55 protein-coding genes, 1 pseudogene and 1 riboswitch (2 of these 57 running past the window's edge) are annotated in these 57,671 nt (G+C 54.1%); of the genes and pseudogenes, 16 read left to right on the forward strand and 40 right to left on the reverse strand.

What is annotated here, in order from left to right:
* The 7 genes from F3I44_RS10235 to F3I44_RS10265 all read right to left on the reverse strand — a co-directional run.
* Window positions 1–472, reverse strand: the 5' portion of a protein-coding gene (locus F3I44_RS10235) for a fimbrial protein (protein ID WP_150011251.1). Its footprint begins 95 nt before the window's first position; only the first 472 of its 567 coding nucleotides appear in the window; its start codon is at window positions 470–472; its stop codon lies off the left edge, out of view.
* The gene (locus F3I44_RS10240; RefSeq protein WP_190285925.1) at window positions 465–1,070 is read right to left on the reverse strand and encodes a fimbrial protein; all 606 of its coding nucleotides are present in this window, start codon (window positions 1,068–1,070) and stop codon (window positions 465–467) included. Before F3I44_RS10240 ends, F3I44_RS10235 begins: the two co-directional genes overlap by 8 nt.
* 16 nt (window positions 1,071–1,086) lie before the next feature.
* On the reverse strand, window positions 1,087–1,836 hold the full coding sequence (locus F3I44_RS10245; RefSeq protein ID WP_150011255.1) for a fimbria/pilus periplasmic chaperone: 750 nt from the start codon (window positions 1,834–1,836) through the stop codon (window positions 1,087–1,089).
* Between the two features lie 23 nt (window positions 1,837–1,859).
* Complete coding sequence (locus F3I44_RS10250) at window positions 1,860–4,400, reverse strand: fimbria/pilus outer membrane usher protein (RefSeq protein WP_150011257.1); 2,541 nt, start codon at window positions 4,398–4,400, stop codon at window positions 1,860–1,862.
* The gene (locus F3I44_RS10255; protein WP_150011259.1) at window positions 4,400–4,936 is read right to left on the reverse strand and encodes a fimbrial protein; all 537 of its coding nucleotides are present in this window, start codon (window positions 4,934–4,936) and stop codon (window positions 4,400–4,402) included. The genes F3I44_RS10250 and F3I44_RS10255 overlap by 1 nt, the downstream gene beginning before the upstream one ends.
* A gap of 59 nt (window positions 4,937–4,995) precedes the next feature.
* Window positions 4,996–5,523, reverse strand: coding sequence for a fimbrial protein (locus F3I44_RS10260; protein ID WP_150011261.1), 528 nt, complete (start codon window positions 5,521–5,523; stop codon window positions 4,996–4,998).
* Window positions 5,524–5,706: 183 nt separating this feature from the next.
* Entirely contained in the window at window positions 5,707–5,967 is a 261-nt protein-coding gene (locus F3I44_RS10265) for a hypothetical protein (protein ID WP_150011263.1), read from the reverse strand.
* Window positions 5,968–7,051: 1,084 nt separating this feature from the next.
* Here F3I44_RS10265 and F3I44_RS10270 point away from each other — a divergent pair.
* Both F3I44_RS10270 and F3I44_RS10275 read left to right on the forward strand, forming a co-directional pair.
* Window positions 7,052–7,894, forward strand: coding sequence for a 23S rRNA (adenine(2030)-N(6))-methyltransferase RlmJ (locus F3I44_RS10270; RefSeq protein WP_150011265.1), 843 nt, complete (start codon window positions 7,052–7,054; stop codon window positions 7,892–7,894).
* Window positions 7,895–7,901: 7 nt separating this feature from the next.
* A complete protein-coding gene (locus tag F3I44_RS10275; RefSeq protein ID WP_150011267.1) occupies window positions 7,902–8,720 on the forward strand; it encodes a CPBP family intramembrane glutamic endopeptidase in 819 nt (272 codons plus the stop codon).
* Here the strand turns inward: F3I44_RS10275 and rnz are convergent.
* On the reverse strand, window positions 8,717–9,628 hold the full coding sequence (gene rnz, locus F3I44_RS10280; RefSeq protein ID WP_150011269.1) for a ribonuclease Z: 912 nt from the start codon (window positions 9,626–9,628) through the stop codon (window positions 8,717–8,719). The genes F3I44_RS10275 and rnz overlap by 4 nt on opposite strands.
* A gap of 128 nt (window positions 9,629–9,756) precedes the next feature.
* Between rnz and gorA the strand changes: the two genes are divergently transcribed.
* A complete protein-coding gene (gene gorA, locus F3I44_RS10285) occupies window positions 9,757–11,109 on the forward strand; it encodes a glutathione-disulfide reductase (RefSeq protein WP_150011271.1) in 1,353 nt (450 codons plus the stop codon).
* A gap of 109 nt (window positions 11,110–11,218) precedes the next feature.
* Here gorA and F3I44_RS10290 read toward each other — a convergent pair whose 3' ends face one another.
* From F3I44_RS10290 to F3I44_RS10305, 4 genes are all read right to left on the reverse strand, one after another.
* Entirely contained in the window at window positions 11,219–12,115 is an 897-nt protein-coding gene (locus F3I44_RS10290; protein ID WP_150011274.1) for an alpha/beta hydrolase, read from the reverse strand.
* A 168-nt stretch (window positions 12,116–12,283) separates the two neighbouring features.
* Window positions 12,284–12,628, reverse strand: coding sequence for a hypothetical protein (locus F3I44_RS10295; RefSeq protein ID WP_033784234.1), 345 nt, complete (start codon window positions 12,626–12,628; stop codon window positions 12,284–12,286).
* 22 nt (window positions 12,629–12,650) lie between these two features.
* Entirely contained in the window at window positions 12,651–13,997 is a 1,347-nt protein-coding gene (locus F3I44_RS10300) for a sodium:proton antiporter (protein WP_150011276.1), read from the reverse strand.
* 61 nt (window positions 13,998–14,058) lie between these two features.
* Complete coding sequence (locus tag F3I44_RS10305) at window positions 14,059–15,261, reverse strand: MFS transporter (protein WP_150011278.1); 1,203 nt, start codon at window positions 15,259–15,261, stop codon at window positions 14,059–14,061.
* A 93-nt stretch (window positions 15,262–15,354) separates the two neighbouring features.
* Here F3I44_RS10305 and F3I44_RS10310 point away from each other — a divergent pair, with 93 nt between their 5' ends.
* The gene (locus tag F3I44_RS10310) at window positions 15,355–16,323 is read left to right on the forward strand and encodes a LysR family transcriptional regulator (protein ID WP_150011280.1); all 969 of its coding nucleotides are present in this window, start codon (window positions 15,355–15,357) and stop codon (window positions 16,321–16,323) included.
* A gap of 37 nt (window positions 16,324–16,360) precedes the next feature.
* Here the strand turns inward: F3I44_RS10310 and F3I44_RS10315 are convergent, their stop codons facing one another.
* From F3I44_RS10315 to F3I44_RS10355, 9 genes are all read right to left on the reverse strand, one after another.
* On the reverse strand, window positions 16,361–16,858 hold the full coding sequence (locus F3I44_RS10315; RefSeq protein ID WP_150011282.1) for a TIGR00645 family protein: 498 nt from the start codon (window positions 16,856–16,858) through the stop codon (window positions 16,361–16,363).
* A 54-nt stretch (window positions 16,859–16,912) separates the two neighbouring features.
* Window positions 16,913–19,588, reverse strand: a complete 2,676-nt coding sequence (gene kdpD / locus F3I44_RS10320; RefSeq protein ID WP_150011284.1) for a two-component system sensor histidine kinase KdpD — start codon at window positions 19,586–19,588, stop codon at window positions 16,913–16,915.
* Window positions 19,589–19,813: 225 nt separating this feature from the next.
* Window positions 19,814–20,380, reverse strand: coding sequence for a potassium-transporting ATPase subunit KdpC (gene kdpC / locus F3I44_RS10325; protein ID WP_150011286.1), 567 nt, complete (start codon window positions 20,378–20,380; stop codon window positions 19,814–19,816).
* A gap of 10 nt (window positions 20,381–20,390) precedes the next feature.
* Window positions 20,391–22,439, reverse strand: coding sequence for a potassium-transporting ATPase subunit KdpB (gene kdpB, locus F3I44_RS10330; protein WP_033734363.1), 2,049 nt, complete (start codon window positions 22,437–22,439; stop codon window positions 20,391–20,393).
* Window positions 22,436–24,124: a potassium-transporting ATPase subunit KdpA gene (gene kdpA, locus F3I44_RS10335; protein ID WP_150011288.1), complete on the reverse strand. Its 1,689-nt coding sequence runs from the start codon at window positions 24,122–24,124 to the stop codon at window positions 22,436–22,438. The genes kdpB and kdpA overlap by 4 nt, the downstream gene beginning before the upstream one ends.
* Window positions 24,124–24,213 carry a K(+)-transporting ATPase subunit F gene (gene kdpF / locus F3I44_RS10340; protein ID WP_010253443.1) on the reverse strand — a complete coding sequence of 30 codons (90 nt, stop codon included), beginning with the start codon at window positions 24,211–24,213 and terminating at the stop codon, window positions 24,124–24,126. The genes kdpA and kdpF overlap by 1 nt, the downstream gene beginning before the upstream one ends.
* Before the next feature lie 108 nt (window positions 24,214–24,321).
* Complete coding sequence (locus F3I44_RS10345; protein ID WP_150011289.1) at window positions 24,322–25,488, reverse strand: HD-GYP domain-containing protein; 1,167 nt, start codon at window positions 25,486–25,488, stop codon at window positions 24,322–24,324.
* 157 nt (window positions 25,489–25,645) lie between these two features.
* Complete coding sequence (locus F3I44_RS10350; protein ID WP_150011291.1) at window positions 25,646–26,602, reverse strand: 2-hydroxyacid dehydrogenase; 957 nt, start codon at window positions 26,600–26,602, stop codon at window positions 25,646–25,648.
* Window positions 26,583–27,974, reverse strand: a complete 1,392-nt coding sequence (locus F3I44_RS10355) for an MFS transporter (RefSeq protein WP_150011293.1) — start codon at window positions 27,972–27,974, stop codon at window positions 26,583–26,585. Before F3I44_RS10355 ends, F3I44_RS10350 begins: the two co-directional genes overlap by 20 nt.
* A gap of 419 nt (window positions 27,975–28,393) precedes the next feature.
* Between F3I44_RS10355 and F3I44_RS10360 the strand changes: the two genes are divergently transcribed.
* The gene (locus F3I44_RS10360; RefSeq protein ID WP_150011295.1) at window positions 28,394–29,311 is read left to right on the forward strand and encodes a sugar ABC transporter substrate-binding protein; all 918 of its coding nucleotides are present in this window, start codon (window positions 28,394–28,396) and stop codon (window positions 29,309–29,311) included.
* Between the two features lie 35 nt (window positions 29,312–29,346).
* Here F3I44_RS10360 and F3I44_RS10365 read toward each other — a convergent pair whose 3' ends face one another.
* On the reverse strand, window positions 29,347–29,847 hold the full coding sequence (locus F3I44_RS10365) for a GNAT family N-acetyltransferase (RefSeq protein ID WP_150011297.1): 501 nt from the start codon (window positions 29,845–29,847) through the stop codon (window positions 29,347–29,349).
* A gap of 72 nt (window positions 29,848–29,919) precedes the next feature.
* Here F3I44_RS10365 and F3I44_RS10370 point away from each other — a divergent pair, with 72 nt between their 5' ends.
* The gene (locus F3I44_RS10370) at window positions 29,920–31,752 is read left to right on the forward strand and encodes an ABC transporter ATP-binding protein (protein ID WP_150011299.1); all 1,833 of its coding nucleotides are present in this window, start codon (window positions 29,920–29,922) and stop codon (window positions 31,750–31,752) included.
* Here F3I44_RS10370 and F3I44_RS10375 read toward each other — a convergent pair.
* The 16 genes from F3I44_RS10375 to F3I44_RS10450 form a co-directional block, all read right to left on the reverse strand.
* A complete protein-coding gene (locus F3I44_RS10375) occupies window positions 31,749–32,873 on the reverse strand; it encodes a GNAT family N-acetyltransferase (protein ID WP_150011301.1) in 1,125 nt (374 codons plus the stop codon). The two genes, F3I44_RS10370 and F3I44_RS10375, sit on opposite strands and share 4 nt — an antisense overlap.
* A gap of 161 nt (window positions 32,874–33,034) precedes the next feature.
* The gene (locus tag F3I44_RS10380; protein WP_150011303.1) at window positions 33,035–33,364 is read right to left on the reverse strand and encodes a multidrug efflux SMR transporter; all 330 of its coding nucleotides are present in this window, start codon (window positions 33,362–33,364) and stop codon (window positions 33,035–33,037) included.
* Between the two features lie 53 nt (window positions 33,365–33,417).
* Window positions 33,418–33,795, reverse strand: coding sequence for a multidrug efflux SMR transporter (locus F3I44_RS10385; RefSeq protein WP_150011305.1), 378 nt, complete (start codon window positions 33,793–33,795; stop codon window positions 33,418–33,420).
* Between the two features lie 36 nt (window positions 33,796–33,831).
* Window positions 33,832–34,500, reverse strand: a complete 669-nt coding sequence (locus F3I44_RS10390) for a hypothetical protein (protein WP_150011307.1) — start codon at window positions 34,498–34,500, stop codon at window positions 33,832–33,834.
* Window positions 34,501–34,512: 12 nt separating this feature from the next.
* Complete coding sequence (locus tag F3I44_RS10395) at window positions 34,513–35,133, reverse strand: phosphate propanoyltransferase (protein WP_150011309.1); 621 nt, start codon at window positions 35,131–35,133, stop codon at window positions 34,513–34,515.
* Complete coding sequence (locus tag F3I44_RS10400) at window positions 35,130–35,570, reverse strand: BMC domain-containing protein (protein ID WP_150011311.1); 441 nt, start codon at window positions 35,568–35,570, stop codon at window positions 35,130–35,132. The genes F3I44_RS10395 and F3I44_RS10400 overlap by 4 nt, the downstream gene beginning before the upstream one ends.
* A gap of 12 nt (window positions 35,571–35,582) precedes the next feature.
* A complete protein-coding gene (gene cutD, locus F3I44_RS10405) occupies window positions 35,583–36,524 on the reverse strand; it encodes a choline TMA-lyase-activating enzyme (protein WP_190285924.1) in 942 nt (313 codons plus the stop codon).
* A gap of 53 nt (window positions 36,525–36,577) precedes the next feature.
* Window positions 36,578–39,964 carry a choline trimethylamine-lyase gene (gene cutC / locus F3I44_RS10410; RefSeq protein WP_150011315.1) on the reverse strand — a complete coding sequence of 1,129 codons (3,387 nt, stop codon included), beginning with the start codon at window positions 39,962–39,964 and terminating at the stop codon, window positions 36,578–36,580.
* Window positions 39,965–39,986: 22 nt separating this feature from the next.
* Window positions 39,987–41,144 (reverse strand): 1-propanol dehydrogenase PduQ, encoded by a 1,158-nt coding sequence (locus F3I44_RS10415; RefSeq protein WP_150011317.1) that lies wholly within the window; start codon window positions 41,142–41,144, stop codon window positions 39,987–39,989.
* Between the two features lie 15 nt (window positions 41,145–41,159).
* Window positions 41,160–41,417 (reverse strand): EutN/CcmL family microcompartment protein, encoded by a 258-nt coding sequence (locus F3I44_RS10420; RefSeq protein ID WP_150011319.1) that lies wholly within the window; start codon window positions 41,415–41,417, stop codon window positions 41,160–41,162.
* Window positions 41,418–41,439: 22 nt separating this feature from the next.
* Window positions 41,440–43,047, reverse strand: coding sequence for an acetaldehyde dehydrogenase (acetylating) (locus F3I44_RS10425; RefSeq protein ID WP_150011321.1), 1,608 nt, complete (start codon window positions 43,045–43,047; stop codon window positions 41,440–41,442).
* 46 nt (window positions 43,048–43,093) lie between these two features.
* On the reverse strand, window positions 43,094–43,372 hold the full coding sequence (locus F3I44_RS10430; protein ID WP_150011323.1) for a BMC domain-containing protein: 279 nt from the start codon (window positions 43,370–43,372) through the stop codon (window positions 43,094–43,096).
* Window positions 43,369–43,671, reverse strand: coding sequence for a BMC domain-containing protein (locus F3I44_RS10435; protein ID WP_150011325.1), 303 nt, complete (start codon window positions 43,669–43,671; stop codon window positions 43,369–43,371). Before F3I44_RS10435 ends, F3I44_RS10430 begins: the two co-directional genes overlap by 4 nt.
* A 16-nt stretch (window positions 43,672–43,687) precedes the next feature.
* Entirely contained in the window at window positions 43,688–43,966 is a 279-nt protein-coding gene (locus F3I44_RS10440; protein WP_150011327.1) for a BMC domain-containing protein, read from the reverse strand.
* A gap of 401 nt (window positions 43,967–44,367) precedes the next feature.
* Entirely contained in the window at window positions 44,368–44,886 is a 519-nt protein-coding gene (locus tag F3I44_RS10445) for a FidL-like protein (RefSeq protein ID WP_150019387.1), read from the reverse strand.
* Window positions 44,883–45,692 (reverse strand): winged helix-turn-helix domain-containing protein, encoded by an 810-nt coding sequence (locus F3I44_RS10450; protein ID WP_150019388.1) that lies wholly within the window; start codon window positions 45,690–45,692, stop codon window positions 44,883–44,885. The genes F3I44_RS10445 and F3I44_RS10450 overlap by 4 nt, the downstream gene beginning before the upstream one ends.
* Before the next feature lie 631 nt (window positions 45,693–46,323).
* Here F3I44_RS10450 and F3I44_RS10455 point away from each other — a divergent pair.
* The 9 genes from F3I44_RS10455 (at window position 46,324) to F3I44_RS10495 (ending at window position 55,382) form a co-directional block, all read left to right on the forward strand.
* Window positions 46,324–48,255 carry a BglG family transcription antiterminator gene (locus F3I44_RS10455; RefSeq protein WP_150011333.1) on the forward strand — a complete coding sequence of 644 codons (1,932 nt, stop codon included), beginning with the start codon at window positions 46,324–46,326 and terminating at the stop codon, window positions 48,253–48,255.
* Window positions 48,256–48,417: 162 nt separating this feature from the next.
* On the forward strand, window positions 48,418–49,689 hold the full coding sequence (locus F3I44_RS10460) for a PTS sugar transporter subunit IIC (RefSeq protein WP_150011335.1): 1,272 nt from the start codon (window positions 48,418–48,420) through the stop codon (window positions 49,687–49,689).
* A complete protein-coding gene (locus F3I44_RS10465) occupies window positions 49,689–51,134 on the forward strand; it encodes a glycoside hydrolase family 1 protein (protein WP_150011337.1) in 1,446 nt (481 codons plus the stop codon). Before F3I44_RS10460 ends, F3I44_RS10465 begins: the two co-directional genes overlap by 1 nt.
* Window positions 51,131–51,436, forward strand: coding sequence for a PTS sugar transporter subunit IIB (locus F3I44_RS10470; protein ID WP_150011339.1), 306 nt, complete (start codon window positions 51,131–51,133; stop codon window positions 51,434–51,436). Before F3I44_RS10465 ends, F3I44_RS10470 begins: the two co-directional genes overlap by 4 nt.
* Window positions 51,436–51,750: a PTS lactose/cellobiose transporter subunit IIA gene (locus F3I44_RS10475; RefSeq protein WP_197042346.1), complete on the forward strand. Its 315-nt coding sequence runs from the start codon at window positions 51,436–51,438 to the stop codon at window positions 51,748–51,750. The genes F3I44_RS10470 and F3I44_RS10475 overlap by 1 nt, the downstream gene beginning before the upstream one ends.
* 131 nt (window positions 51,751–51,881) lie before the next feature.
* On the forward strand, window positions 51,882–52,631 hold the full coding sequence (locus F3I44_RS10480) for a histidine phosphatase family protein (RefSeq protein ID WP_150011343.1): 750 nt from the start codon (window positions 51,882–51,884) through the stop codon (window positions 52,629–52,631).
* 188 nt (window positions 52,632–52,819) lie between these two features.
* Window positions 52,820–53,725, forward strand: coding sequence for a LysR family transcriptional regulator (locus tag F3I44_RS10485; protein WP_150011345.1), 906 nt, complete (start codon window positions 52,820–52,822; stop codon window positions 53,723–53,725).
* Between the two features lie 98 nt (window positions 53,726–53,823).
* Window positions 53,824–54,765 carry a glutathione S-transferase family protein gene (locus F3I44_RS10490; RefSeq protein ID WP_150011347.1) on the forward strand — a complete coding sequence of 314 codons (942 nt, stop codon included), beginning with the start codon at window positions 53,824–53,826 and terminating at the stop codon, window positions 54,763–54,765.
* An 11-nt stretch (window positions 54,766–54,776) separates the two neighbouring features.
* On the forward strand, window positions 54,777–55,382 hold the full coding sequence (locus tag F3I44_RS10495; protein WP_150011383.1) for an alpha/beta hydrolase: 606 nt from the start codon (window positions 54,777–54,779) through the stop codon (window positions 55,380–55,382).
* On the opposite strand, the gene F3I44_RS10500 is transcribed toward F3I44_RS10495, so the two are convergent.
* Both F3I44_RS10500 and crcB read right to left on the reverse strand, forming a co-directional pair.
* A complete protein-coding gene (locus F3I44_RS10500; protein WP_150011349.1) occupies window positions 55,379–56,194 on the reverse strand; it encodes a sugar phosphate isomerase/epimerase in 816 nt (271 codons plus the stop codon). The two genes, F3I44_RS10495 and F3I44_RS10500, sit on opposite strands and share 4 nt — an antisense overlap.
* 121 nt (window positions 56,195–56,315) lie before the next feature.
* Window positions 56,316–56,693 carry a fluoride efflux transporter CrcB gene (crcB, locus tag F3I44_RS10505; protein WP_150011351.1) on the reverse strand — a complete coding sequence of 126 codons (378 nt, stop codon included), beginning with the start codon at window positions 56,691–56,693 and terminating at the stop codon, window positions 56,316–56,318.
* 87 nt (window positions 56,694–56,780) lie between these two features.
* Window positions 56,781–56,856: riboswitch (Fluoride riboswitch) on the reverse strand.
* Between the two features lie 117 nt (window positions 56,857–56,973).
* Between crcB and F3I44_RS10510 the strand changes: the two are divergent.
* Window positions 56,974–57,671: pseudogene (locus F3I44_RS10510) on the forward strand (nucleoside hydrolase); it runs 223 nt beyond the window's last position.

Consider the following 57,671-nt stretch of genomic DNA (forward strand, 5'->3'; position numbering starts at 1 on the left):
CAATGAAATGAAATGCCATATCCCCTTCGGCTAACGCAAAAGCATCACTTTTTTTATTAATCTTAATTTGCTTGCCATCTCCGGCAGATTTTATCCCCACCGCAATCCCTTTTGCCTCGCTTTGTGGTGATAACGCCAGTAATCCCGGTAGTGAGTCCTCTTCAGGCCCGGTAAAAGTAGAACGCACGGATTTTGCCTGGCTAATATCGCAGTGACTGAGTCGTAACGTAAACGGCGCTTCCGGTGAAGCACCCTGATTATAAAACTGTCGATAACTCACCGGTGGAAATAAGACTGAAATCCCGGACTGATCCTCCTCATTGATATCGCAGGGTGGAGCCAGCACCGTGACATTAATATTTACCTCACCGTAAAGATTGCTATCACCCGCCCGAACCGGAGGTAAGTAAAGGAGCGGTATAAGCAAAATCATTATCAAATAGCGGCCATATTTACTCTCAGAATTAATCATAACTCACCCCTACGTAGACAACAGCTTGCCAGGCTCCTTCCTTCAGGCTGGCATGGGTACGTTCAGGCAATAAATAATAGGTAAGCACTGAATCGCCATTTTTGACTCGCAGAGGTTCAGCCTGTTGATTCAGAGGCACAGCTTTATGACGGGCATCCTCAAGCCGTAGCCCGAATCCCTGCGCACCATTAACAGCAATTAACGCGTGGTTATCAGGATCTGCGGCACTCATAAAATTGACTCGGATAAAAGGCAACCCGTCGCCAATGGCTCTGTTCCCATCACGGCCAGGCTGCGAGATAGCTTCAGGATCAAAACAGTCATGCAATTTCAGATGAAATGCACGACCCGCACCTCGCTCTCCGGGATTGATTAACTCACCACTGCTGAGCGTGCCTAAATTGACCGACTGCTCAAGCGTATCGCTGTCGACATTGCAGGCTCCTCGTGCCAGCGCGCCACTGACATACAACACGCCGGTATCGCCATCGACAACATCATTTTCTCCCGCATAAGCAGCCTGCCCTGTGGCCAACATCAGCACTACTAAGGACAACGGTTGCATTACTTTTTGCACCCAGTGAGAGACACCTTTCATTCTTTGCTCCCTTCCCTCAGCGAGCGGAATTCGCAACCTGACATTGACTGCCTGCGCAATGGAAGTTGAGATCAACACTGCCGCCATAGTCGTTGATATAGGTCAGAGTGGGTTCACTCCCCAGAGCATCTGCGATTGCACCTAGTGAGGCACTGCTTCCAGGTGCAATCATCAGCGGTCTGAATCCGCTCACCGGTTCACGGGTAGCGTGACTATGCGCAGCAACCAGACTGATGTAGTAGGGGGTTGGGTTATTCACGACTTCATTCTGACCTTGCCGACTGAGCTTAAGCTTTTGCTGAAATGCGGTCGCTGTCCCATTAGCCAGCTGAAGTGCTTTAGGCCGGTAGAAAAATTTTACCCGTGTCTGTAATGCAAGCTGCAAGGTATTCGGCGTTTTACTCCGTGGCGGAATCTCGCGCAGATTAAAATAAAACAGGGTTTCCCGGTCCTGAGGCAGTTGCATCGCTGCGGGCATCGCACGAATCTCTAACTGACTGGAAGCCCCTGGTTCCAGCCGCTGCAATGGCGGTAAAATCGCCAGCGGTGAGTTGATTTTTTTGCCGTTACTGTCTTCCAGCCAGGCTTGCGCCAGAAAGGGCAACTGGGTATTTTCATTGTGAATATTCAGCGAAATTGCATGCTCATTACCGGGAAAAATTACCCGGGTCCGGTCAAGCGCGATTGCGGCGGAAGCGGGTTGACCAAAGAATATACCTGCCAGCAGACTGACACCCAGAAGGGCGTGTTGATTACTGATGCGCATTATTTCTCATCTCTCGTTGGGTGTTATTTACTCTCATGCTGCTTTTTATCCTGGCGATCCCGATTCAGAATGCAGGGGAGTAGCAGTGCCGGAACATTAAGTTGTGGTGGCAATGTCACCACGCACTGTGTGCGCCCACTCCAGTTCACATCCATCTGTTCGCCCGGGTTCATTCCATTCAGCCAGGTTATGCCATCGTCCCCGACCATCCCGGTTTGTTGGCCCTTTTTATTCATCACGATGGCACCAAACGGCGGTGAACCTCCGTCTTGCAAGCCGATGGTGACCATGGCTTTTTTACCGGTCATCACATCAAAGCGACGAAACCCGATTGCACCGTCAGTCAGTGTGGCTTCTGTTACCGACGAAGCGCCGGAAATGTCAATATCATCAGCCAGATGTGTAATATCAACGGCAGCACGATTGCGGTAATAGCTATTAACATCACTCAGTACCGCAGCGCCGGTAAAATTGGTGGTGACGGTGTTACCGAACCCGTGAACCGGCAGTCCGGAAATGCCCTCAGCACCAATCATCAACCGGGTACCACCGGGTTGATTAACCCGGTGCAGTGCCGCGCCATGCAGCGTTGCTGTCATGCCGCCACGGGCAGACAAGCTGGCAGAAGCATAACGACCGGCCTGGTAATCAGTGCTGGCACTGATATCAGCAGAATCGCCTGAATGAGTGAAGGATCCGCTCGCCCCCTGACTCTTCTGGTTACCGTCAGCGCTAATCTGGTAGCTATCACGTTCACTTAATCGGTTGGAGTAACCGACGCGATGCAGTGCTACGCCATCATTCACACTTGTGGTGTAACTGATGCCGCCCTGCTGGCCCAGCGGCATGGAAAGCGAGACAAAACCGCCTTTGTCCCAGGAGCCCAGATACTGATTGCGAAAAAGAGACAATGAAAAGCTCAGATTCTTAAGTTTCCAAAAATCAAAATATTTCGATAGCATCACGGAGTAACGAATATTTGCTGGCTGGTTATCCCAGAATGTCTGGCGACTAATATTGAAATAACTGCTAAGGCCAATACTGCGAAATTGTTTATTGAATGACACGGTATACATCTGTTTACTGCCACCCGTTTTCAGCCCGGATTCGCGCGCATCCAGATATTCACTCAGGCTCATATAACTGCGTTCTGAGAAGCGATAGCCAGCGAATGTCACCTGACTGTCAAGTGAATCAAACGTTTTTGAATAGCTGAGACGGTAAGAGTTACCCTGTGTTTTTCCTTGTTGAGAAAGTTCGGCGCGGGAAGTTGAAGCATCTAATGACATCGCACCCATCGCCAGCAAATCACGTCCAATACCGACTGAAAGTGAGTTGTAACTTTCACTGAACAGGCCACCGCCATACAATGACCAGCCATTGTTTACGCCCCATGAAAACTCCCCGGTTCCGAATACCGGCCCGCTAACGCGGTGACGCATATCATCAGGTCTTCCGGTAGCGAGTTTATAGCGCACCATACCAGGCCGCGTCAGATAAGGAACGCTGGCAGTATTAACCTGATAGTGTTGTACAGAGCCATCCTGTTCCTGCACGGTGACATCCAGCATGCCGCTGGTCGCGTCATTCAGGGTCTGGATCTGGAAAGGACCGGGTGCCACCTGGCTCTCATAGATGACGCGTCCCTGCTGACTAATCGTGACCCTGGCATTGGTTCGGGCGACGCCGGTCACCTCAGGCGCATATCCGCGCAGGTTTGGCGGCAGTTGATTATCATCTGAAGCCAGACGAATACCCGTAAAGCGTGGGTTATCGAACAGATCGGAGCTCAGGTAATCTTCACCCACCACCAGTTTCGCCCGCAGGCTGCGAATAGCACGATACAGATAATAGCGGCTCCACTGAAACGATTGATTCGTTGTATCGCCATTATGGAAACGAGTCATCTGCCAGTCGGCACGTAGCCGCCATGCGCCCGCATTCGCGCCCACCGTGCCGTTACCGCTGGCAGAGTAGCCGGAACGACTCTCACCCTGTCCCTGGGTACGCTGCACACTAGCAAAATAGTCCAGCAGAATGCCCGGAATACCATCATCCCAACGGGAAGGTGGATCCCAGTCGTCGCTGGTGTATTCCAGATAGGCCTGGGGAATACTCAGATAGAGCGACGCCGTTGCCAGCTCTCCTCTTACACTCATTCCTTTTAGTGCAGCATTGTCGACTTTCAAACATTGACCGTCATGCCACCAGGTTAACTTTTGATAGAGGTTTTCTTTTAGGCCTAAGCTATTAACCAATGATCGTGTTAAACAGGCTTCACTCCCCTTAGGATCATTGTCAGGGACGTAAAAGGTAATGCTTTGCGCTGGCAGGCTGGTTTTATTGATATGCACCGTCATGGTATAGGTGCCTGGCATAACATAGCCTGCCCGGGAAAACTCACCCAGGTCGATATTTTCCCGATCTTTGACATCCATTACATCGGTGTTGAATTGCACATCAGCCTCATCTGCAATGACCCACCCCGGAGCAAAGCACAGGATTGTCAGGCAGCTGAATAGACTGCGGCACACAGGCGAGGGACGATTCAACAGAGAGAACATCAGAAATAGTTCAGTCGGAAGTGAATAGCAGAAGAATAAGATCCTTCACGAAGCGGCTGATGGTTGCTGACCAGACGCAGAGTATAGTGCAGCACCTGCTCGCCGTTATGCAGTACAGCCTGAGGCAACGGCACGCCAGGGTGCGCAATATTTCCATTCTCGTCAGCAAGTTGCAGAGCCATGCCCTGCGCCGTACCTGCCAGAGCAAAGTCGTCACCATCCGTCTGACCATCAAAGCTGACGGCAAAGCGTTGCCAGTTGGGCTGGTGAGGATCGATGCGCTGAAGCCGACAGTCAATCAGGCGAATAGTGAAGGGTATTGCCTCTCCTGCACCTGTATGCTCGATTTCTGCTGGTCTGATCCGCCCCATAGAAATAACTTGCATGCGGCTATCTGGTGCGATGGTACAAGGCGTGTCGAGAATATCACCTGAAACATATACGGTTGTTTCGTCATTTGCTTCAGCGTAAATAAGCTTGCAGTAACTGAAAAGTGAAATCACCAATAGTACAGCGAACATTCTTTGACGATTCATTTATTTTATCCCGACAGAAATAAAGCCAGGGTATGTCAGTGACATACCCTGCAAGGTACTTATTGGTATGTGAAGGTCACGTTGGATACAGAGGTGAAGTCACCTGGCAGGACTTCTGACGCACCATCACCTTTGAGGAAGGCGGCGAATTGCAGCGTGTTAGAACCTTTAGCCAGTGCTTGTTTAGCTGTCGCTTCTCCCAGTTTGACCAGGCTATCGCCATGAGCAATGGCGATACCCGCACCCTTAGCCTGCCCGCCACCCAGCGCCAGCAGAGAGCTATCCTGACTGTCTGCTGTGCCAGTAAAGGTTACTGACACGTTTTTCATCGTCGTAACATCACAATCCTTAAGGTTAAACTGGAAATTGACAGGTGATGATTGCCCCTCGTTTTCCAGCACGTGAGCGGCAATATGCCCCAGTTTGACTTCCTGACCTTGTGATCCGGCATCCAGTGAGCAGGGCGTTTCAGTAATTGAACCGGTAAAGGTCACATCAGTACTGTCTGTTGCGGTTGCGGCCATAACTGCGCCAGAAAAAATAAAAGCGGCCATACCCATAGCTGCGACAATCGCATTCTTTTTCATTTGTTTTCCTTGATTTAACGTTTAAAACACCGTGAATTTGCCTTAACGGCCTTGCCAGCCCGGCACGATAAAACACATGCAGGCAAATCTGTTTTCTCTATTCATTTATTCAATCTACCGAGCCAGTTTAATTACTGTCACCGGAGATAAAATCGCCACGCAGCAGAAAATGAAAATAATCATCTAATGAAAGTCAATAAGACAATCAAGCTCAGTCACAAACTCTCTGAGTGGAATAAAATAATCACTTTCATTATCGTGTTGCTGTAAGCAAAGGCCCAACTTACTACGAATATAGATATATTCACAGTTACCGGGAGGAGACTCACGAAACAAATTCAGAAAACTAAGAATGTCATCAATTTCTGTGAAACCGTAAGCCTTCAGTCTTTCTCTAATATTTTCACTTGAAAAAGCATGCCTTCGTGTTAATTCCAGATCCATTTCATCAAAGTTCCTCTTCACGATCGAATTCATTTAATGAAATTCGCTCATTCGGCAGTAATTGTATAGCCGTTTTGCGCGGCCCGCAACCGAGCTAAAATTGAGCGTAAATAGTTTTCTTCGATTGTTAAAATAATAACGATCGATATTTCCGATCAAATTAAGAAAATAAAAAAACCATAAAAACCAATATAATTATACACTTACAAATAAAAATTCCGAAAATTGATAAAGAATAAATCACACAAAAAAACAGGTTACATTCAAATATAAAAATCAAATTAAATAAAATTATTTAAAAGAGTTTCCGTTATATTTAATAAAATGACACCTAACTCAAACAAACATTAAACGACAAATCCTTTGGCAAAGCAGACTCGAAAAGTCATCATCTGCAAAAATTTTCTTTGCCATGAAAAATAAAATTGCCGTTATCTTTCAGGCAGAAATAGCGCCCCTGGAATTCGTCGACAACAGCGCTTCGTTAAAAAATCTTTTGAATTTTTATTGATAAAAATCAATATCCATGTATTCATTAAGCTTTTTTCCTGAGCAGCTTCAGACATTAACTGACAGCAGATTAAGCGATATCAGACTGTCGGTTACCGTATCCCACAACAAATAAAATCTGCCTCACATAAAATAAGACGTTACGACGCGTTGACGCCCGCTCTGCATTAAGCAATCGAATTACCCCCCCCAGACAGGTGCTGCGTAATGGGGAGTGATCAGCCTCTTCTCTAACTTTTTTCAACTGATGAAGTTAAAGGAGGATGATGTAACGCGGGCGGGTCTGCGTTGCGTTTTCGCGTACGTTGTATGCCGCGAGGCATGCTGGTGAATTCGGACGGTTTCAGGAATAGCGGGCTGATCGCGTTGTACCCGGATTATTTTGCTGACGTATAATCCCGATTTGTTATCACGCTTCTGGTCCATCGCCAGGCCATCCCTGATATAATCGCGGATTCTCATGCTTTTCCTGCGTCGGGTGCTGTGCGTCGTTCTGTGGGTAATACGTGAGGTAATAATTGGTATAAATTGATTTTCCATCAATTAAAACCTTATACATTCAACAGGATAAACAATGCTGAGTTATCGCCATAGCTTCCATGCGGGCAACCATGCCGACGTGCTGAAGCACACCGTTCTGAGCCTGATCATCACGGCGCTGAAAGAGAAAGAGAAACCGTTTTTCTACCTGGATACCCATGCAGGCGCAGGCCGCTACCAGCTGAGTGGCGAACACGCCGAGCGAACCGGTGAATATCTGGAAGGCATCTCGCGTATCTGGCAACAGCCCGATGCACCGGAACTGCTGCAACCCTATTTTGACGCGATCGGTGCGCTGAATCGTGGCCCCTCGCTGCGCTACTATCCCGGCTCCCCGCTGATTGCCCGTCATCTGCTGCGTGAAGATGACAGGCTGCAACTCACCGAGCTGCACTCCAGCGACTATCCGCTGCTGCGTAACGAATTCAGCAAAGATAATCGCGCGCGCGTCGACCGTGCCGACGGTTATCAGCAGTTAAAATCGAAACTGCCACCGCCGTCGCGTCGCGGTCTGGTTCTGATCGACCCGCCGTATGAGATGAAAAGCGACTACCAGGCGGTAGTGAAAGGGATTCAGGAAGGCCATAAACGTTTTGGCACCGGCGTCTTTGCGCTGTGGTATCCGGTGGTGTTACGTCAGCAGATCAAACACATGCTGCGCGACCTGGAAGCGACAGGCATTCGCAATATTCTGCAGGTCGAGCTGGCCGCCCGTCCGGACAGCGATCAGCGCGGCATGACCGCCTCCGGCATGATCGTGATTAACCCGCCGTGGAAGCTGGCCGATCAGATGACTACCCTGCTGCCGTGGCTGCACAAGAAACTGGTTCCGGCCGGTACCGGTCACTTCGTGGTGAATCAGATCGTTCCTGAATAAACCGATTATGTGGATTCTGCTGGCAGGCGCGCTGGGCGCGCTACAACCCGCCCGGCGTCTGGCGCTACTGCTGTTAGCGCTCGCCGCGCTGCTCGGGTTTTATCACGACGTTCTGACGTGGCCGGTGCTGCCACTGCTGACCGGGGTTGCGGCACTGGTCGCGCTGCGCCGCTTTGACCCAATCCGTTCCCGGCAGCACATCCTGAGTGAAGCGCTGCTGGTGCTGATGTCGCTGGGATTGTTCCTCCATCTTTTTCCCGGCTTTCACAATCCGCTCGTCGTTGATGAGGTTAAGGTGGGCGCACAGAGTCTGCCATTCAGCTTCTCCTTCAACTTCGATAAAGCGCTGATCCCCTTTGTGCTACTGGCCTGCCTGCCGACGCTGTTCCGCGCCCGCGCCTGTCCGCCGCGTTATCCGTGGATCGCTGTACTGGCATTAATCGCCGCCGTGCCGCTGCTGCTGGGTAGCGCCGTGCTGCTGGGCGGTCTGGCCGTGGAGCCTCACTTTCCGCCCTGGCTGCCCGCGTTTATGCTGGCCAATCTGTTCTTTGTTTCGCTGGCCGAAGAGGCGCTGTTCCGCGGCTATCTGCAACAGCGGCTGAGGGATGCGCTGGGTGGAATGCCCGCGCTGGTAATCAGCGCGCTGGTGTTCGGGCTGGCGCATGTCACCGGCGGCGTGCTGCTGGTAATTTTCGCGACGCTGGCCGGGCTGCTTTATGGTCTGGCGTGGCACTGGAGCGGCCGCTTATGGCTGGCGACCGCCCTGCACTTCGCTCTGAATATCACCCATCTGCTGCTGTTTACTTATCCGGCGCTGCATCACTAAACCGTAAACACAGCCAGGTCCGAGGCCAGCTCGGTGCGGGGGAAAATGGTCTGGCACTCCGCCAGCAGGCGGCTCATGTCCTTTGCCAGATAGCGGGAGCTGAAATGGGTGGCGATCATCCGCTTTGCCCCGGCGCGCTTTGCCACCTCCGCCGCCTGCAGGGTCGTGGAGTGCCCGCGCCCGTTGGCTTTTTCCATCATCGCCGCCTCCAGCGTGGTTTCATGCACCATCAGGTCAACATCCGCTGCCAGCTGCAGCGCGACCTCCGTAGGTGCCGTATCGCCAAAGATGGCCAGCTTTTTGCCGGGTGTCGCCGGGCCAAGGTAATCAGCGCCGTTAATGACCCGCCCATCTTCCAGCGTCACACATTCCCCCTGCTTCAGCTGCTGGAACCATGGGCCGCGGGGCACCCCTTCGGCTTTCAACCGCTCGGCATCCAGCAGGCCAGGTTTGTCATGCTGTTCAATGCGATAGCCAAAGCACTCCACCGGATGGCTCAGCGGCCAGGCACTGATACGAAACTCACCGTCATCCAGCGTCCAGCCCGCCTCAATCTCAACGATGTTCAGCGGATAGTCGGTGTAGGAGCCGCTGATCGACAGCGCCGTCTCAACAAAGGTCTTTAATCCTCTGGGGCCATAAACCGTCATGGGTGAGGTCAGTCCGGCCATCGACCGGCTGGTAAGTAAGCCCGGCAGGCCGAAAATATGATCGCCATGCAGATGAGTGATAAAAATCTTATCCAGCTTGCCCGGTTTCAGGCTGGAGCGCATAAACTGTAACTGCGTGCCCTCCCCGCAGTCGAACAGCCAGGTTTCACCACTCAGCGCGCGGGTAAAAGCAATGGAGGTCACGTTACGTTGCAGGCTGGGCGCACCGCCGCCGGTGCCAAGAAAAGTGAGGTGCATGGTATGCTTCCCTGTCAGCGAGTGAAAAAACAGAACCCTATTACAATCATAGGCGCAAACTTTGCGTCATTTCGACCCGCAGCGTTACACTCAACCCCAATTTTTTATGCAACCGGATGGATACTTCAATGACCCGACATTTCGACTATCTCGCCATTGGCGGCGGCAGCGGCGGCATCGCCTCGATTAACCGTGCGGCTATGTATGGCCAGAAATGCGCCCTGATTGAAGCTAAAGAGCTGGGTGGCACCTGCGTGAACGTGGGTTGCGTGCCGAAAAAAATCATGTGGCACGCCGCGCAAATCGCCGAAGCTATCCATCTCTACGGGCCGGATTATGGCTTCGACACCACCGTCAATCGCTTCGACTGGGCAACGCTGGTCAAAAACCGCAGCGCCTATATCGATCGCATCCACAGCTCTTATGACAACGTGCTGGGTAAAAACAAAGTTGAAGTGATCAAAGGCTTTGCCCGCTTTGTCGATGCGCACAGCGTTGAAGTTAACGGCGAGATTATCACGGCTAACCATATTCTGATCGCGACCGGCGGTCGTCCGGTTCACCCTTCTATTCCGGGTGCGGAGTACGGCATCGATTCCGACGGCTTCTTCGAGCTGGACGCGCTGCCTAAACGCACCGCGGTTGTCGGCGCGGGCTACATCGCGGTCGAACTGGCGGGCGTGGTGAATGCCCTGGGATCGGAAACCCATCTGTTCGTACGTAAACACGCGCCGCTGCGCAGCTTCGACCCGCTGCTTACCGAGACGCTGGTCGAAGTGATGAACAGCGAAGGCCCGGTGCTGCACACCGAAGCCATTCCGAAGGCTGTGATTAAAAACAGCGATGGCAGCCTGACGCTGCAGCTGGAAAACGGCAGCGACTACACCGTGGATTGCCTGGTCTGGGCGATTGGCCGTGAGCCTGAAACGGACAATCTCAATATTCAGGCCGCGGGCGTGGCGCTGGATGAGAAAGGCTATATCAGCGTCGATAAATTCCAGAACACTAATGTGTCAGGTGTCTACGCCGTGGGCGACAACACCGGTGCGGTTGAGCTGACGCCGGTTGCGGTTGCTGCAGGCCGTCGTCTCTCTGAGCGTCTGTTTAACAACAAGCCGGACGAGCATCTGGATTACAGCAACGTGCCGACCGTGGTGTTCAGCCATCCGCCGATTGGCACTGTGGGGCTGACCGAGCCGCAGGCGCGCGAACAGTATGGCGACGAGCAGGTGAAGGTCTATAAATCGTCGTTTACCGCCATGTACACCGCAGTCACCCAGCATCGTCAGCCGTGCCGCATGAAGCTGGTGTGTGTGGGTGCCGATGAGAAGATCGTCGGCATTCACGGCATCGGATTCGGTATGGATGAGATGCTGCAGGGCTTCGCCGTGGCGCTGAAAATGGGTGCCACCAAGAAAGACTTCGACAACACCGTGGCGATCCACCCGACCGCAGCGGAAGAGTTTGTGACGATGCGTTAACCCGCACCGGGCTTCAGAAACAAGACAGGCGACTTAAGGTCGCCTGTTTTTTTATGCCGCGTCCACATCCGCTTTCTGACCGTGCAGTGCAGCACCGCGTCAGTGCAACTCAGCTTACGCGATCCAGCCAGCGTACATACGCCTGATCCCACAACGCCGCAGGCGTGCCCGCCTTACCCAGACCGAATCCATGTCCGCCTTTGCTGATCTGAATCAGCTCAACCGGCACGCGGTTACGGCGACAGGTGTCACGCATCAGCGCGGTGTTAAACGGATTGGAGGTGTGATCGTCCTCGGCCTGCGCCAGAAACGTCGGCGGATACTGCCGGGTCACGAAGTTCTGTACCGACCAGTTCGCCTCATCCTGCGGGGTGGCATTTTTGCCGACCATCATCAGATGCGTGTTGGTATGCTGATAAGGCGCTTCCAGGGTGATGACCGGATAGATCAGGCCAACACTATCGACTTTCGGCACCACTTCATCCAGCGGGTCGATGGCCGGATAAGATTCAAAGTCCGGCCGCGCCGCCGCCAGCCCCAGCAGATGTCCGCCTGCCGAGAAGCCCAGTACATGCACCTTGCGCTCAAAAGAGCGTACCAGCCGGATGGCGCGCTGCGCATCCTGCAGCGGTGCCAGCCGTCCCGCCTGCCACTTCTCATGCGGCAACCGATAGCTGAGCACATAGGCGGTATAGCCACTGGCGTTCAGCCAGCGCGCTACCGGCCAGGCTTCGCGGCCCATGCCGATCCAGCGATACCCGCCGCCTGCGGCGATTAATACCGCTTCGCCATTGGGATTTTCCGGTTTAAAGCGCTGAATCGCCGGGCTGACGATATTTGACCAGGAGCCGCTGCTGTTAATATGCAACTGGCCGGATGGGCCGCCGCCGCCGGGCGGATCGTCCGGCCAGAGGGGGATAATGTCATCACGGGCAAATAATTTGCCGGTGGTCATGGAGAGCCCAAGCGCTCCCGTGCCGAGAATAAAGCGTCGACGCGTAATCATAATGCCTGTTGTGTGATGCCAGAGTAATGAGCAAGCCATTGCGGCAGGCTACCGAAGAATTAACAGATGCAAGTCTGGTGCCATGGGTGGCGATTATGTACGCAATGGCCCCTGAAAAGCCATAAAAAAACGCGCCCGGCAGGCGCGTTTTTATCTTATCCGGCAGGCTTAATCTTCCTGCTGGAATTGGGCCATCACGGCCTGTTCACACTGCTGTTCGTTGACGCGCAGTTTGGCCCGTTCATCGTCGCCAAGTTGCAGCCAGGCACTGGCCACTTCACGCGCGGACTCTTCATCAAATTCCGGCTGATTCATCGCAGAGGGTGACTGACCACCCGCCACGGTCGATTTCATCTGCTCGACGTAATGATCTGCAGTGGCGACCTTTTTCTCGCCGCTGACAATGTGGCACAACTGACTGGCGTAAACATTCTGCTCAGTATCAGCGTCGTCCGCTGCCAGCGCGCTGCCGGAGGCAAGGAGGCTTAGCAGCACTATCTGAGTGACTTTCATTTTTAACTCCTGTTGATTCGGGTTAAACCTTGCGCTGAAGGGCCTCAAGGCGCTTCTGACGCCAGTTCAGCAGCGGCGTCACGGTGGTGCCATGAACCACCACGCTGCAGACCACCAGCGTTAACGCCATATTCGTCATAATTTCCATCTGCGGGCCTTGCATGCCATGCGTCCAGGCCCAGGCAATGTAGTTCAGACTGCCAATCCCCCGTATGCCCAGCCAGCCAATCAGCAGGCGCTGCCCGAGTGGCAGTCCGGCGCGCAGCGTCACCAGCCAGACGGCTAGCGGTCGTACTACGGCAAACAGCACCAGCCCAATCAGCACGCCGTAGATGTTCCAGTGCTGCGCCAGTGTGACGCCCAGCACCACCATCATGCCAGCCGCCAGTAAACGTTCAATAGTATCGCCAAAAGAGAGCGCGTCGCCTACTACAAACCCAATCGACTTCACCATATTGTTGTTGCCCTGATGCGCCAGACGTTTGTTAGGGTTCACCAGCGCCTCAGAGGGCAACACACGCTCGTCGTCAGAGAGATCGTCAGGCTGATGGCGACGGAACACGCCCAGCTCGGCACGGCGTAACCCCAGTCCGGCGGCGAAGGCGGCCAGGAAGCCGGAGGCACCCACGTATTCCACCAGCGAATAACTCAGCGCAATCAGCGCCAGCGCCAGGAAATCATTAGGCGCTACGTCGCCATTGGCATTGCGCAGTCGGGTCGCCAGCATGCCGATTAACTGCCCCAGTACAAAGCCAATAATCAGACCGCCACCAATCGCCCAGAGCACCTCAACCGCACCCCAGTGCGCCAGCATCGCGCCACTCAGGCTCTCGCCATTAAACAGCAGCAGCGCCAGTATCAGCAGGGGCAGCGCGGAGCCATCGTTCATGCCCGCTTCACTGGAGATTGCTACGCGCAGCGAATCATCATCCTGCGCATCGTTGACCGAGATTAAGCTCGCCAGCACCGGATCGGTCGGCGCGACAATCGCCCCAAACGCCAGCGCAACCGGCCAGTCCAATCCCACCAGGAAGTGCGCCAGTAGCGCCATCGCGGCGACGGTGAGCAGCATGGCGGGAAACGCCAGCTTCAGCCCGGTGTGCCAGCAGTTGTTCTGCAGCGGCTGACGCAGCTTAAGACCGGTGATAAACAGCGAGGCCGCCATGGTGATTTCGGTGATATGGGCCACGGCTTCGGAATGAGTGACGATATCGAGGTGGATAACATCAAATCCCCACGGGCCGCACAGCATGCCCGCGATAAGGAACAGACCAAATGAGGTGACGGGCCCCCGGTGAATCCAACCGGAAGCCAGCGACATCAGCAGCAGAAGGCCGCCCGTCGCTGCTGTCCAGGCTAAAAAGTTCATAACGCTCCAGAATATTTCGGGTTTATGAATAAGCCTGGCACATTTTTTGACGGGCAAGGTGTCAGTTTTTCAGGTGACGACTGGCTAAGCGGACCGCCAGCGCCGCTGCGCCGGCTAAGGTTGCGAGCGCAACGACGCCATTCCAGCTCCAGTGGGCCAGCGCCAGACTGCCCAGCGCCGCTCCGGTCGCCATACCGATAAACACCACGGTAAACAGCAATGCATTCAGGCGACTGCGTGCTTCTGGTGCCAGGCCATAGACCAGCGTCTGATGCGCCACCAGCGTGGCCTGCACGCCTAAATCAAAGCCGATGGTACAAACCACAATCAGCGCTAGCTGCGCGGGCATGGGCAATAACGGCAGCAGAAACATCAGTGCAAAAGAGATCGTCACCAGCGCGGCACCGGCCTGCGTCACCCTTGCCGGACCAATGCGGTCAGCGAAACTGCCCGCCAGCGGCGCTGCCATAGCGCCTGCTGCACCGGCTAACCCAAACGCTCCGGCCACGGCACTGTCGAGATGAAAGCGGTCGCTAAGCATTAACGCCAGCGTCGACCAGAAGGCGCTGAAGGCGACCGACAGCAGACCCTGAGCCAGCGCAGCGCGGCGCAGCGTCTGATGGTGACGCCACAGATGCACCAGCGACAGCAACAGGCGCGGATAGCTCACCGAAGTACCGGGTGCAAAGCGCGGCAACACCCGCCACAGCGTCAGCGTAATCAGTAGCACCGCCAGCGCGGCGATCATATACAGGGTGCGCCAGCCGAAATACTCCGCTACGACGCCGCTGACCACCCGCGACAAGAGGATACCTACCAGCAGCCCGGTCATCACCGCGCCGACGATTTTCCCCCGGCTGCGTTCCGGGGCCAGCGCCGCCGACGCGGGCACAATATCCTGCGCCACGGTGGCGGTCAGCCCGGTAATAAAACTGGCAACCAGCAGCGCGCTGAGTCCGCCGGAAAAGCCACACAGTAGCAGCGCTGCGACCAGCAGTAAGCCTTTGATAAAGATAATAGTGCGGCGGTCGTGACGATCGCCCAGCGGAGCCAGCAGCAGAATACCCAGCGCATAGCCCGCCTGAGTCAGCATCGGCACCATGCCGACTGCGCCGATGCCCGCATTAAACTGCTTACTGATGATATCCAGCATCGGCTGGCTGTAGTAAATCGATGCGACGCTGAGCCCGGCTCCGGCGGCCAGGGTAAACACCAGCGGCGTGGAGAGCGATTCATTTTGCGTCTGAGTCTGTATGGCTGACATGCTGTAATCCTCGTCATTTCGTGCAACCATTAAAGCGCATCACGGTTATACGCGGTAGACTGATACCAGACAAAACCGTTATGCGTGGTACGTATGAACAACTCTAACAGCAGCGATCGCATCGACCTGATGCAGACGTTTATCCGTATTGTCGAGAGCGGTAGCTTGTCCGCCGCCGCGGCCCAGCTCGGCACAACACAGCCTACCGTCAGCCGTCGCTTACAGACCCTGGAGCAGCGGCTGGGCCTCAAGCTGATCCTGCGCACCACTCATGCGCTGAAGCTCACCGATGATGGCGAACGCTGCTACGCCCGGGCACGGCAGCTGCTGGCGACCTGGCATGCGCTGGAAGATGAGCTGACCGGTGCCAGCGATGACCCAATCGGTACGCTGCGGGTTCGTGCGCCGCACGCCTTTGGTCAGGATCAGCTGATCGCGCCGCTGGTGGACTATCTGCACCGCTTTCCCCGGCTCAATATCGAGTGGATGCTGAATGACCGCACGCCCGACTTTATGGCGGAGAACGTGGACTGCGCCATTCAGGTCGGTGCGCCCACCGATTCCTCGGTCGTGGCGATTCTGCTGGCCGAAGTGCCGCGCATTGTGGTGGCGGCCCCGCACCTGCTGGCGCAGCATCCGCCGATTGAACGGGTGGAGCAGTTGCGCGAGCTGCCGTGGCTGGCGCTGACCAGCTTTTACCGTAATGAAGTGGCGTTGCAGAAAATTGACGACGGCCAGCCGGTGAACCTGGCGATTACGCCCCGGCTGAGCAGCGACAGTTTATATGCGGTGCGCAAAGCGGCGCTGGCCGGGATGGGGGCGGCGATTGTCTCTTCGTGGGCGGTGCAGGACGATCTGACTGACGGCAGTCTGGTTCAACTGATGCCCGCCTGGCAGGCCCCGCCGCTGCCGGTGTGGCTGACCTATCCCTGGGCGAGTTACTACCCGGCCAGGCTGCAACACTTTTTTGCCATGATCAAAGAGGTGATGCCGCAGCTGGCGGGCACGCGCCCGGCGTCGAAGCCAGCAGGCCGTTCAGGGGGAGCAGAGCGGAAGGGATAAAGCAGGCGCCCGCCTCAGCGGGTCGCCAGGTGATAAATTACTTTTTATCGTAGCGCGACATTTTGTCCAGCCAGCCCATCACAAAGGCCGAGAGCACGAAGGTCAGGTGGATAATCACGTACCACATCAGCTTATCATTATCGACGTTGCGCGCTTCCATAAACACCCGCAGCAGGTGAATCGAAGAGATGGCCACGATAGAAGCCGCGACTTTGTTTTTCAGCGAGCCGGAGTCCATCTTGCCCAGCCAGCTCAGCTTCTCTTTGTCTTCGTCGATATCAAGCTTGGAGATGAAGTTCTCATAACCCGACAGCATCACCATCACCAGCAGGCCGCCCACCAGCGTCATATCCACCAGCGACAGCAGCAGCAGGATCAGATCGTTTTCCGCAATGCTGAAAATGTTGGGCAGCAGGTGGAAAATTTCCTGGAAAAATTTAATGGTCAGCGCCAGCAATCCCAGCGAAAGTCCAATGTAAACCGGAGCCAGCAACCAGCGCGATGCATACATCAGGTTTTCGGTAAAACGTTCCATACAATCCCACGAATAATCAAACAGGTCCGGAAGTATAACCGATCCACTGTGAAGTTATTTCAGCCCTTCGTCAGAAATTTCAGGGACCGGCGGCAGCGGCAGTGAGAGACGAAATGCCGCGCCACCTTCGGGTCGGTTCTCTGCCCAGATCTGGCCGCCGTGGCTCTCGACAATGGTTTTACAGATTGCCAGACCCAGCCCGACGCCCGGCACCGCCGACTCTTTATTACCGCGCCAGAACTTATCGAATATCCGGGTTAAATCCTCTTCAGCAATGCCCGGTCCGCTGTCCCAGACCGCAATCTCCAGCCGTGTCGCAGCACGCCAGGCGCGGATTCCACGCGGCGCGCTGTTACCGGCATACTTCAGGCTGTTCTCAATCAGGTTAGTGAAGACGCGTTCCAGCAGCGTGCTGTCGCCTTTAATCAGCACGATGTCATCCGGCAGATCGAGCTGAACCTCATGCCCTTTCAGCGACGGTGCCATGCTGCTCAGCGCCCCGCCGATCACCTCTTCCAGCGCCAGCCACTCTTCACGCAGGTTGAGGCCGCCCGACTGAATGCGCGCCATATCCAGCATGTTGCTCACCAGCCGGATAGTGCTCAGCGTCTGCTCTCGGATCTGGCTGGCCTGCGGCACATATTTTGAGTTGTCGCTGGCCAGGTCGAGCATCAGCATTTCCGCCTGACCAAACAGCACCGTCAGCGGGGTGCGCAGGTCGTGCGACAGCGCCGACAGTAGCGCATTGCGCAACTGCTCTCGTTCCGCCGAAAGCCGGGACGCCGCCTCGCTGTGCGACAGCGCCATCCGCTCCAGGGCGTTGGCAATCAGTACCGTAAAGGTTTCCACCAGCCGCTGCTGTTCAGGGATCATCAGCTGACGCAGGTTCTGCGGCTCTACCACCAGCAGACCCCGGCAGTGCGCGCCGCTTTTCAGCGGCAGGATCTGATAGGGCACCGCCGGTAAGGTATCGGTGCCCGCACCCGCAGGCTGGCCTTTGCTGTAACTCCATTTCGCAATGGCGCGATCCGGCTCGCTGGCCGGTAACGCCTCGCCCACGGGTTGCAGCTCGCCCTGCTCATCCGGCAGCAACAGCAGGCAGCGCGCCTGTAGGGTGGCATCCAGCACCCGCTGGCTGGTGGCGGCGATATCCTGCGGCGTCAGCGCGCTGCCCAGCGATTTCGCCATCTCATAGAGCTGGCGCGCCCGCTGTTCGCGGTAGCGCGCCACCCGCGCCTGATAGCGCACCCCGGCCGTAAGGTTGCCGACAATGACGCCCACGGCCAGCATCACGCCAAACGTCACCAGATATTGCAGGTCGGAGACCGCCACCGTGCCGGTGGGGGCCACAAAGAAGAGGTCGAAGGCGACGATATTCATCACCGTGGCGATCACCGACGGCCAGCGGCCATAGCGCAGCGCCACGATCACCACCGCCAGCAGGTAGATCATCACGCAGTTGGCGGGATCGAAATTGATCAGCACCGACTGTCCGGCTGCGGTGACGACGATGCAGAGCACCAGCGCCATCATCACGCCGCGCAGCTGAATGCGCCATTTGTCACTGGTGACGCGGCCTTCCGGCAGCGGATGCGGCGCATCCTTCAGCGGCTCATCCAGTGCGACGACCAGCAGGTCGAGATCGGGGCCGAGCTGGCCCAGCCGTTCGGCAAAACTATCACGCCGCCAGCGCCGCTGCGGGCGACGGCCAGTGACGATTTTGCCCAGGTTATGCTCGCGGGCGTAGCCCAGCACCGCTTCCGCTTCATCCGGTTCCGAGAGCGTAGCCGTTTCCGCCCCCAGCTCCTGCGCCAGCTGTAAGGTGCGCAGAATCGCCCGCCGCCGCGCTTCCGGCAGCCGGTTAAGCCGGGGCGTTTCGACATAGACCGCGTGCCATTCACTGCCGAGCCGTGCTGCCAGCCGGGCGGCGGTGCGCACCAGCTTTTCACTGCCGCTGTCATCACCAATGCAGAGCAGGATGGCATCGCGGGTGTGCCAGACGCGATCCCGCCCCTGCTGATCGCGCCAGGCACGCATCTGGTCGTCCACCCGATCGGCGGTGCGACGCAGGGCCAGCTCACGCAGGGCGAAGAGGTTACCTTTGCGGAAAAAGTTTTCGATGGCGCGTTCCGCGCGGTCGCCAATGTAGACTTTGCCCTCTTTCAGCCGCTGCCGCAGGTCGTCGGGCGGCAGATCGACCAGCACCACTTCATCGGCGCTGTCGAAAAAGGGATCGGGCACGGTTTCGCGCACCTGAATGCCGGTGACGCCGCCGACCACATCGTTGAGGCTTTCAAGATGCTGCACGTTCACAGTGGTCAGCACGTCGATGCCCGCTTCCAGCAGCTCCTCGATATCCTGCCAGCGCTTGGGATGGCGCGAGCCCTGCACGTTGGTGTGCGCCAGCTCATCCATCAGGATCACCGCCGGATGGCGGGCCAGCGCGGCATCAAGATCAAACTCCGCATGACGCGAGCGGCCGGTTGCGCGCCGCGGCAGCAGGGTTAAGCCTGTCAGCAGTTGCGCAGTTTCCGGCCGTTCGTGGGTTTCTACCACGCCAATCAGTACATCCAGACCCTGCGCACGCAGCCGCTGTGCCTCCTGGAGCATGGCGTAGGTTTTGCCCACGCCCGCACAGGCACCAAAGTAAATCTTCAGCTGTCCGCGATGACTCTCGCGGTTAGCCTGCAGCAGCGCGTCGGGATCGGGACGCTGGGGTTCGTGGTTCATCGCTTCCTTAGAGCCTATGCCAACAGGCGTAATTGTTGCAGACAGTCTGGACACGGACAGCGCGGAACAATCCGTAGTACACGTAGTACGTGAGGATGACTCGCTGCGCTCGCCCCTTCAGGGCCGCCCTGACAGGCGTTCAGGTTGCTAAAGCAGCCTGTGTGAGCACTGCCCAGGTTCAGACTGACAAATAAAATAGCCTGATGGGATAGGCTCTTAACACCATTACAGTTCGTTGAGCGCCATGTTCAGCTGCAGCACGTTGAGGGTCGGCGTGCCGAGGAAGGGCATCAGCGGACGATGCGTCATCTTTTCAATCAGCGCCTCGACCTGCGCGACCGGCACGTTGCGGCTGGCAGCGACACGCGGAGCCTGCCACAGGGCAGCCTGGGGCGAAATATCCGGGTCCAGCCCGCTGGCGGAAGCCGTCACCAGCTCCACCGGCACGGCTGCAGGTGCCTGTGGGTTGGCGGCCCGCAGCGCCGCGACGCGGTCGGCGACCGCTTTATCCAGCGCCGGGTTGCTGGCGGCCAGATTGCTGCCTCCTGAGGCCAGCGGGTTATAAGCTTTATCACTGGTGGCTGAAGGACGCCCCCAGAAATAGCCGGGCTGGGTAAAGTTTTGCCCAATCAGCGCGGAGCCGTGCGCCACGCCATCTTCTTCCAGCAGTGAGCCATTGGCCTGGGCCGGAAACAGCCACTGCGCCAGTCCGGTGGTGAGGAAAGGATAAACCACGCCGGTAACAAGCGTAAGCAGCAACAACAGTAAAATTGCCGGACGTAACTGACTCATTTTTTTCTCCTCAGGCCATGCCTGAAAGCACTAACAGCAGATCGATCGCTTTGATGCCGACAAACGGCACCAGCAGCCCACCCAGACCGTAAATCAGCAGGTTGCGGCGCAGCAGCGCAGCGGCACTCAATGGGCGGTAGCTGACGCCTTTCAGGGCCAGCGGGATCAGGAAGATAATCACCAGGGCGTTAAAGATCACCGCCGACAGAATCGCGCTGGCGGGCGAATGCAGCTGCATCACGTTCAGCATGTTGAGCTGCGGATAGGTCGCTGCAAACGCCGCCGGAATGATGGCGAAATATTTTGCCACGTCGTTGGCGATACTGAAGGTGGTCAGGGAACCGCGCGTCATCAGCATCTGTTTACCGATGTGCACCACTTCCAGCAGCTTGGTCGGGTTCGAGTCGAGATCGACCATGTTACCCGCCTCTTTTGCCGCCTGCGTACCGGAGTTCATCGCCACCGCCACATCCGCCTGCGCCAGAGCAGGCGCATCGTTGGTGCCGTCACCGGTCATCGCCACTAACCGTCCTTCTGCCTGATACTGGCGGATCAGCGCCAGCTTGGCTTCCGGGGTCGCCTCGGACAGGAAGTCATCCACGCCCGCTTCCGCCGCAATGGCCGCGGCGGTCAGCGGGTTATCGCCAGTGATCATCACCGTTTTAATGCCCATCTTGCGCAGTTCAGCAAAACGCTCTTTGATGCCGCCTTTCACGATATCTTTCAGCGCCACCACGCCCAGCACGTTAGCGCCCTCTGACACCACCAGCGGCGTGCCGCCACTGCGTGCCACCTCTTCCACCTGCGCATTCACTTCGGCAGGGAAACGACCGTGGTTCGCTTCGATATGGCGACGCACTGCATCAACCGCACCCTTGCGGATCAGCCGGTCCTGCACGTTCACGCCACTCATGCGCGTCTGGGCTGAGAACGGAATAAAGCTGGCCCCCATGCTGCTGAGATCGCGCTCACGCAGATTAAAGCGCTGTTTCGCCAGCACCACGATGCTGCGGCCTTCGGGTGTCTCATCGGCCAGCGAGGCGAGCTGCGCGGCGTCAGCCAGCTGCTCTTCGCTGACGCCCGGCGCGGGCAGGAACTGAGTCGCCTGACGGTTACCCAGCGTGATCGTACCGGTTTTGTCGAGCATCAGCACATCCACATCGCCTGCGGCTTCCACCGCACGGCCACTGGTCGCAATGACGTTCGCACCCAGCATGCGGCTCATCCCCGCCACCCCAATCGCCGACAGCAGGCCGCCGATGGTGGTCGGGATCAGACAGACCAGCAGCGCTACCAGCACGGTGATACTGACCGGCGTACCGCCCCATGCGGAGAATGGCCAGAGCGTGACGGTCGCCAGCAGGAACACGATGGTCAGTGACACCAGCAGGATAGTCAGAGCGATCTCATTCGGGGTTTTACGGCGTTTCGCGCCTTCCACCATAGCGATCATCCGGTCAAGGAAGGTTTCACCCGGGTTGGCACTACAGGTGATCACCAGCCAGTCAGAGAGAATACGCGTACCGCCGGTCACGGAGGCGAAGTCACCACCTGACTCACGGATCACCGGTGCAGATTCACCGGTAATGGCGCTCTCATCCACGGAGGCACCCCCCTCTATCACTTCACCATCGCAGGGAATAATATCGCCCGCTTCGACCAGCACCGCATCGCCTTTGCGCAGCGCATCGGCACTGACCTGCTGCCACTCCGCGCCATAGCGCGCCGCTGACAGTTTTTTGGCAAAGCTGGTCTTTTTGACCCCTTTCAGGCTGCTGGCCTGCGCTTTACTGCGTCCCTCTGCCAGCGCCTCCGCCAGGTTGGCGAACAGCACGGTGAACCAGAGCCAGAGCGCAATCGCGCCGGTAAAACTGGCGCTGCCGCTGATGCGGCCGGACAGCATTGCCAGCGCCAGCAGCGTGGTCAGCACGCTGCCGAGCCAGACCACAAACATTACCGGGTTACGGAACTGTACCCGGGGATCGAGCTTTTTCACCGCATCCCAGGCCGAGGTACGCAGCAGAGCTGCGTCAAATAACGCCTGTTGTTGACGACTCATGAGAATTGTCCCTGAACAAGTTGCAGATGCTCAGCCACCGGGCCCAGCGCCAGAGCAGGAATAAAGGTCAGTGCACCCACCAGCAGCACTGTGCCGATGAGTAAGGCAATAAACAGCGGACCATGGGTTGGCAGCGTGCCGTTACCCACCGGCTGCACTTTTTTCACCGCCATCGCACCGGCTATCGCCATCACCGGAATGATGATGCCGAAGCGGCCCAGCAGCATGCAGACCGCCAGTAGCAGGTTCCAGAACGGCGTGTTAGCACTCAGTCCGGCAAAGGCGCTGCCGTTGTTGTTGGCCGCCGAGGAGAGGGCGTAGAGCACTTCGCTGAAGCCGTGAATGCCGGGATTCGCCATTGCGCTGCGACCAGCGTCGGTCATCATCGCCAGCGCGGTGCCGATCAGCACCAGCGCCGGGGTGACCAGAATCGCCAGCGCGGTCATTTTCATCTCCCACACATCGACTTTTTTACCCAGGAACTCCGGGGTACGGCCAATCATCAGTCCGGCGATAAACACCGCCAGCAGGACAAACAGCAGCATGCCGTAGAGACCGGCACCCACGCCGCCAAACACCACTTCGCCCAGCTGCATCAGCCACATCGGCACCATGCCACCCAGCGCAGTGAAGGAGTCATGCATGGCATTCACCGCACCGCAGGAGGCCGCGGTGGTAATGACCGCGAACAGGCTGCTGTTAAGAATGCCAAAGCGCGTCTCTTTGCCTTCCATGTTGACGGCGCTGTCGGCCCCCAGCTGGAGGAAATGCGGGTTGCCCTGCAGCTCGGCCCACATCACGACGGCGACCGCCGCGACAAACATTAGCGTCATCGCCCACAGCAGCATGTGGCCCTGCCGACGATCGCGCACGCTTTCGCCAAAGGCGAAGCAGAGCGCGGCCGGGATCAGGAAAATGCTCAGCATCTGCACCAGGTTGGTCAGCACCGTCGGGTTCTCAAACGGATGGGCGGAGTTGGCGTTAAAGAAGCCGCCCCCATTGGTGCCCAGCATTTTGATCGCTTCCTGCGACGCCACAGGGCCCATCGACAGCGTCTGCTGTACGCCTTCCAGCGTGGTAAAGCTGTGGTAAGGCGCGAAGTTCTGAATGCTGCCCTGACTGACAAAGAACAGCGCCATCAGCAGGCTGATCGGCAGTAAGACATAGAGCGTGATGCGCGTCAGGTCGCGCCAGGCGTTACCCAGGGTCGCAGAGCTGCGATTAGCGAAACCCCGGATCAGCGCAAACGCTACGGCGATCCCGGTTGCGGCAGAGAGGAAGTTCTGCACCGTCAGGCCCACCATCTGACTGAAATAGCTCAGGGTGCTTTCGCCGCTGTAGGACTGCCAGTTGGTGTTGGTGACGAAGCTCACGGCGGTGTTGAGCGCCAGATACCAGCTCAGGCCAGGCAGCTGCTGCGGATTCAGCGGCAGCGAGCCCTGCATTAGCAGTATGGTCAGCAGCACCACGAAGCCCAGCGCGTTGAACAGCAGAATCGCCAGCAGGTAGTGCGGCCAGCGCATCTCCGATTGCTGCGCGCCCAGCAGTCGCCACAGCGGTGCTTCAAGACGGGCAAACACTGGCTTGTCGGCCACTAATGCGGCCAGACCCCGGCCAAACGGCTGCGCCAGCACCATCAGCAGCACCAGATAAAATGCGATGAGTAAAAAAGCATTGGCCGCCATCAGAAGGCCTCCGCATTTAACAGGGCATAGATCAGATAGCCCAGTAACAACACCACCAGCACAATGCCGGTTATTACGCCCACGCTCACAGGAACCTCCAGAGGATTGGATTTATGGCTTAGCTTGCGCGGAGGCGTATAAAGAAGGGGTTAAAATGCAGCGGGCAGGCGTAAAAATAGTGTAAAAATGGCGAAAAATCAGGCGACTTCCAGCGCCCAGATCCGATTGAGATCGACGTTGCCCCATAGCGTACTGTCCTCTGCGCCCACAATGCTGTCGGTGCAGAAACTGTCGCCGAGGTCGAGCTCCTCCGGTTTCACTTCACGCTGAGCGTGCAGCGACCAGAAGACGTGCACACAGGGACGCATCAGCGACTTTTCCCCCGCTTTCACCACCAGCGCCACCCGGCCGGAGGCCAGACGGACCAGCGAACCTACCGGATAGATGCCGATAGTGCGCACGAAGGTGTGCAGCAGGCCCGGATCGAAGTGGCCGCGCCAGCTCAGCATCTGGTGCATCGCCTCTGCCGGTGTCCAGCCGTTGCGATAGGAACGGGTTGAGGTGACTGCATCGTAGACATCACACACCGCCGCCATCCGGGCGTAGAACGAAATCGCTTCTCCTTTCAGGCGATGCGGGTAGCCGCTGCCATCATATTTTTCATGATGATGCAGGGCGATATCGAGCAGATCGTCATCGGCGTCGGCTTCAATCAGCATCTGCGTGCCCACCACCGGATGCTCGCGCATAATCCTGAACTCCTCTTCCGTCAGCTTGCCCGCTTTGTTCAGGATCGCCAGCGGCACAGCGGCTTTGCCGACATCATGCAGTAAACCGCCCATGCCCACCCGACGCAGCTGCTGCTCATCCAGCCCGAGTTTTTTACCCAGCGCAATCATCAGCCCGCAGACCGCCATGGAGTGCAGATAGGTGTAGTCATCATGATTTTTCAGCCGCGCCACGCTGAGCATCGCTGAGGGTTCACGCGTGATCGAGCTGGCGATTTCATCCACAAGATCCATCATATAATCGAGCTTCAGGCCGTTACCCAGCCGCGCTTCGTTAAACATCGCCAGTACTTTCGGTTTGCCCTGCTGAAAGATCAGCTGTGCCTGGTCCATCTCCTGAAAAAAGGGGGTGCGGCCAATGGTTCTTTTCGCGATCGAGGTGGCGATCGGTGCCTGCACGGATCGATCAAGGTCGATCCAGAGCTGGCGGATCCCTTCACTGCGTAACGTGGCAATTTGTCGTGGATCGGTGATCAGCATCTGATTATGAATGCGCTGGTCCTTTATCCACCAGACCTCCAGCTTGTGGATAAACATCCCTGGCCGCAGTTCATCAATGGTAATCAGCTTTATCACGCTATCACTCCTTACGATCAGCGGGTAGTAAGGTGATATCGGCAGCTGGACAAATATTCTTCAGGCTGTTTTGTGCGGAGGCAGCGTGCGGACAAGTGGTCAGAGGAGAGGCATCCTGCCTCACGCTCTGTGCAGCATGGTTAAGTCATTGTTGCCGTTACACTACGCGGGTGAGCGCAGGCTCTCCACGGGCAATCGCCAGCATGTTCTCAAACACCAGGTCCGCCATCGCCGCCATGGTTTCGCGGGTGCTGCTGGCGATATGTGGCGTAATCACCACATTGTCGCGCTGGCGCAGGGCGTCAGGCACCTGCGGCTCCTGTTCAAACACATCCAGTCCGGCACCCGCGATCTGCCCGGTTTCCAGCGACGCCACCAGCGCCTGCTGATCCACCACACTGCCGCGTGCGATGTTAATCAGATAACCCTGCGGGCCCAGCGCCTGCAGCACATCCGCGTTAATGATGTGACGCGTTGCGGCCCCGCCTGGCAGCGTGAGCACCAGAAAATCGGCCTGCTGCGCCAGCGCCACCAGGCTCTCATGCCGGGTAAAGGGTACGTCGGGACGTGAACGCGGGTTGTAGTAGTGAATCTGCATATCAAACGCCTGCGCACGTCTGGCTACCGCCTGGCCGATATTGCCCAGCCCGACGATGCCGCACACCTTGCCGCCGATTTTGCTGCTCAGCGGAAAGCGCCCCTGCGACCAGTATCCGGCGCGCGTGAAGCGATCGGCCTCACTGATGCGGCGCGCCACATCCAGCAGCAGCGCCATGCCCAGATCGGCGACGCAATCATTCAGCACCTCGGGCGTGTTGGTCACCACAATGCCGCGCGACCGGGCGGCTTCCGTATCAATGCTGTCATACCCGACGCCGTTACTGCAGATCGCTTTCAGGTTGGGCAGCGCGGCGATCAGCGCGGCGGGTGCGCCCATTACCGCATTTCCGCTGGTAACCAGTATGTCGATATCTGCACCCTGTTCAGTCAGAAAGGCTGCCTCATCCTCCGCCTCCCACAGTCGAAAGGCGGTGAACGCGTTTTCGATATTCTCAATCAGCTCGGGTGGCAGAAACTTACCTTTTATCAGCACCTTATATTGCTTTAATGCCATCTTCTTTCTCCTGATTATTACAGGCCGCCGGGCGAGCGCGCTCATCGCCCACGCGTTCAATCGGTCCCATCACCAGCAGGAACAGCAGCGCCGCGACCACGCAGTGTGCCGCCACAAACGCCAGTCCGATGCTGTAGCTGCCGGTCAGCCCGACGATGATGCCGAACAGCAACGGCGTGGTGAAACCGGCGATATTGCCGATGCCGTTAAAAATGGACCCCGCCAGACCCACTGCCTCTTTCGGCGCAGTATCGCTGATCACCGTCCAGGTGCCTGCGCCCGCCGCGATGCCTTTGCCGAAAAAGGCGAAGGACATAATGGCGATGATGCCGCCATTACCGGGAATAATCGCCGCCAGCACCAGGCTCGACGCCATCAGCATGCCGACGATGTAGGGTGTTTTACGCGCCCAGGAGACGCTCCAGCCCCGGGCAATTAATTTGTCTGACAGGTAACCGCCGCTGATCCCGCCGAGAAAACCAAACAGCGCCGGAGCAATGGTGGCGAATCCCGCCTCCATAATGTTCATGCCGCGCGCCTGCACCAGATAGATCGGGAACCAGGTAATGAAGAAGTAGCTGAGCGCAATGATGCAGTACTGACCAAGATAGGCGCACCACAGCATGCGATTGGTGAACAGCTTTCTGAACATCGCTTTGCTGACCGGTGGCCGGGCCTTTAGCGTCTGCGCCGCGTCGATATCCACCAGCGCCCCGCCATCGATGATGTGGCGCAGTTCACTTTCCGATACGCCGGGATGGTTGCGCGGCTCGCGCATCCAGGCTGCCCAGACAAACACCGCCAGCAGGCCGATGCCACCCAGCGCAAAGAACGGCCACTCCCAGCCGAAGCGCGACACCAGCCAGCCTGACAGCGGTGAGAAAATGGCGACGGCAAAATATTGCGCCGAACTGAACAGCGATGATGCCCGTCCTCGCTCAGCACCAGGGAACCACATAATCACCACGCGCGCATTAGCGGGAAAGCTGGGTGCCTCAATGAGTCCCAGCATAAAGCGCAGACCAAACATCAGCATCAGCGCGCCGGTCATGCCGCTGGAGAATTCGCCCACAAATCCCATCGCCAGTGTCGAGACCGACCAGAGCGCCAGCGTGACGCCATACACTTTTTTGGCTCCGAAGCGGTCAAGGAACAGTCCGCCGGGGATCTGACCGATAACGTAGGCCCAGCTGAAGGCAGAGAGGATCAGTCCCAGTTGGATCGCTGACAGGCCGAACTCCTCTTTGATCGCCGATCCGGAGATCGAGAGGATCGAACGGTCGGCATAAGCCACGACCGACAGAAACAGGATCAGGCAGAGGATCCAGATGCGGACATGCGTTGTCCGTTGAGGCGTTGGGTCTTTAGGCATGAGCTGAATTCCTTAAAAAGCGGCAGGTTGTGCCACGAGGTTTTTTTCAGGAATAACGCTGAGATTTCCCGCTTCTGGAAATATAGATAGGAGGCTAACTAAGGGTCATTGTGCGGATGTTGAGATCGTCTGGTCCGAATAAACGATTTTCTGGCAACTGCCACAACTGCCCGTGCGGCGCTGCACAAAAGCGCGAAAAGCTGCGGCGCTTTGCCGCAGAGTGTGCGCCCGATCGGGGTTTTAACCGGCGCTGACAGCTATGACGCGGCAATTTCACGGCAAAATGTGGCGACGCTAGCAAGTGTGAAAAGGGCCGGTTGTCAAAGCTGACGGCAGTTCTTAAGCTGCAAATAATCCTGATTTTCTATTTTTAGAATAAATGAAAAATCCATTCCATCCGGTAACCTCTGGAGTCCGCAATGAAAAAACGTGCATGGGCATTACTCTTTCTGCTCTCTCTTTCCACGTCAGCGCTGGCAGAGAAGATTGGCGTCTCGATGGCCTATTTCGACCAGAATTTCCTGACCATTATTCGCCAGTCGATTGAAAAAGAGGCGAAAGCGCGTCAGCTTGATGCGCAGTTCGAAGATGCGCGCGGCGACGTCGGCCGTCAGACCGATCAGGTGCAGAGCTTTATCAGCGCCGGAGTGGACGCGATTATTGTCGATCCGGTCGACTCCGCCAGCACCCCAGCGCTGACGAAACTGGCACAGCAGGCGCACATTCCACTGGTCTACGTTAACCGCACGCCGGGCGATAAAACCCTGCCACCGGGCGTGGTGTTCGTCGGCTCTGACGAACGCGAGTCCGGTACGTTGCAGATGGAGGCGCTGGCGAAGCAGGCCGGTTACCGTGGCAATGTCGCCATCATGATCGGTAACCTCAGCGATGCGGGCGCACTGCTGCGCACCCGGGATGTGGAGCAGGTGGTGGCAAAGTATCCCGACATGAAAGTCGTGCTGAAGCAGACAGCCAACTATGCGCGCAATGAAGGCATGGATTTAATGCTCAGCTGGCTGTCGAACGGCGAAGAGATTGATATTGTCGCCGCCAACAACGACGAAATGGCGATTGGCGCGACGATGGCGATTGCGCAGGCGAAGCCGAAGAAGACCATTCTGGTGGGCGGTATTGATGCCACGCCGGATGGCCTGAAAGCGCTGGCGAGCGGCAAACTGGCGGTGACGGTTTTCCAGGATGCCGTGGGTCAGGGCAGAAAATCGGTTGAGGTGGCGCAGCAGATGATCAAAGGCCAGAAAGTAGCGTCCCATCAGTGGATCCCGTTTGAGCTGGTCACGCGGCAGAATATGCAGCAATACAGCACGAAAAATCCGTGATGCCGAACGGCGCGGCCGTGTGCCCGCGCCGTTTATTACGCGTCGTTCAGCAGCTTCGCCATCATCACGACATCGCGCAGCTGCCCGTCACGCAGGGCGGCCTGGCGCTTCACCCCTTCCCGCTCAAAGCCCAGCCGCTGATAGAGCCGCAGCGCCCGGTCGTTGTCGTGAAATACCTCCAGCTCCATACGGGTAATGCCCAGCCAGTTGCGGGAATAGTCGAGCGCGGTACGGATCAGGCGTTCACCGACGCCGCGTCCGGCAAAGTCAGGATGTACCCCCAGCCCAAAGCTGATGCAGTGGCGGGTGCGCGGCTTACTGTCGACAAACAGCGTCAGTTCACCCGCCAGCACGCCGTCGATTTCGGCGACAAAGGCGATAAAGCCCTCGGCATCCATTCTGGCAAATTTTTTCTCCCAGAGGGCGACGCTGGGAAACGGCAATTGCAGTGTCCAGGGGTAAACGTCCGGGTGACTGTAAAGCCGCTGATAGGCGGCAGCATCCTGCGGTTCCCGTGCCCGTATGACAATTTCCATATTTTCTCCTGTTAGCCGAATGGGGTTCATGCACTAAGCTGTAGCTCTTTACCGGACGGAAAGAGTATCGCTATGTTGTATCGCCGTTTTGAGCGTTTTATCAATATATTTCAGGACGCACCCACCGATTCGCCCCCCTCAACGGTCTGGTCGTTTTACCTCTACTACCTGCGCCAGGTCTGGCCCAGTTTTGCCGCGCTGCTGGTGGTAGGGCTGGCGTCAGCCCTGATTGAAGTGTCGCTGTTCAGCTATCTGAGCCGCATTATCGATATGGTCAATCACTCCACGCCGGCCACCCTGTTTCGGGATAACTGGCCGATACTGCTGTGGATGGGCGCGGTGGCACTGATTCTGCGGCCGGTTTTTATCGCCCTGCACGACATGCTGGTGCATCAGAGCATCAGCCCGAGCATGACCAGTCTGATTCGCTGGCAGCATCACAACTACGTGCTGCGTCAGAGCCTTAACTTCTTCCAGAGCGATTTTGCCGGGCGTATCGCCCAGCGCATTATGCAGACCGGCAGTTCACTGCGTGATTCTGCGGTGCAGCTGGTAGATGCCATCTGGCATGTGCTGATCTACGCCGTGACCTCGCTGGTACTGTTTGCCGATGCCGACTGGCGGCTGATGATTCCGCTGATTATCTGGATGGTGGCCTACAGCGCCTCGCTGCGTTTCTTTGTGCCGCGCGTTAAAAAACGTTCGGTGGTCTCCTCGGAAGCGCGCTCAAAGCTGATGGGTACCATTGTTGACGGCTACACCAACATCGCCACCATCAAGCTGTTCGCCCACAGCGACCTGGAACGTCAGTATGCGCGCGAGGCCATTCAGGAGCAGACTGATAAAACCCAGCACGCCAGCCGCATGGTCACCAGCATGGATCTGACGTTGTCGGCGCTCAACGGCCTGCTGATTGTCTTGACCTCCGGCCTGGCATTGTGGCTGTGGAGCCAGTCGCTGATCAGCGTCGGGGCGATCGCACTGGCGACCGGGCTGGTGATCCGTCTGGTGAACATGTCCGGCTGGATCATGTGGGTGGTTAACGGCATCTTCGAGAATATCGGCATGGTGCAGGATGGCCTGAACACCATTGCGCAGCCGCTGAGCGTGCAGGATGCACCGCAGGCGAAGCAGCTGAAGGTGACGCGTGGCAACATCCGCTTTGAGAATGTGCGCTTCGATTATGGCGGTGGCCGTCAGGTGATTAACGGTTTTAACCTCGACATCAGACCCGGTGAGAAAATTGGCCTGATTGGGCCTTCGGGTGCCGGTAAATCGACGCTGGTGAACCTGCTGCTGCGCCTCTATGACCTGAACGGTGGGCGGATTGTGATCGACGAACAGGATATCGCCGCCGTGACCCAGGAGAGCCTGCGCAGCCAGATTGGCATGATCACCCAGGACACCTCGCTGCTGCATCGCTCAATCCGTGAAAACCTGCTCTATGGCCGTCCCGACGCCACTGAAGAGGAGTTGCGACTGGCGATTCACCGCGCCCGCGCCGATGAGTTTATTCCGCTGCTCTCTGACTCGCTGGGCCGCACCGGGCTGGATGCGCACGTGGGCGAGCGCGGCGTGAAGCTGTCGGGCGGCCAGCGTCAGCGTGTGGCGATTGCCCGCGTGCTGCTGAAGGATGCGCCGGTTCTGATCATGGATGAGGCGACCTCAGCGCTCGACTCCGAAGTGGAAGCCGCCATTCAGGAGAGCCTGGAGTCCTTAATGCAGGGCAAAACGGTTATCGCGATTGCGCACCGCCTGTCGACCATCGCGAAGATGGATCGGCTGGTGGTGCTGGATAAAGGCGGCATTGCCGAGATGGGCAGCCATCAGGAGTTGCTGGCGCAGAACGGTCTTTATGCCCGACTGTGGCAGCATCAGACCGGCGGGTTTGTCGGCGTCGATTAATCGCCGCGTCGATAGGGTAAGGCGTCGCGCGCTTCTTCCGCCCAGCCGCGTACGCCTTCCCGCTCCTGCACCAGAAAATCTGCCACGGCCTCGCGCAGGCCGGGATGCAGCAGATAGTGCCAGGAGTGGGTAATCTGCGGCTCAAAGCCGCGCACCAGCTTGTGCTCACCCTGCGCCCCCGCATCAAATCGCGTCAGCCCTTCATCAATCGCTAAATCCATCCCCTGATAGAAACAGGTTTCGAAGTGCAGCCGGTCAAACTCCGCCAGACAGCCCCAGTAGCGGCCATAGAGCGTGTTGCTGTCGCGCAGATAAAAGGCCATCGCCGCCGGTTGCTGCTGTAAGCGGGCAATCACCACCACAATATTTTGCGGCATCCGCTCCGCCAGCAGGCTGAAGAAGTCGCGCGTCAGGTAGGGCCGCTGGCCTCGCACCGCATAGGTATTGGCGTAACAGGTATAGACAAAATCCCACTGATCTTCGCGCAGCTGACAGCCCGGATAGCGGTCAAACTCAAAGCCGCTTTGCGCCACCTGCTCGCGCTCTTTACGCAGCTGCTTGCGCTTGCGCGACATCAGCGTGTCCAGGAAATCCTGAAAATCGCGGTAGCCACGGTTATGCCAGTGATACTGACAGCCGAGCCGGGAGAGCCAGTCGGGCTGATCGGCCAGCAGCAGGTTCGCCTGCGCATCGGTAAAGTTGATGTGCGCGCCGCTTAAGCCGTGCTGCAACAGGCTCTCCGGCAGGGCCGATAGCAGCTGTGCGGCGGCTGAGGCGTCACCCAGCAGGCGCGCGCCGCTGACCGGACTGAAGGGAATTGCCCCCAGCCATTTCGGGTAGTAGCGGATCCCGGCGCGCTGGCTGGCATCCGCCCAGGCGTGATCAAAGACATACTCGCCCTGAGAATGATATTTCTGGTAGCCCGGCAGCGCGGCGCGCGTTACGCCCTTTTCCCGCCACAGCAGATGATCAGGCTGCCAGCCCGATGCAGGCCGCACGCTGCCGCTCTCTTCTAAGGTGAGCAGAAAAGCGTGGCGCAAAAACGGCTGGTCATCAGGCAACAGCGCATCCCACTCGGCGGCCGGGATCGCCGCCAGTGACGACAGGTGAATCAGCGACATGAATTACTCCAGAGAACGTCGGGCAGAGCGTCAGTCAAGCAGGTTTTCCGCGCCAGCGAAAGGGTTAAGGCACGCAAAGTGAAAAGCAAAATGTGATTTTTTCTGTATCAGAGCTGTTGTTTTTGCGCCTTCACATTAAGGAGTGAAGACGCAGACTGGATTTACATGCTGGAAAAAACATTCATGATCACACCACCCGAAATAATCAACGCCATGGCGACAATTGCAGGTAAATCGGGTTTTTGCTTATACAAAATCATTGAGCAAAGGGTAACGCCAACAATGCCAAAACCACACCACAATGAATAGGCAACGCCTACCGGAATCGTACTCATCGCGTGGGTCAATGAAAAATAGCAAAGGCCGTAGGCACACACGACCAGTAGCGAGGGGGCTAGCTTGCTAAAGCCCTGGGTCTTTTTAATCATGGAGGTGCCAGTAATTTCGGCACCAATAGAGAGCGCAAGCCATAAAAATCCGAGGTTAAACATAACGTCATCCTTTCCTGATAATTAGAGACTTTATTGTCAATAACAGAAGTAACTTATTTAGCGTGGCTCTCTTCGCTCTCTTCGCTGCCCATTTTTGAAAAAATATTCATAATAATGATACCGCTCGCGATAACTCCCATGCCAATAATGGCGGCGACGTCCGGATGCTGACCATATAAAGCCATCCCCAGGACAGAAACCACAAGAATACCGGTACCGGACCAGGTAGCATATGCCAGGCCGACAGGAATATTCTTTACGGCCCGTGACAGCGAGTAATAGCAAATACAATAAAGAATAACCAGCAAGCCAAGCAGAAATATTTTGGCACCTCCTTCACAACTGCCAAATAATTTAAGAGTTGATGTTGCTAAAGTTTCGGAAACAATAACCAGCAACATCCATAGCCAGCACTTTGTTTTTAAGCACATAAATTAAGCTCCAGGTTTTATATTAAAGATAAGGTGCTATTTTCTGTTGTTTACAAATTCCATAGCGGCATCGGTTAACCGCACTTCAGGAGATGATGCAAGCGCCGGATTATTTTTCAGGTCGGTGACGGTGAGATAACGCCGCTTGTTGGTCTTCGTAAGCGCTGCAGACTCGCCCCCCATTGCCAGTTTGTCCAGTAGTTCATTCATTGTGCAGAGCGTAATACCGCATTCTGTCAGTCGCGCCAGCGTGACCTGTATGTGTCGCTGATAAGCCGCATCAGGCTGCACGCCCAGTAGCTGATTAAGCTCACTGGTGGGATCGCAGTGATAGCGTAGCGCCATCACTGGCACCCCTTTGAGCAGGGCCTCATGCACGTGCCGGGCAAGCGGGTTTTGCAGAGAGCCATTCACCAAATCGGCTGCCAGCGGATAGTCGAGAAACGGCAGCAGCAGCGCCCGATACGGCGTGTTATGCAAGGTTTCCTGCCAGCTATTCGCCGAAAGCGTGTCTCCTATGCTCTGCCACTGATCGGCATCACTAATGCTTTTGTCCAGCAGGAGATGCAGACGGTATCCACACCTCGCCAGCCGGTTGCGAATAGCCTGCCGATAGCCTGCGGTGCCGGATATCATCACCAGTACCGGCTGCGTTAGTCGCTGAATAATGCGCTCGATCAGGCATTCAATCTGTTCATCATTCATGGCGGTCACCGGTCAAACAATCAAAGTGACCTGGCCGCCGTTTTTCAATCCGGCAGCATTGGCCTCTTCGGTATCAATATGAAACTCCAGCGCGAAGTCTTCCCGCACCCGCACCACCACTTCATCGAAAATCAGTTGACGCTCACCCTCACTGCGTACCCTGACCTTCTGCCCGTTAGCAACATTTAGCTGGCGGGCATCCTGCGGCGACATATGGATATGCCGCCAGGCACAGATCACCTTAGAGTTCAGTTCGACGTGGCCGGCCGGACCGATAAGTAGCGCGCTGCCTGCGTTCTCCAGCTGACCGGACTCACGCACCGGTACTTTAATCCCAAGCGTAAATCCATCGGCCACGGAAATTTCCAGCTGAGAAACCTGGCGGGTTGGTCCAAGCACGCGAACGCTTTTCAGTGAGCCTTTAGGGCCGACCACAGTGACACACTCCTGAGCGGCAAATTGTCCCGGCTGGCGCAACGGTTTAAACGGCGTAAGGATGTAACCTTCGCCAAACAGCGCTTCAACATCCTGCTGTGACAGATGGACGTGGCGATTAGAGATACCAACCGGGATAGCTGGTGAGACCGGAGTCATGCGAACAGCGATTTTTTTATGGAGCAGAGTGTCGATCATGCCTTCTTCCCTCTTTTCATGGCTTTGTATTTCTCTTCCGTCCGATCAGACGCAGGTAGTGAAACTGACTCAATGGAAGCATTTATTTCCGGTGATGTCGGTACGATACCGTCAGCTTCGACCTCCACGGGTGCATTCACCTTCACCTCTGCATAGGGCGGATAGCCTTTTAACCGGCTGAGCGCGTCAGTCACGCTCAATTCCGGCCGGGCGATGACCAGCGAACAGGCCTGCTGGCCGACGGCCATAAGAACAGCCACTCCGCGCTCAATGGCCGTACGAATCGCGCTGATCTCCCCTTCAAAACAGACGCTTACCCGCCCCGAACCCACCTTGCGGTAACCAATACAGTTTACCTCTGCGCATTTACAGGCAGCATCGACGACCTGAATAGCCGCCACAAATCCTCGTGTTTCAATTACACCTAAACTTTTCATTGCCAGCTCCTGTTAATGGCGGACCAAGCGAATATCGAAATCAAACTGCGTAAAAAAACTTTCCAGCTGGTTTAGCTCTTCGCCGGAGTAAGTCGGGTCCTGAGTGATGGGATAGGTCATATCAAGATGATCATATTTTTTACGTCCAAGCTGGTGATAAGGCAGCATGTCAATGCGGCGTATATTCCCGCGTTTCGCCAGTTTTTTTACGTAGTCAATCGCTCCGGTAATCGCCTCCCATGAGTCGTTATAACCGCGAACCAGCGGCATACGGATAATGACATTAGCGCCAGAGTCCACCAACCATTCCAGATTACGGCGAATACCTTCATTACCGATGCCAAATAATGCTTTATGCCGGTTGCTATTAATTTGCTTAATATCGAATAAGAAAGTGTCGGTTACAGGTGCTAGTTTTTGATAATTCGTCAGCGACGTGGTGCCCTGAGTTTCGACTGCGGTATTGATCATCATATTTTTGCACTCACGAAATAACGCGACAGCAAAATCAGTCTGCAGACTCATTTCACCACCACCAATGGTTACCCCACCGCCAGAAGAAATATAGAAATCATAATCCTGCATAATGACCGCCATTAATTCACTGACAGTCACGTCTCTTCCCATAATATCCAGTGCATTCCGGGTACAAACGTCCTGGCATTTACGGCATCCTATACATTCTTTATTTCGATTAACAAAGTGTTTCAATTTACCTTGCTCATCTTTCTGGAAATGAATGCCTGCCGGGCATACGCTGACGCAGTTGCCACAGTTGATACATTTATCCTGAGAAAACATCACCTGAAACTGGCTTGATAATCCTTCCGGATTCGCACACCATGGGCAGCATATATTGCAACCCTTAAAAAAAACCAGTGTGCGAATACCTTCGCCATCATAGATGGAATATTTTTGAATATTGAAAATACGCCCGGTTAGTTCTTTATCCACACCTGCCTCCTGAATAATCCTGAGGACATCCTTGTCCAGTAAGCCGTCTGCTATCAGAATTTTTCAATTACCGTACGGCTAATAATCTCGTCCTGGACTTCTTTACATAATTCAACGAAGTAGGCGCTATAGCCCGCTACACGGACAATCAGATCGCGGTATTTTTCAGGTTCCTGTTGCGCTTTTTTCAGTACATCGTTATCGACATAGCTGAACTGCATCTGGCCATTACCCAGAATCGACGCGGTGCGCAACAGTGTGATCAATCCGTTACGCCCTTCCGGCGTATCAAGCAGCCCTTTAAGAAATTTGAAGTTATGCACCATGCCGATATTCATGGTTTCCACATTCATCTTGCTTACCGACTTGATAATTGCTGTGGGACCATGCTTATCAGCTCCCTGGGTCGGACTGATCCCGTCGGAAAGCGGCATCCATGCCAGACGGCCATTTGGGGTGGCGTTAGTCAGCTCACCGATTGGTGTATTATTTGATATCGACAGGGTGCCGTGGCTAAGCGTCGAGTAAAGCATCTTGTATTTACGGCACTCACGCTCGGTCCACTCGGTGATATCCAGCGCGTACTGGTCAACAGAGTTATCATCATTGCCATATTTCGGCGCATTCAGGCAGTCGCGGCGCAACGCTTCATAACCTTCAAAGTTCGCCAGCAATGCGTCACGGATTTGCTCAAGGGAATATTTCTTATCCTCGTAGACCAGTTTGCGGATAGCGGCGAGAGAGTCGACGTAGGTCGCAAGTCCCGAGAAGATCAGACCCGGCCCGTGATTGATCATCGCACCACCTGCAGATACATCTCTACCTTGCTCCATGCAACCTTCAACCAGCAGTGACATTAAAGGCTTTGGTGCCACGTCTCGGTGAACACGCTGACTGATGACAGTGCCTATCGCTGACAAACGAATAATATGGGCAATCTGCTTTTTCACTGCCGCGTCAAACTGTTCAAAAGTGCGCAGATCACGCAGGTCACCGGTATCCAACCCTTGATAGCTGTCGAACAGCACCATCCGGCCACGGTTCAGCACAAACTCAATAGCAATAGGCCACTGGGTGTAGCCGGTTGAGGTCCACTGATAGATACGTCCGGATTTCTGTGGCTCAACGCAGCCCATCAGGCAGTAATCGCGGGCGTCTTCAAAATCAAAACCTTTACGCAGCATCATTTTGATATGCGAGTCATCAAAGTGACAGGCCGGGAAGCCCATCCCCGCTTTCACCACGTCGACGATTTTTTCCATATACTTCTGCGGCGACTGATTGTGAATGCGACAGGCCAGCGAGGGCTGGTAAACTTTGACAAAGCGTACGGCGTCCATAATTATCCAGGTCAGGTCGTTACAGGCATCGCCGCCTGAGCGCTTCTGGCCGCCGACGGTCAGATTGATAAACGGCTGATAACCCGCAAAGTATTTCGCCCCTAGTTCGCTGGACATCCACATCAGCTCGGCACACTTGATGATAAACGCCTGCATCATTTCCAGCGCACTATCGTGAGTCAGGCGGCCTTCGCGGATATCAGCTTCAAACATCGGATAGCAGTACTGATCGACGCGCCCCAGCGACAGACCCGTCTGGTTCTCTTCAATTTCGAACAGTGACTCCACCGTCCAGATGCTTTGCAACGCTTCCTGAAAGGTTTTCGGTGGATTTGCCGGTACATTCTGGTTGACATCAGCAATCAACAGTAGCTCCGTACGACGCTGAATGTTCTGTTCTTTCGCTGCCAGTTCCCGGGCATGGGCGGCGATACGATGCGCGTAATTGACCACGCCTTCGCAAGTTTCAATCGCGGCTTTGTAGTAGTATATGCGGTCAATATCACCCGGATTTTCCATGCTAAGCTGCGCGAGATGCGCTTCCGCATCGGCTTTAATACCGTTCATTCCTTTGGTGAATAGCAGCACGTCGTAGCCCGGGCAGGTATCGCCGCCGCCATTAATCTGGTGGTAGGAGAGATCGCTGACAAAAGTCTCGCCGCTGAATGCCCACACCCCGGCTTCGCGATACTGTGCCTCGCAGATCTCATCCAGTGAACGGCCCTTCCAGAACGGCACAATCTCTTCACGGATGGTTTTTTTATCTTCCTCGCTGATCTCAAAGGGGTCCTGCGGCCGGGTGCTCATAGTGTCGAGCTCATCGCGTACCCAGCGCCAGGCGATATCCGGCGAGAATGCGCCTGCTCGTGGCTTGCCGCACGGATGACCGACGATCAGCTCATCATCCTGGATCAGGATTGGTGCGGTTTCGCAGGCGTGTCGAAAGGCTTTGGCGCGCAACAGAATGGTCGGCATTCCCGGATTAGCTTTTACCACTTCGGTAAAGGCAAGGGCGCGATAGATTGAAACACTGGGGCGAACGGTCAGGTAGTGGCTACGCAGTCGTTGCATGCGCGGGGTAAGACCTTCTGATGTTGCCACTTCGCGACAGGCCGCAAACGGTGTGGTGGATACCTGTTGTACACCGCTGTACAAACGCACCGGCAGATGCAGGGCGCTGAGGTTCTGCTGAGCGCTGAGGAACATATCGGAGAGTTCGTTAATACGTGCATTTTCAAGGTCCGCGCCATGCAGCATGGCATCGAACATCGGGTAGCCCTCAATGGCACTGGCAGCACGTACTTCGCAAAGTGTAGCCAGCTTAAACCACAGGCTCTCGACAATTTCATACGCCTGTTGCGCAGAGAGCGCGCCGCGGGTGATATCGTTTTGATACCATGATAATAATGCTTTGTCGGCACCTTCCGGATTGACCGCGTAGCTACCATTATCCAGCTGCAGTGCAAGCTGGAACAAATAGAAGGTCTGGCAAGCTTCCTTAAAGTTTCGTGCCGGATGAGCCGGAATATGGTGCAGCATAGCGGCGCTTTCCCGCAGCTCGGCTTGCCTGTAGGGGTTGCTCTCTTCTGCCGCTAAATTCTCAGCGCTCTCTGCCAGTTTCTTCGCCAGAGTCATCAAAGCATCGCAGGCATAAATCGCTGCACGGCAGCCATTAACCTCGTCCATACCACTGCGGCTGACGGTATTACCCAAAACGCGGACTTTCTCTTCCAGTTGATGTTTGATCGCCAGCACACCTTTCCCGATAACCAGCATGTAGTCCGGGGAATCAATCTCACAATTCAGATTCAGGAACCGGAATACGGAAGGACGATGTGTGGCGATCTCTTCATGGAAAATGGCTCCATGCGGTTTCCGGCTCTGATTGCCGACGATGAGTTCGTCAGGATTGATGCTGACCGGAAGCCGGCGCATCAGCTCATAGAAGCGACGAGCCGGTTTAACCGCGGCAGGAACGCCTCCGATCTCACTATCCAGTTCGCTCAGCGTGGTAACATGTTCAGTGCAAAGGATGCTTTTGTTTGCCAGTAGCCGTTCTGCCAATACTTTGACGCGCGGTGTTAAAGTGTAGTGTGCCATAGGTAATGTTCTCCAGATCTTGTTATAAGCGGCCCTGAGTGGCGTTACCGGTCCATGCCCGGCGATAGATTTCGGTTAATGCCTGTGCGTCTGCCGTGCCTGGATTTGTCGGAGTACAGCTATCACGCAAGGCCTGACCGGCCATCTCTTCAAGTCGTCGTTCAAAATCCTCAGCATCAACGCCGGTATCTCGTATGCCAGCAGGCATCATCATTTCGTCCTTCAATGCCTGAATGGCGATCAGCAGGCTGGCGACGCCCTGACGGGTAGTGGCTGCCGGCAAATCCAGCAGATGTGCTAATCGGGCATATTTGCAGGCGGCATCGGTATCGCACGCACCCTGGAAATCCGCATTCCACGCGACCACTTCCGCCATCAGCAGCGCGTTGGCTCGGCCATGCGGTATGCGGAAAATAGCGCCAAGCGCGTGGGCCAGGCTGTGGGTAATACCGAGCGAAGCATTGGTGAAGGCCATTCCCGCCATACAGGAGGCGTTATGCATTTTTTCCCTTGCCAGCAGATCATGCCCGTTGCGCCAGCAGCCCGGCAGATAGCGGAAAACCTGTTGCACCACCTTCTCTGCCAGCGCATCGGAAAAGTCGCTGGCAGCCAAAGAGACATAGGCTTCCAGCGCATGGCACAGAACGTCCATGCCAGTATCTGCGGTAATCGCGGGTGGAACCGAAGCCACCAGCGCTGGATCGAGAATGGCAATATCTGGTAGCAGTGACGAATCGACTAACACCAGCTTTTCGTTATGCGCCTTTACGACAGAAAAGGCGGTGACTTCTGAACCAGTACCGCTGGTGGTGGGGATCGCCACAAAACAAGGCGGCTCTCGATAAGCGTCCGGACGCGTTTGCGCCAGGGCGAAAATGACCGCTTTGGCTGCATCGATCACTGAGCCGCCGCCCAGCGCGATAACAAGATCCGGATATGGGTTATCCATCAGCTTCATACCACGCACCACGGTGGCGATATCCGGGTCGGCCATCACGTCGTCCCAGACCTGAAACGCAAGATTGCGCTGGCGCAGCCTATGCGTGATACGCTCGGCCAGGCCAAATCTGACCATCGACTGATCGGTGACTAACAAGACCCTATGGGCTGGCAGCTCATCGAGGATGGAAAGCGCATCCTGACCAAAACGAATGCGAGGTTTCAGCGAAAATTCACTCATTGGACTGTTCTCTCCTTAGCGGTCCCGAAACACCTGCTCAACAATCGCAATGACAGACATCGCCTTGTAACGATCTTTATTGAGCGCCAGGTACTCTTCAACCAGCACAATGTCGTGCATACCCGCACCAACGTTATCAATGGCAGCCCAGGTGTGGTCTTTTATCGGCTGAAGGTCATCATCTAGTTTGCTGATCAGTAACAGGTTGCTTCCACGTAGCTCATCGCACTTTTGCGTGGCGACGACATGACCGACTACCTTTGCAAGCATCATTTTATCGCCTTATATCAGTAGTTTATTTAACAAGGCGTTCAAGCACCTGACGAATAACGCGTTCCACATTTTGCTCACTGATTTCGTCTGCTATACCAACGTTAGTGGTGGCAAAACGGTCATCTGCCCGGCCAGTATCAGATGCTGGGCTGGTTATCACCGATGTTGAGGAATGAAAGCGCTCATCGTTTAAGATGCTGTGATTCGGGTTATCGGCTGCGCTGACAGGAGTCGGATGCGATTGCGTGCCGTTGACTGGCGCGTGGAGTTCATCAATGGAGCGCACGCCATAGCCCACTTTGCGGATGTTGAGCAGGTTCATTGGCCCGACGTTGTCAGAGCTGGACCCTCCGCCTGCCGCGCCGCAGCCGAGGGTCAGGGCTGGCGTGATATTGGTGGTCGCGCCGATGCCTCCCAGCGCCGCCGGAGTATTGATCAGAATGCGATTAACGGGTTTTTCGAGGCAGAACTGACGAATCACATCCCGGTTACGCGTGTGGATCACCAGCGTATGGCCAAGCCCTTCGTTGGTAAGCAGTTCCACTACGCGATGGCAGGCAGCCTTCCAATCCTCTTCAATGTAAAAACCGAGCACCGGGCACAATTTTTCACGCGAGTATGGATTGCTATGTGAAACGAGGGTCTGCACGGCAATCAACACGCGGGTCGTCGTCGGGACAGAGAATCCGGCCATCTGGCTGAGGCAGACAGCTGTTTTACCTACCATTTTGGGGTTGATAGCGCCGTTCGGACGCAGTAGCAGGGCCGCCAGTTGCTGCGCCTCATTTTCGTTCATAAAATACGCGCCCTGAGCTTCCAGCTCGCGATAAACATCGTCGTAAATACAGCGTTCGACGATGACTGACTGCTCAGAGGCGCAGATTACGCCATTATCAAAGGTTTTGCTGGTGATGATGTCTTTCACTGCCTGATGAATATCAGCGCTGCGTTCGATAAATGCCGGACCATTCCCTGGCCCTCCGCTGATGGTTGGGGTGCCGGAAGCATAAGCTGCGCGCACCATCCCCTCACCACCGGTCGCCAGAATCAGCGAGACGTCCTTGCTGTGCATCAGTTCTGAGGTGGCTTCAAGCGTTAACTGACTTATGCCGTCAACGCTACCGGCCGGTGCTCCTGCCGCCTCTGCAGCGCGTTTAACAATTTCAATGGCTTTCCAGCTGCACTGACGTGCGCCGGGATGAGGAGAAAAGATAATCGCGTTGCCTGATTTCAGCGCAATCAGCGTTTTGTAGATGACTGTAGAGGTTGGATTAGTCGAGGGCACCAGCGCACAGATCACCCCGAGTGGCACGCCCACATCCATCACTTTTTGTACAGGGTCGTCATGAATGATGCCGACGGTCTTCATATCCCTGATGGCGTCATAAACACGTAGCGAGGCGAAACGGTTTTTCAGCACCTTATCCTGCCAGTTGCCAAAACCGGTTTCTTCTGCGGCTATTTTCGCCAGCATCTCGGCCTGATTCGCCGCCTCCTGAGCCACGTTTTTTACAATGGCGTCTATTTGCTGCTGCGAGAAAGTAGCCAGAATAGCCTGTGCCTTTTTAGCATTACGCACCAGATGCCGGGCATGCTGTCGGGATTGCAAATCGTTATCCAGTTCACTCATGATTCTATCCTTTAAAAGTCTTGAGATGGCGCGGCCAACTGTCAGATCAGGCTTTGTGCTGAGACGCAATCTTTTCGATATCGTGATGCGGCCGGGCAATGACGCGAGAGGCAACCACTACCCCAACGCGCCTTGCTGCCGTAATGCCAGAGTCCACGGCGGCATTCACCGCACCGACATCACCTTTCACCATGGCTGTAACCAATCCGGATCCAACATTTTCATAGCCAATCAACTCGACGTTGGCGGCCTTGCACATGGCATCTGCCGCTTCAATACAGGCCGCCAGACCTTTGGTTTCAATCAATCCAAGTGCTTCTTTCATCTGATTTGCTCCGGTAATTCCGCCATTTGATATTGCGCGATAATTTTGTTGATATCGTTATGCGGGCGAGCGATAACCAGCGATGTCACCACTTCTCCGATGCGTTGCGCCGACTCCATACCGGAATCCACCGCCGCCTTTACGGCACCAACATCACCTTTCACCATCGCGGTGACCAGGCCAGAGCCAACATTTTCATAACCAATCAGCTCGACATTGGCTGCTTTACACATTGCATCTGCTGCTTCAATGCAGGCCACCAAACCTTTAGTTTCAATTAACCCTAATGCATCACCCATGTGCGTTCTCCTGTCCTCAAGCCTTGTGTTTAATGACGATTTTATTGATGTCGTTATGCGGTCGCGCAATAACCAGCGACGTCATCACTTCTCCGGTGCGCTGAGCGGATTCAACGCCGGAATCAACCGCTGCTTTCACCGCACCGACATCTCCCTTCACCATGACAGTGACCATGCCTGAACCAATATTTTCATAGCTAATCAGCTCAACATTGGCGGACTTGCACATGGCATCCGCTGCTGCAATACAAGCCACCAGACCTTTGGTTTCAATTAGCCCTAATGCATCACCCATGCTTTTCTCCTCCGGAGCAAATTTGTAAGTCGGGAAACCGCTGCTAATCGACATATACCGATTGAAGCGGCGCTCGGACCCACTATAGGCAGCAAGGGGTAAAGTGAAATTTAAGTTTGATGGCTGGTTATTTTCAGAATTTAACTCTGCAAATTAGCCTTTTAAGGCCGCTTTTTCATGCTTTTGTCCTGCCAGAGTTTCAGGACATCAACACAAATAGCGCGTTATTTTGATAAGTATGAGAAAGCAATTTTGATGTAAAAATTCTGATCAATTTGTGTGCGCTCAGTGTTATCTGGATATCCGGGAACTGTGGTGAAAGTCATACTTTAATCAGAAGGGTAAATGCAAAAAGTGCGGTTTATGTTAGCCAGTCTGCATGGCAATAAAAGATGGAGAGATTAATCGATTTTGCTGCCCGATCTCAGGGCGCAAATAAAAAGCGGGGAGTTAATAGAGCTAAGTAAAATCGTCTTATCATTGAGTTTCTGAGCATTCAGAAACAGTCCATCCTGGCTATCTGACATCTCCAGCATAAAGTAATCGAAGATAACATCTGGAGATTCATCGATAGGCGACGCGCTGGATTTCCACTGGCTAATACGATACTGGCGATCTGTTGCTGAAACACGCCTGCTGGAATAACTGAATGTCACGTAACACTGTAAATAATGCGAACCAGTCGCGGAGTCCGTATAGCCCTCAACGACCATTGAACCTTTTCCCTCAGGCCCAAAGTTGAAGTAAACGTTACCATTAACATTTTCATCTTCCATGTTTTCAAACCGCATAATAGTTTTGGAAGAGCAACTCATCATCCCGACGCGTGATGCGATAAATAACTTCCCGATACTGAATCCAGTTGCAGCTACAAACGCTAAAGCAGAAAACATAAAAAAAGCACGCGGAGTGACTTTCATTGCGATTTCCATGCATAGTAAAAATAGTTATCGCAGTAGCTGAATGGCTGAGCTTCATGGATGGCGCAACGGGCAAGAAAAAGTCGACCAAGGCCATTAGTTTCAAGCCTGTCGCTGTAGAAAAAAACAAAATGTTCCCCCTTATGGCACGCCAGGTTTAAACGCTGACGAACGACTTCAAAGTTTTTCCTATAAATAGCGGTGGCGACTGAATGCAGCATTTCGTCACTGGCCAGCAGCTCGCATGGCTGCGCGCTAATCCGGGTAAAATTCATCACGCGTAACGTATTCCTGTTCATTAGCATAAAAATAACTAACAACATTGCAATACTTAGCAAGATGCTACCTGCCAGATACCAGTATCTGGCCTGTGTCTCACCAGAAGGTGGGATAACGACCTTTACCTTAGATGAAATCGAAGGCAGAGGCGTTGAAATTGGCTCGGGTGGTGTTTCTGTCAAGGGAACAGACTCAATCGTAAGTGGCTCGATAACAATATCAGGGTTAAGTTGCAGAAAACCCCGCGAAACACTGACGATGATATTATCCACGTCATAATGGCGCAAAGTTTTACGCAACATACTCAGATACTGATTCAGATTACTATTCGATGACGTTAATCCATTGTCGTCCCAGACTTTTTTAAGGACCTGATTGCGGCTTACAAGTTCAGTGTGGTGCAGGAAATAATAAAGCAGCGCGCCAGCAGTGATTGAGAGCTGGCTGTCCGGCTCATTACAATCCGGAAGCGTGAGTGTGTTGTCTGTGGCATCATAAATCACTCGGCCACCGATTTTGTAGCGCATAGCTGATTCACTCTGAATAACATTCTTCTGATTTATCACTTTCTTCCGATCAGCATGACCTTCACCTACATTTCTTCAATCTGAAAACTTTTTATGACTGGCCCGCTAAAGTAGCGTATTAACACATTCATGGCGCATCATTATGTTAAAAATTCACAATCTTTGTTAAACATTAATATTCCTGCACATGAGCTTAAATCTATGTATGTTTCTGACAAATTTCGCTTTCATAAGAATAAGCATACTGACCAGGCAATGTACCTTTTCTTGATTACCATCAAGATGAAAAGAATAAACGTATAAAAAGATTTTATTATTGCGCGCTGGCTCACAATTTATCATTGCAGCAGATCATAATCTACTGAACCACCATTAATACACTGTGATCAGTATGGCATTTATGTCTGACCGTCGAAATCGAACTGATTAACTTTATCAACATTCACTATTTTCATTAATAACATACTACTAATTTAGGAGTCCACGTACAGATATTGCCACTAAAAATTCATGGTAACAGTTAAAGGTAGTATCAATACAGGCAGTTATGGCACTCTCGACTTAGATTAAGTAAATCACCAGGATGGCTCCGGTCATGACTAAGCTTTAAAAATAACTGGAAAGTTCAAGAATGGCTCATCACTATTATGATCGTATAAGCTTTTTACTCAGATTGCTATCCGAGGCTAAAACCCCGTTATCCAGTGTCAGAATTTGTGAGAGCCTGCAGATAAAACCTCGCACATTACGCAATGATTTATCAGCCTACAAAAGCATGCTGTACGACAATGGTGTAGAAATTAAATCGCATCCGGGAAAAGGTTATCAACTGGTGATACTGAACAAGGAAAAATATAGCAGCCTACTTAATAAATTGAAAAAGGATGACCATCGCCATCAATTTGTTTCACCCATCTTTTTTCAGCGTCGCGTAGATTATATCATTCGCCAGTTACTTTCACGAAAAGAATACATTAAGTTAAATGATCTGGCAGATGAAATGTATATAAGTCGATCAACATTAAACAACTGTATAAAAGAGGTTCGCAAAGAAATAAAAACCTTTAATCTCTGCCTGCACATGAAAACAGCATATGGGGTAAAATTGATCGGAAGCGAGCTGAATATCCGTCATGCCATAGCCAAATATTTCATCTATAACAATGCACATCTCCCTTCCAGCACAAGTACTAAAACATCACGACAGAAAATTGCTAAAATCCTCAGAGATTGCTTACAGGATAATAATTTCCAGCTGACAGATACCGGATTCCACAATCTTATTATACATATTGAAATAGCACTAATGCGTATTGATCAAGGTGTTGATTATAATGATCATCCTGTAAATGCACCGGCACTTAAAATGCGTGATGAATACCGAATAGCCAGGCAAATTATCGATAACTGTGAGCGCTCTTTTGCGATCAAGTTTCCTGAGAGTGAGCAATATTTCATTGCCATTCACCTGGCCGGAAAGCGGAAGATCGATAACTATGATGTTACATTATCCTCTGACATTATCCATTTATTCGAAAAAATCACCTACAATATTAACAAGGAATTTTCAATTGATTTCTCAGAAGATTTTGAGCTTTTTCAATTACTGACGCTTCATATTATACCTATGATGGACCGCTTAAACCTGGGGCTAAAAATCAATAACCCACTTTTGGAGGAAATCAAAAGCGAGTGTGTCAAAGCATTTGAGATGGCAATCCTGGCTGGAAGTATTATCCAGCAGGAAACGATGTTGCAACTAAATGAGGCAGAAATAGGGTATCTTGCCATTCATTTTACTTTAGCTTTTGAACGCAAAGGTTTTCAGCCACATCCTTATAATCTTATGCTTGTCTGCGCCAGCGGAATGGGAAGTTCACAACTGTTACTCAACAAAATAAAAAGGCGCTTCACGCATTCGATTGGCAAGATTAACGTTGTACAGCTCTATGAATTGTTAGATGCAGATTTAAAAGATTATGACGTTGTCATCTCAACTGTTGATATACCTTTTAAAATCGGGCTGCCTTTAATACGCACCACCTGTTTTCTTGGAGAAGGAGATCTAAATCTATTAGCGCAATGGATGAGTAGACAAGCGCCCGCCCACCCGTCAATTAGCCGATTTTTTAGTCCAAAACTTTTTTTTACCGATCTGAAAAGTACTGAGCGCTATCAACTACTGGAGGAACTTTGTCAGCGAGTAACTGAGTATGTCGCAGTCGGCTCCGATTTTCTTGAAAAAATTATCGAGCGCGAAAAATTGTCTGCCACAGCATTCGGAAATGCTATTGCCTTTCCACACCCTTTACATCCCTGTGGTAACACAACATTTGTCGCTGTCGCACTCCTTAAAAAATCTATTAGCTGGGACAGACACGAAGTTCGCTATATTTTCATGCTTAATATACGAAAAGGAGAAAAAGAACCATTACAGTGCCTGCATGAGGGGCTTATTTCACTTATGGATAATAGTAAGAAGTTAGCCGCACTGGATAAGAACCCTACCTACAACACGCTGATAAAATTGCTTACTCGTGAGACATTCCAGTCTGAAGATTGATCCTTTTTAAAAAATGCCGCCACTATTGTGGCAAAAGTGTGTAAGCCTGCGCAACTGCCGTTCGAATACAATCTTTGGTCACCAGGGTGCGTATTTTTCACCTTAAATTTTGCGTTCAAGACTGTAAAGCCTATTCAAATATGCAAAAAACTGGAGAGTAACATGCGCAGTTCTACGACTTTTTTGGAAAATCACCTGATGCCGATCGTGACAAGGATTGGAAGTAATCGGGCGCTGATTGTCATTCGTAATGCTATGTGCGCCTGTATGGCGTTATTGATTATCGGCAGCACATCTATTTTATTGTCAAATATTCCATGGGAGCCGTTGGCACACTTTATGGCACCAGCCGCACCTATTTTTGATACCATATTTAATTCTACTACCGGAATCATGGGGTTGCTGACAGCCGCCAGCGTGGCTTACTACGGTGCCCTTGAATATAAACAGGATATATTTGTTACTATTGCAACGTCCGTTAGTCTTTTTGTTCTCAGCCAGTATCAATTAGTTAACGGTAATGAGTATCAGCTCAATATTGACGGGTTGGGAACGTCAGGCCTGATCAGTGCGATTCTTATCGCCTTTGTCACAATAAAGGCACTCTCACTCTTTAAACAGAAAAATATCACAATACGCATGCCAAAAGGAGTTCCTGACGCAGTAAGCGAGTCGTTCACCTCGTTACTGCCCGCACTCTTTTTGCTGGCGATTTTAAGCCTGCTGGTTGTTCTTTTTCACTTTAATATCAACGTAGCTGTAGCGTACTTACTGTCACCTGTCACTTATGTGCTGAATTCCGCACCAGGCTATGCTCTTTACCACATGCTGTGCGCGCTGGTCTTTTTCTGCGGTATTAATTCTCAGGTTGTTATTGGCATTGCTATGCCTTTTCTGATGCAGAATGGTGCGTTGAATGAAAAGGCTTTTCAGACCGGTGAGCAACTGATGTTTGCTGCAACAAATGCAACGGATGCAATGGTATGGGCGGGCGGTACAGGGGCAACGCTGGGCCTGGTGGTGCTGATGTCGTTTCTTGCTAAAAGCCAGTACTTCAAGAAACTGGGCAGAATGTCATTGGGCCCGGGACTGTTTAATATCAATGAGCCCATCATTTTTGGCACCCCCTTATGCTTCAACCCATTATTTATGCTTCCTTTTATTCTGACACCAGGGCTGATTGCTGGCAGCACTTTCCTGTTAATGCAGCATGGCATTATAGACATGCCTCATGTCGCAAACCTGCCCTGGACTACGCCTACTTTTATTGTCGGTTTCTTAATGACGGGTGGCAGCATGAATACAACGCTCTGGTCATTCATGATCGTTGTTATCTCCATGTTGATCTACTTTCCGTTTTTTCGTCTGGCGGACAAGCAACTCTATTTAAAGGAACAGCAGGACACTCTGTTACAGGATGAGGAAAGCAATTAATGGAACATATCAAATTAAATAATTTCCCCACTAATTTTTTATGGGGAGCGGCCACAGCCGCGTATCAGGTTGAAGGTGCAATTCATGAGGAAGGAAAAGGAGTTTCAGTGCAGGACAGCAGGAATTTTTCCAATGCGTTCCATGATACCACCGTCACATCAGACCATTTTCATCGCTTCCATGAGGATGTGGGATTAATGAAGGAACTGGGGCTGAAGTCCTATCGTTTTTCTGTGGCATGGACGCGTATTTATCCGGATGGCGTTAACATTAACCCACCTGGTATAGCTTTTTATAACCGGCTTATCGACGAACTGATTAGGAATGGTATTGAACCTCTGATTACGCTCTATCATTTTGATCATCCTCAGGCCCTGCAGGAATGTTTCGGCGGCTGGTATGGCGATGAGATGATAGAACATTTTTTACGTTTTGCAGCCACCTGCTTCAAGGCGTTTGGTGATCGGGTTAACTGGTTTATGACCCTGTGTGAATCAAATAATGTCGTGCTCTATCCCGATTTAATTGGTGGAGTGCCAGCCGGTGTAGAGGTGGAAGCCTGGCGTTTTCAGGTCAGCCGGGTTATGGCACTCGCAAATGCCAGAGTTATCCGCTTAGGTCGTGAACTATTACCCAATGCGAAAATCGGCCCCTGCATTGGCTATGCGGTTGCTTATCCGGCAACCTGTGCGCCACTTGATATTATGGCAGCACTGAATGAAGATGAATTCCGAACGTTTTATCCTCTTGATTTACTTTGCCTGGGCCGACAAAACACTGCTGTCGTCACTTTTTTCGCGCAACGCGGTTTAGATATTCGTTTACGACAGTCAGAACTTGACGAACTGACGTCTGTGAAGCCTGATTTTATTGCATTTAATTATTACCAGAGTGATGTTGCCAAAGCCTGTCCGTTAAATGATAAGGGGATTCAGCCTGGCTTTAATCGTGATGGAAAAAAAGGAGGTTTTACCTACCCTCGTTTTCCAGGTCTTTACGCCGGTGACAGCAACCCTTATCTGGAGCGTAATGACTGGGACTGGGAGATTGATCCGGTTGGGTTAAGAATCGCCTGCCGTAGGTTGTTTGACCGTTACCAGCTTCCACTCATAATCACTGAAAACGGCCTTGGCGCGTGCGATACGTTGATCGATGGGCAGGTCAATGACATTTACCGTATCGACTACCTTCAAAAACATATTTATCAAATGCAGTTAGCCATCACCGATGGCGTACCCGTTCTGGGATATTACCCCTGGTCTTTTATCGACCTGATGAGCACCAGCAACGGTTATAAGAAACGTTATGGATTCGTCTACGTTGATCGGGATGATAATGCTGTTAAAACACTGAATCGTTATAAAAAAGATAGCTTTCATTGGTATCAAAATGTTATTTCCAGTAATGGTCGTAATCTCAACAATAAACAAGGTTATTCAAAATGAAAAATATTCTACTAATGTGTTCAGCAGGCATGTCGACCAGTATTATGGTTAAAAAAATGACAGAGGCTGCGGCAAAGATTAATGCTGACGTCTCAATTAAAGCAATTCCTGAGCAGGCTCTTAGCGACCATCTCGCCAATACCGATATTATATTACTGGGTCCACAGGTGCGCTTTTTACAGGATAAAGTAAAGGCGGCTGCAAAAGACATTCCAGTCAGAGTGATAGATACGATGGATTACGGAATGATGGATGGTGAAAAGATATTACTTCAGACATTGAAAATTCTTGGAGAAAATTGATGGACACAGAACAAATCTGTTTTGAAATGATATGCCATGTTGGTGATGCACGCTCATGTTTCGTCGAAGCCATTCAGCATGCCAGACAGAAAAAATTCAACCAGGCTCGCGATTTAATTGAAAAGGGTAAGTTAAATTATAATCTCGGTCATGCGGTCCATGCCCGGCTCGTTCAGAAAGAGATGGAAGAAAATGTGAATCACCTCTCTTTAATCCTGGTTCATGCCGAAGATCAAATGATGAGTGCAGAAAATTTCAAAATTCTGAGTGAAGAGTTTCTCTTGTTATATCAGTTGTTACACGATAAGAGTTAATATGATACGACCGCATCCCTATCAATAACATCAGAAGCATGCTCTGTCTTCTGCATGCTTTCTGGCGACCACAAGTAAAGCATCTTTTTACTGGCACACAATTAATAAAAGAAATATTTAAGGCAAGACTTATGAAAAAGGCTAATTTCTTATTGATTTGTTTAATTTTTTTATTTTCTCCTCTGGCCAATGCCACTGATGTTTACATTTATCTGGTTCGTCACGGGCAAACGCTTTTCAATCTTACAGGTCAGGTGCAGGGATGGAGTGATTCGCCGCTCACTGAAAAAGGGATTTCTCAGGCAACACGTGCAGGAAAAGGATTATCAAATGTCGATTTTAAAACGGCTTTTAGCAGTGATGCTGGCAGAGCGCGAGCAACGGCCCGGATAATCCTTGCTGAAAACAAAAGCCCCAGCAAGCCTGATGTTACTGAGTTAACAGAGCTCAGAGAGTGGGGATATGGGGGATTCGAAGGACGTGATGATGCGGAATTGTGGCAGCCTCTTTTTGCTGCAAAGCATGTGGAGTTCAAAAAAGACTGGTCAACATGGGAAAACTTTACCGCCAGAATGAGTGACAAAGAAATCGCCGATGCGATTGCTCATAACGACAAGACTGGAATGGCAGAAAATTATGCGCAAATCACCGCCAGACTAAGGGAAGGGATCGAGAAAATTGTAAAAGAAACAGCAGAAAAAGGGGGCGGAAATAGTCTGGTCATATCTCATGGAAGCGCCATACCTACCCTGCTTTCTCTCTTTACACCTGAGCAATATCATGGCGAAAGTATCGGCAATGTCAGTCTGACAATTTTGCATTACCATGATGGAATTTTTACCATTAAAACCTTAGGCGACACACATTATATGCACGACTAGCGAGAGATAATCACCTGAGAAATACTGCAACGATCTGCTCTATGGATCGTCGAGACCAGCCCCGAGGATGGCGCTCAATGCCAGGGCTGTCTCTCCGCGCCAGCGAAAGGGTTAAGGCACGCAAAGTGAAGGCTGCATCGCCTGACTGCAGCTTCTATACTGCGACTTTACTTCCACAGGACTTCGCCATGGATCGACTCGATTGTGACCGGATGTTTGTCACGGTGCTGGAAACCGGCAGCTTTTCAGCGGCAGCGTTGCGTCTCGGTACCAGCAGCAGTCAGGCTTCTAAACTGGTTTCAAAGCTGGAGCAGCAGCTCGGCGTCCAGCTGTTTAAGCGTAGCACGCGCGCCCTCTCGCCCACCGACGTTGGCCGCAGCTATTATGAGCGGGTTAAAAACCTGCTCGATGCGTTTGAGACGCTGGATGCCAGCGTGCGTGAAAGCGCCACCACACCTACCGGCCGGCTGAAAATCAGCGCGCCTGGCTCCTTTGGCACGGCGGTGCTCTCTCAGGTACTGGTGGCGTTTGCCCGGCGCTATCCGCTGATTGAACTGGATGTCAGCTTTTCCGACCGGGCCGTGAACATCGTCGATGAGGGATTTGATATGGCGATCCGCATCGGCAACCTCAGCGACAGCAGTCTGGTCGCGCGCAAGCTGGGCGACGTGCATGTCCGCATAGCGGCCTCACCGATCTATCTTGAGCAGTTCGGTACGCCACAGCACTGGCGGGACATGGCGCAGCACCAGTGCATTATCGACACCAATTTCCGCGATCCCTGGCACTGGCCGTTTGTCAGCGGTGACGGCAGCAACGAGATTGTCACCATGCCGGTTCGGGGCCGTCTGCGCTTTGCCAACACCGAAGCCTGTCTGCAGGCAGTGATGGCCGGATTAGGTATTGCGCGTCTGCCCGGTTTCATCGCCACTCCTGCGCTGCAACAGGGTGATATTGTCCGGCTGCTGGATAACTTCGACACGCCGCCGCTGGGCCTGTTTGTGGTCTATCCACCCGCCCGTCATCTGGCGCACCGGGCGCGCCTGCTCATCGACTTTCTGGTGAGCCACTTTACCCACTTCCCGCCCGTGTGATTTCTTCCATAATGGAAGAAATGATTGTCTTTATAACCGGATTATCAGCCGTTTAGTCATCAGTTAAGCTGCTTCTCAAAACAGAGAGGAGTCGCGCGATGTTAGTAGAAGGCAAATGGAGTAGTGACTGGCATCCGGTGCAGGCTACCGATAAACAGGGCGGCTTCGTCCGTCAGACGTCCGGTTTCCGGCATTTTATCAGCAGCGATGGCTCCACGGCATTCGCCGCCGAACCCGATCGCTACCACCTCTATGTAGCGCTGATCTGTCCATGGGCGTCGCGTGCGCTGATCGCCCGTAAGCTCAAGGGGCTGGAATCGCTGATCGGCGTGACGGTGGTCGAGCCGCAGCTTGGCGCTCAGGGCTGGCGCTTCGGCAACTTTCCCGGCGCGCAGGCGGACCCGCTGAATAACGCGCAATACCTGCATGAAATTTATACCCGCGTCGCGCCCGACTATACCGGACGGGCCACTGTGCCGGTGCTATGGGACAAAAAAACCGCCACCATCGTCAGCAACGAGTCTGCGGACATTGTGCGCATGTTTAACAGCGGCTTTGGCGCTCTGGCCGATAACCGCATCGACCTTTATCCCGCCGCGCTGCGTGCGGAGATTGATGCCCTGAATGAGAGCCTCTATCCGCGTCTGAATAACGGTGTTTATCGCGCGGGCTTCGCCACCACCTTAGTCAGCTATCAGCAGGCGTTTAATGACGTTTTCAGCCAGCTCGATGAACTGGAGGCACTGCTCAGCGATGGTCGTACTTTCCTGCTGGGTGAACGGCTGACGGAAACCGACATCCGGCTGTTTGTGACCCTGATTCGCTTTGACGTCGCCTATCATGGCCTGTTCAAATGCAACCTGCGCCGGATCCGCGACTATACGCTGCTGAACCGCTATCTTAAGAGCATGTTGTCGGTCTCTGGCGTACGTGAAACGGTCAACATTGACCATATCAAACAGGGTTACTACTCGATCAAGGCGCTGAAACCGAACGGCATCGTTCCGGCGGGTCCTGATCTGAGTGAATACGGTTTATAAATGGAGCAATGATGGCAAAAGCACTGGTGATTTTTCTGCATGGCGTGGGCAGTAACGGCGACGATCTGGCACCGATTGGCCGTCACTGGGCGACGCTGTTGCCGGATGTGGTTTTTGCCTCTCCTAATGCACCTGAACGTTTCCCCGCCGGTTTTGGCTGGCAGTGGTTCAGCCTGGCAGACGTGACGCCAGAGAACCGGCCTGGTCGGGTTCGGGCGGCACGGGCCGCGTTTGATGCGACCCTCAGCGAAATCGTCGCGCAGCACGGCTTTGCCGACCGCTGGCAGGATGTGGTGCTGGTGGGCTTCTCTCAGGGGTCGATCATGGCGCTGGATGCGCTGGCGTCTGGCCGTTATCCGCTGGCGGGCGTGGTCGCCTTTTCCGGTCGCCTGGCGGTTGACGGCGAATTAACCCCGCAGGCTCATGTGCCCGCGCTGCTGATCCACGGTCAGGCCGATGAAGTCATCCCGTGGCAGGAGAGCGAATCTGCGGCGGCCCGGCTGCGAGCCGCAGCGGTGCCGGTCGACGCGCGCTTTGAACCCGCCACCGGCCACACCATTTCTGCTCAGGGTGCCATGCACGCCGCCGTGTTTATCGGGCAGTGCTTACAGGATTAACCCCAGTAGCGCGTTAACGCCTGCCAGGCATGGCGGGCAGCCACGTCGGGCGGCAGGCGTTTCAGCGCATCGTTAAAGACTTCAATCCCCACCGGTCCCTGATAGCCCGCGCTTTTGAGCTTATCGACAAAGCGCTCAACGTCGATAATCCCATCGCCGGGCAGCAGACGCTGGTGCTTCGCCATCGCCATCAGGCTCTGCTTATCCTGCGCGGGAACGGCGGCCATGTCACACAGCTGAACTTCATAGATGCGATCGGCGGGAATGTTATCCAGATGGGAGGCATCACCGCCCAGCGCACAGATATGGAACAGATCGACCACCAGCCCGATATTGGGCTGATCGAGCCGCTGCAATCGCTGCCACGCCAGCGGCAGCGTGTTATCTACGCTGCACCAGGCCATCGGCTCATACATAATGCGCATGTTGTATCGCGCAGCTTCAGAGGCCATCCAGCGCAGGTCATCGTCAATCTGATCGGCACAGCAATCTTCACGGGTGCTGGCCGGTGCCTGAATGGTGTCACAGCCCAGCGCCTGGGCAATCTGTATAAACTGGCGCAGCTCTTCGCGCTTCTGAGATCGCAACGCGCTGGGTGCGCCGGTGAAATCACGCAGCACCTGCAGATTGGTAAAGCCGGGTCCCTGTCGTGCGCTGATCTCAGCCAGTGCCGCTGCACCGCCTTCATACGCGTCGACATCCTCGCGCCAGATCTCGACCTGATCAAAACCGGCGTCACGCGCCGCCTGCAGCTTCTGCCCGGGTTCACCGTTTAACAACACCAGGTTAAGGAAGGTGGGATTGGTTCGCATTGCTCGGCTCCTTAATCGTCCGGAATAATCGGTGAGGTTCAGCGTCAGCGCCGCGCATTATCCGATGCACGGCGCTGATGCCCGAAATCAGCATCTCGTAAGCGGTATGACGCGCACCGGGTCAACCCAGCAGCGTGACCAGTGCGAAACCGGCAAACGCCATCAGCAGCGAGCCAATCACATGCACCAGCGCGCTGGCCATCGCCCAGAAATACTTCCCTGATTGTAGCAACCCCATTAATTCCGCAGTGAAAGAGGAGAACGTCGTCAGCCCGCCGCAGAGTCCGGTGACGATTAACAGTTTCCAGATCGGGTCGATGTCGGGATGGCGGACAAACCAGGCCATCGCCCCGCCGATGACCAGACCGCCGATCAGATTCACCAGCAGCGTGCCGGGTGGCAGGTTGGGAAAGAGTGCATTAAAACGCATCGCGAACAGCCAGCGCAGTACGCAGCCGGCAGAGCCGCCGATCATCACAGCCAGTAACGGTTTAAACATGTCTTGCTCCTGATTACAGAGTAATGCGGGGCTGGGGGGAGAGGCAGAGATAAACTGCGCCTGACACCTCAGCTCCCGCGAAAGGATTGAGTGTCAGGCGTCATCAGCCGGTGTTAAGCCCACCGGCGGTTGGGAAAGGTGGCACGCCATCACCTTGAGCCGGTGATAATACGACGCCCGTTTCGGGCTGGCAAGAGTGCGCGCAGGGCGGCTGAATCGCTTGACGATGTGACTATTACCGGGGTAATGCTGAAGGTTTACAGCCTGTTGCGGAGAGCCTATGCGTACCCTGATTTTTGATACTGATATCGGCGTGGATGACGCCTTTGCGCTGGCTTATGCGGCGCGGACGCAGCATCTGCTGGGGATTACCACGGTTTTTGGCAACGTGGCGGTGGGTCAGGCGGTGAAAAATGCCCGGCTATTCTGCGATAAAATGGCGATTAGCGCGACGGTCTGGCGCGGCTGTTCACGGCCGCTGGCGCTGGCCCCCTCTGCGCCCGCCAGGCTGCACGGGGAAGATGGGCTGGGCGATGCGTTTGATAATGCGTTTAGCGATCAGGCACCGGGCGCGGTGCAGTTTATTATCGACAGCGTGCGGGCGCAGCCGCATCAGATCACCCTGGTGGCGATTGGCCCACTGACCAATATCGCCACGGCCATTAATCAGGCACCGGATATTATTCCGCTGGTGAAAGAGCTGGTGATTATGGGCGGTGCGTTTGGCACCGACGGGCACAGTGGCAACGTGACGCCCTTCAGTGAATTTAATATCTGGAAAGATCCGCACGCCGCCGATCAGGTGCTCGCGTCGGCGCTGAATGTGGTAGTGATCCCGCTGGATGTCACGCACAAGGTGCTGATCAGCGGCGAAGAGGTTCAGCGTCTGAATCAGCCGGTGCTGAGCGCTATCTGTCGCCCTTACCTGGCTTACAGCCTGGCAAAAGAGGGTTTTGCGGGCATGGCGCTGCACGACAC

Source organism: Pantoea sp. F_5, from assembly GCF_008631595.1.
Taxonomy (GTDB): domain Bacteria; phylum Pseudomonadota; class Gammaproteobacteria; order Enterobacterales; family Enterobacteriaceae; genus Pantoea; species Pantoea gossypiicola.

Coding starts and splice junctions, on each gene's coding strand:
- F3I44_RS10375 (WP_150011301.1), bottom strand. CDS start 32,873: ATGTCGCTGATTCACCTGTCGTCACTGGCGGCGATCCCGGCCGCCGAG.
- F3I44_RS10300 (WP_150011276.1), bottom strand. CDS start 13,997: ATGAACTTTTTAGCCTGGACAGCAGCGACGGGCGGCCTTCTGCTGCTG.
- F3I44_RS10500 (WP_150011349.1), bottom strand. CDS start 56,194: ATGCGAACCAATCCCACCTTCCTTAACCTGGTGTTGTTAAACGGTGAA.
- F3I44_RS10400 (WP_150011311.1), bottom strand. CDS start 35,570: ATGAAAAGTTTAGGTGTAATTGAAACACGAGGATTTGTGGCGGCTATT.
- F3I44_RS10390 (WP_150011307.1), bottom strand. CDS start 34,500: ATGAATGATGAACAGATTGAATGCCTGATCGAGCGCATTATTCAGCGA.
- F3I44_RS10385 (WP_150011305.1), bottom strand. CDS start 33,795: ATGTGCTTAAAAACAAAGTGCTGGCTATGGATGTTGCTGGTTATTGTT.
- F3I44_RS10395 (WP_150011309.1), bottom strand. CDS start 35,133: ATGATCGACACTCTGCTCCATAAAAAAATCGCTGTTCGCATGACTCCG.
- F3I44_RS10445 (WP_150019387.1), bottom strand. CDS start 44,886: ATGAAAGTCACTCCGCGTGCTTTTTTTATGTTTTCTGCTTTAGCGTTT.
- kdpC (WP_150011286.1), bottom strand. CDS start 20,380: ATGAGTCAGTTACGTCCGGCAATTTTACTGTTGTTGCTGCTTACGCTT.
- F3I44_RS10450 (WP_150019388.1), bottom strand. CDS start 45,692: ATGCGCTACAAAATCGGTGGCCGAGTGATTTATGATGCCACAGACAAC.
- F3I44_RS10245 (WP_150011255.1), bottom strand. CDS start 1,836: ATGCGCATCAGTAATCAACACGCCCTTCTGGGTGTCAGTCTGCTGGCA.
- F3I44_RS10265 (WP_150011263.1), bottom strand. CDS start 5,967: ATGGATCTGGAATTAACACGAAGGCATGCTTTTTCAAGTGAAAATATT.
- F3I44_RS10255 (WP_150011259.1), bottom strand. CDS start 4,936: ATGAATCGTCAAAGAATGTTCGCTGTACTATTGGTGATTTCACTTTTC.
- F3I44_RS10355 (WP_150011293.1), bottom strand. CDS start 27,974: ATGCCTAAAGACCCAACGCCTCAACGGACAACGCATGTCCGCATCTGG.
- cutC (WP_150011315.1), bottom strand. CDS start 39,964: ATGGCACACTACACTTTAACACCGCGCGTCAAAGTATTGGCAGAACGG.
- F3I44_RS10270 (WP_150011265.1), top strand. CDS start 7,052: ATGCTGAGTTATCGCCATAGCTTCCATGCGGGCAACCATGCCGACGTG.
- F3I44_RS10465 (WP_150011337.1), top strand. CDS start 49,689: ATGGAACATATCAAATTAAATAATTTCCCCACTAATTTTTTATGGGGA.
- F3I44_RS10470 (WP_150011339.1), top strand. CDS start 51,131: ATGAAAAATATTCTACTAATGTGTTCAGCAGGCATGTCGACCAGTATT.
- F3I44_RS10440 (WP_150011327.1), bottom strand. CDS start 43,966: ATGGGTGATGCATTAGGGCTAATTGAAACCAAAGGTCTGGTGGCTTGT.
- F3I44_RS10435 (WP_150011325.1), bottom strand. CDS start 43,671: ATGGGTGATGCATTAGGGTTAATTGAAACTAAAGGTTTGGTGGCCTGC.
- F3I44_RS10460 (WP_150011335.1), top strand. CDS start 48,418: ATGCGCAGTTCTACGACTTTTTTGGAAAATCACCTGATGCCGATCGTG.
- F3I44_RS10475 (WP_197042346.1), top strand. CDS start 51,436: ATGGACACAGAACAAATCTGTTTTGAAATGATATGCCATGTTGGTGAT.
- F3I44_RS10495 (WP_150011383.1), top strand. CDS start 54,777: ATGGCAAAAGCACTGGTGATTTTTCTGCATGGCGTGGGCAGTAACGGC.
- F3I44_RS10315 (WP_150011282.1), bottom strand. CDS start 16,858: ATGGAACGTTTTACCGAAAACCTGATGTATGCATCGCGCTGGTTGCTG.
- F3I44_RS10430 (WP_150011323.1), bottom strand. CDS start 43,372: ATGAAAGAAGCACTTGGATTGATTGAAACCAAAGGTCTGGCGGCCTGT.
- kdpD (WP_150011284.1), bottom strand. CDS start 19,588: ATGAACCACGAACCCCAGCGTCCCGATCCCGACGCGCTGCTGCAGGCT.
- F3I44_RS10275 (WP_150011267.1), top strand. CDS start 7,902: ATGTGGATTCTGCTGGCAGGCGCGCTGGGCGCGCTACAACCCGCCCGG.
- F3I44_RS10290 (WP_150011274.1), bottom strand. CDS start 12,115: ATGATTACGCGTCGACGCTTTATTCTCGGCACGGGAGCGCTTGGGCTC.
- F3I44_RS10370 (WP_150011299.1), top strand. CDS start 29,920: ATGTTGTATCGCCGTTTTGAGCGTTTTATCAATATATTTCAGGACGCA.
- F3I44_RS10380 (WP_150011303.1), bottom strand. CDS start 33,364: ATGTTTAACCTCGGATTTTTATGGCTTGCGCTCTCTATTGGTGCCGAA.
- F3I44_RS10415 (WP_150011317.1), bottom strand. CDS start 41,144: ATGAGTGAATTTTCGCTGAAACCTCGCATTCGTTTTGGTCAGGATGCG.
- gorA (WP_150011271.1), top strand. CDS start 9,757: ATGACCCGACATTTCGACTATCTCGCCATTGGCGGCGGCAGCGGCGGC.
- F3I44_RS10350 (WP_150011291.1), bottom strand. CDS start 26,602: ATGGCATTAAAGCAATATAAGGTGCTGATAAAAGGTAAGTTTCTGCCA.
- F3I44_RS10240 (WP_190285925.1), bottom strand. CDS start 1,070: ATGAAAGGTGTCTCTCACTGGGTGCAAAAAGTAATGCAACCGTTGTCC.
- F3I44_RS10365 (WP_150011297.1), bottom strand. CDS start 29,847: ATGGAAATTGTCATACGGGCACGGGAACCGCAGGATGCTGCCGCCTAT.
- F3I44_RS10305 (WP_150011278.1), bottom strand. CDS start 15,261: ATGTCAGCCATACAGACTCAGACGCAAAATGAATCGCTCTCCACGCCG.
- crcB (WP_150011351.1), bottom strand. CDS start 56,693: ATGTTTAAACCGTTACTGGCTGTGATGATCGGCGGCTCTGCCGGCTGC.
- F3I44_RS10480 (WP_150011343.1), top strand. CDS start 51,882: ATGAAAAAGGCTAATTTCTTATTGATTTGTTTAATTTTTTTATTTTCT.
- F3I44_RS10485 (WP_150011345.1), top strand. CDS start 52,820: ATGGATCGACTCGATTGTGACCGGATGTTTGTCACGGTGCTGGAAACC.
- F3I44_RS10250 (WP_150011257.1), bottom strand. CDS start 4,400: ATGTTCTCTCTGTTGAATCGTCCCTCGCCTGTGTGCCGCAGTCTATTC.
- F3I44_RS10490 (WP_150011347.1), top strand. CDS start 53,824: ATGTTAGTAGAAGGCAAATGGAGTAGTGACTGGCATCCGGTGCAGGCT.
- rnz (WP_150011269.1), bottom strand. CDS start 9,628: ATGCACCTCACTTTTCTTGGCACCGGCGGCGGTGCGCCCAGCCTGCAA.
- F3I44_RS10295 (WP_033784234.1), bottom strand. CDS start 12,628: ATGAAAGTCACTCAGATAGTGCTGCTAAGCCTCCTTGCCTCCGGCAGC.
- F3I44_RS10260 (WP_150011261.1), bottom strand. CDS start 5,523: ATGAAAAAGAATGCGATTGTCGCAGCTATGGGTATGGCCGCTTTTATT.
- F3I44_RS10420 (WP_150011319.1), bottom strand. CDS start 41,417: ATGATGCTTGCAAAGGTAGTCGGTCATGTCGTCGCCACGCAAAAGTGC.
- kdpA (WP_150011288.1), bottom strand. CDS start 24,124: ATGGCGGCCAATGCTTTTTTACTCATCGCATTTTATCTGGTGCTGCTG.
- F3I44_RS10425 (WP_150011321.1), bottom strand. CDS start 43,047: ATGAGTGAACTGGATAACGATTTGCAATCCCGACAGCATGCCCGGCAT.
- F3I44_RS10455 (WP_150011333.1), top strand. CDS start 46,324: ATGGCTCATCACTATTATGATCGTATAAGCTTTTTACTCAGATTGCTA.
- kdpB (WP_033734363.1), bottom strand. CDS start 22,439: ATGAGTCGTCAACAACAGGCGTTATTTGACGCAGCTCTGCTGCGTACC.
- F3I44_RS10310 (WP_150011280.1), top strand. CDS start 15,355: ATGAACAACTCTAACAGCAGCGATCGCATCGACCTGATGCAGACGTTT.
- F3I44_RS10360 (WP_150011295.1), top strand. CDS start 28,394: ATGAAAAAACGTGCATGGGCATTACTCTTTCTGCTCTCTCTTTCCACG.